Source organism: Paenarthrobacter sp. YIM B13468, assembly GCF_042788025.1.
Taxonomy (GTDB): Bacteria; Actinomycetota; Actinomycetes; order Actinomycetales; family Micrococcaceae; genus Arthrobacter; species Arthrobacter aromaticivorans.
Genome location: NZ_JBHZPI010000006.1, coordinates 114,157 through 171,827, shown reverse-complemented (window position 1 = coordinate 171,827; position 57,671 = coordinate 114,157). Strand labels below are relative to the sequence as shown.

At 61.9% G+C, this 57,671-nt stretch carries 49 protein-coding genes (2 of these 49 only partly in view); 15 read left to right on the top strand and 34 right to left on the bottom strand.

The features are described from left to right. The 3 genes in view from ACFX4T_RS08280 to ACFX4T_RS08270 are tightly spaced (at most 9 nt apart) and all read left to right on the top strand, a layout consistent with a single transcriptional unit that may run on beyond the window. Window positions 1-1,194 carry the 3' portion of an FAD-binding dehydrogenase gene (locus ACFX4T_RS08280; protein ID WP_377651426.1) on the top strand. It extends 486 nt beyond the left edge of the window, so the window shows 1,194 of its 1,680 coding nt (coding positions 487-1,680); its start codon lies off the left edge, out of view; the stop codon is at window positions 1,192-1,194. Window positions 1,195-1,203: 9 nt separating this feature from the next. Beyond that, entirely contained in the window at window positions 1,204-2,211 is a 1,008-nt protein-coding gene (locus ACFX4T_RS08275; RefSeq protein ID WP_216925605.1) for an alpha/beta hydrolase, read from the top strand. Next, window positions 2,208-3,281 carry an alpha/beta hydrolase gene (locus ACFX4T_RS08270; RefSeq protein ID WP_216925604.1) on the top strand — a complete coding sequence of 358 codons (1,074 nt, stop codon included), beginning with the start codon at window positions 2,208-2,210 and terminating at the stop codon, window positions 3,279-3,281. The genes ACFX4T_RS08275 and ACFX4T_RS08270 overlap by 4 nt, the downstream gene beginning before the upstream one ends. 15 nt (window positions 3,282-3,296) lie before the next feature. Here ACFX4T_RS08270 and ACFX4T_RS08265 read toward each other — a convergent pair whose 3' ends face one another. The 3 genes from ACFX4T_RS08265 to leuA form a co-directional block, all read right to left on the bottom strand. Next, window positions 3,297-4,121: an isoprenyl transferase gene (locus ACFX4T_RS08265; protein ID WP_216925603.1), complete on the bottom strand. Its 825-nt coding sequence runs from the start codon at window positions 4,119-4,121 to the stop codon at window positions 3,297-3,299. A gap of 2 nt (window positions 4,122-4,123) precedes the next feature. Further along, on the bottom strand, window positions 4,124-4,879 hold the full coding sequence (gene recO, locus ACFX4T_RS08260; protein ID WP_216925602.1) for a DNA repair protein RecO: 756 nt from the start codon (window positions 4,877-4,879) through the stop codon (window positions 4,124-4,126). Window positions 4,880-4,965: 86 nt separating this feature from the next. After that, complete coding sequence (gene leuA, locus ACFX4T_RS08255) at window positions 4,966-6,705, bottom strand: 2-isopropylmalate synthase (RefSeq protein WP_216925601.1); 1,740 nt, start codon at window positions 6,703-6,705, stop codon at window positions 4,966-4,968. A gap of 251 nt (window positions 6,706-6,956) precedes the next feature. On the opposite strand from leuA, the gene ACFX4T_RS08250 reads away from it, so the two are divergent. Next, window positions 6,957-8,909, top strand: coding sequence for a M13 family metallopeptidase (locus tag ACFX4T_RS08250; protein WP_223946154.1), 1,953 nt, complete (start codon window positions 6,957-6,959; stop codon window positions 8,907-8,909). 142 nt (window positions 8,910-9,051) lie between these two features. Here the strand turns inward: ACFX4T_RS08250 and ACFX4T_RS08245 are convergent, their stop codons facing one another. The 5 genes from ACFX4T_RS08245 to ACFX4T_RS08225 form a co-directional block, all read right to left on the bottom strand. Next, window positions 9,052-10,623, bottom strand: a complete 1,572-nt coding sequence (locus tag ACFX4T_RS08245) for an LCP family protein (protein ID WP_216925599.1) — start codon at window positions 10,621-10,623, stop codon at window positions 9,052-9,054. A 104-nt stretch (window positions 10,624-10,727) separates the two neighbouring features. After that, window positions 10,728-11,723: a GTPase Era gene (gene era / locus ACFX4T_RS08240; protein ID WP_254186498.1), complete on the bottom strand. Its 996-nt coding sequence runs from the start codon at window positions 11,721-11,723 to the stop codon at window positions 10,728-10,730. Further along, window positions 11,674-13,005 (bottom strand): hemolysin family protein, encoded by a 1,332-nt coding sequence (locus tag ACFX4T_RS08235; RefSeq protein ID WP_216925597.1) that lies wholly within the window; start codon window positions 13,003-13,005, stop codon window positions 11,674-11,676. Before ACFX4T_RS08235 ends, era begins: the two co-directional genes overlap by 50 nt. Beyond that, window positions 13,002-13,475 (bottom strand): rRNA maturation RNase YbeY, encoded by a 474-nt coding sequence (gene ybeY / locus ACFX4T_RS08230; RefSeq protein ID WP_216925596.1) that lies wholly within the window; start codon window positions 13,473-13,475, stop codon window positions 13,002-13,004. Before ybeY ends, ACFX4T_RS08235 begins: the two co-directional genes overlap by 4 nt. Then, window positions 13,472-14,557, bottom strand: a complete 1,086-nt coding sequence (locus ACFX4T_RS08225; RefSeq protein ID WP_223946156.1) for a PhoH family protein — start codon at window positions 14,555-14,557, stop codon at window positions 13,472-13,474. The genes ybeY and ACFX4T_RS08225 overlap by 4 nt, the downstream gene beginning before the upstream one ends. Window positions 14,558-14,976: 419 nt before the next feature. On the opposite strand from ACFX4T_RS08225, the gene ACFX4T_RS08220 reads away from it, so the two are divergent. Continuing rightward, on the top strand, window positions 14,977-15,849 hold the full coding sequence (locus tag ACFX4T_RS08220) for a GerMN domain-containing protein (protein WP_216925657.1): 873 nt from the start codon (window positions 14,977-14,979) through the stop codon (window positions 15,847-15,849). 44 nt (window positions 15,850-15,893) lie between these two features. Here the strand turns inward: ACFX4T_RS08220 and ACFX4T_RS08215 are convergent, their stop codons facing one another. Genes ACFX4T_RS08215 through hrcA form a run of 3 tightly spaced genes read right to left on the bottom strand, consistent with a single transcriptional unit; the run spans window position 15,894 to window position 18,855 of the window. Continuing rightward, complete coding sequence (locus ACFX4T_RS08215) at window positions 15,894-16,667, bottom strand: 16S rRNA (uracil(1498)-N(3))-methyltransferase (RefSeq protein WP_377651425.1); 774 nt, start codon at window positions 16,665-16,667, stop codon at window positions 15,894-15,896. 2 nt (window positions 16,668-16,669) lie between these two features. Continuing rightward, on the bottom strand, window positions 16,670-17,797 hold the full coding sequence (dnaJ, locus tag ACFX4T_RS08210; protein ID WP_216925593.1) for a molecular chaperone DnaJ: 1,128 nt from the start codon (window positions 17,795-17,797) through the stop codon (window positions 16,670-16,672). Between the two features lie 50 nt (window positions 17,798-17,847). After that, window positions 17,848-18,855, bottom strand: a complete 1,008-nt coding sequence (hrcA, locus tag ACFX4T_RS08205) for a heat-inducible transcriptional repressor HrcA (protein WP_216925592.1) — start codon at window positions 18,853-18,855, stop codon at window positions 17,848-17,850. A gap of 162 nt (window positions 18,856-19,017) precedes the next feature. Here hrcA and ACFX4T_RS08200 point away from each other — a divergent pair, with 162 nt between their 5' ends. Both ACFX4T_RS08200 and ACFX4T_RS08195 read left to right on the top strand, forming a co-directional pair. Then, window positions 19,018-19,869 (top strand): DUF3097 domain-containing protein, encoded by an 852-nt coding sequence (locus tag ACFX4T_RS08200; RefSeq protein ID WP_377651450.1) that lies wholly within the window; start codon window positions 19,018-19,020, stop codon window positions 19,867-19,869. Window positions 19,870-20,003: 134 nt separating this feature from the next. Beyond that, window positions 20,004-20,417, top strand: coding sequence for a DUF4870 domain-containing protein (locus tag ACFX4T_RS08195; RefSeq protein ID WP_159699313.1), 414 nt, complete (start codon window positions 20,004-20,006; stop codon window positions 20,415-20,417). A 30-nt stretch (window positions 20,418-20,447) separates the two neighbouring features. Here the strand turns inward: ACFX4T_RS08195 and hemW are convergent, their stop codons facing one another. Both hemW and lepA read right to left on the bottom strand, forming a co-directional pair. After that, a complete protein-coding gene (gene hemW / locus ACFX4T_RS08190) occupies window positions 20,448-21,677 on the bottom strand; it encodes a radical SAM family heme chaperone HemW (protein ID WP_216925591.1) in 1,230 nt (409 codons plus the stop codon). After that, complete coding sequence (gene lepA, locus ACFX4T_RS08185) at window positions 21,678-23,531, bottom strand: translation elongation factor 4 (protein WP_216925590.1); 1,854 nt, start codon at window positions 23,529-23,531, stop codon at window positions 21,678-21,680. Between the two features lie 202 nt (window positions 23,532-23,733). Here lepA and ACFX4T_RS08180 point away from each other — a divergent pair, with 202 nt between their 5' ends. Together ACFX4T_RS08180 and rpsT are read left to right on the top strand one after the other, a co-directional pair. Further along, window positions 23,734-24,279, top strand: coding sequence for a type II toxin-antitoxin system PemK/MazF family toxin (locus ACFX4T_RS08180; RefSeq protein ID WP_216925589.1), 546 nt, complete (start codon window positions 23,734-23,736; stop codon window positions 24,277-24,279). 168 nt (window positions 24,280-24,447) lie between these two features. Beyond that, entirely contained in the window at window positions 24,448-24,708 is a 261-nt protein-coding gene (rpsT, locus tag ACFX4T_RS08175; RefSeq protein ID WP_216925588.1) for a 30S ribosomal protein S20, read from the top strand. Between the two features lie 93 nt (window positions 24,709-24,801). Here the strand turns inward: rpsT and holA are convergent, their stop codons facing one another. Further along, entirely contained in the window at window positions 24,802-25,818 is a 1,017-nt protein-coding gene (gene holA / locus ACFX4T_RS08170) for a DNA polymerase III subunit delta (protein ID WP_377651424.1), read from the bottom strand. Between the two features lie 215 nt (window positions 25,819-26,033). Here holA and ACFX4T_RS08165 point away from each other — a divergent pair, with 215 nt between their 5' ends. Further along, window positions 26,034-26,753 carry a hypothetical protein gene (locus ACFX4T_RS08165; protein ID WP_377651423.1) on the top strand — a complete coding sequence of 240 codons (720 nt, stop codon included), beginning with the start codon at window positions 26,034-26,036 and terminating at the stop codon, window positions 26,751-26,753. A gap of 45 nt (window positions 26,754-26,798) precedes the next feature. Here ACFX4T_RS08165 and ACFX4T_RS08160 read toward each other — a convergent pair whose 3' ends face one another. The 7 genes from ACFX4T_RS08160 to ACFX4T_RS08130 all read right to left on the bottom strand — a co-directional run bounded on the left by ACFX4T_RS08160 (window position 26,799) and on the right by ACFX4T_RS08130 (window position 37,542). Further along, complete coding sequence (locus ACFX4T_RS08160; protein WP_377651422.1) at window positions 26,799-28,388, bottom strand: ComEC/Rec2 family competence protein; 1,590 nt, start codon at window positions 28,386-28,388, stop codon at window positions 26,799-26,801. Next, window positions 28,381-29,244: a helix-hairpin-helix domain-containing protein gene (locus tag ACFX4T_RS08155; protein ID WP_377651421.1), complete on the bottom strand. Its 864-nt coding sequence runs from the start codon at window positions 29,242-29,244 to the stop codon at window positions 28,381-28,383. Before ACFX4T_RS08155 ends, ACFX4T_RS08160 begins: the two co-directional genes overlap by 8 nt. Before the next feature lie 62 nt (window positions 29,245-29,306). Then, window positions 29,307-30,287: a DegV family protein gene (locus ACFX4T_RS08150; protein ID WP_377651420.1), complete on the bottom strand. Its 981-nt coding sequence runs from the start codon at window positions 30,285-30,287 to the stop codon at window positions 29,307-29,309. A 67-nt stretch (window positions 30,288-30,354) separates the two neighbouring features. Then, entirely contained in the window at window positions 30,355-32,883 is a 2,529-nt protein-coding gene (gene leuS / locus ACFX4T_RS08145; RefSeq protein ID WP_377651449.1) for a leucine--tRNA ligase, read from the bottom strand. Between the two features lie 360 nt (window positions 32,884-33,243). After that, window positions 33,244-34,758 (bottom strand): glycerol kinase GlpK, encoded by a 1,515-nt coding sequence (gene glpK, locus ACFX4T_RS08140; protein ID WP_377651419.1) that lies wholly within the window; start codon window positions 34,756-34,758, stop codon window positions 33,244-33,246. 76 nt (window positions 34,759-34,834) lie between these two features. Then, window positions 34,835-35,587 carry an MIP/aquaporin family protein gene (locus ACFX4T_RS08135; RefSeq protein ID WP_377651418.1) on the bottom strand — a complete coding sequence of 251 codons (753 nt, stop codon included), beginning with the start codon at window positions 35,585-35,587 and terminating at the stop codon, window positions 34,835-34,837. Window positions 35,588-35,757: 170 nt separating this feature from the next. Continuing rightward, window positions 35,758-37,542: a glycerol-3-phosphate dehydrogenase/oxidase gene (locus ACFX4T_RS08130; protein ID WP_377651417.1), complete on the bottom strand. Its 1,785-nt coding sequence runs from the start codon at window positions 37,540-37,542 to the stop codon at window positions 35,758-35,760. Between the two features lie 121 nt (window positions 37,543-37,663). On the opposite strand from ACFX4T_RS08130, the gene ACFX4T_RS08125 reads away from it, so the two are divergent. From ACFX4T_RS08125 to ACFX4T_RS08110, 4 genes are read left to right on the top strand one after another with little or no spacing between them, the layout of a single operon-like run. Next, entirely contained in the window at window positions 37,664-38,626 is a 963-nt protein-coding gene (locus ACFX4T_RS08125; RefSeq protein ID WP_223946176.1) for a sugar-binding transcriptional regulator, read from the top strand. A 34-nt stretch (window positions 38,627-38,660) separates the two neighbouring features. Continuing rightward, on the top strand, window positions 38,661-39,542 hold the full coding sequence (locus tag ACFX4T_RS08120; RefSeq protein ID WP_216925578.1) for an aldo/keto reductase: 882 nt from the start codon (window positions 38,661-38,663) through the stop codon (window positions 39,540-39,542). Between the two features lie 10 nt (window positions 39,543-39,552). Continuing rightward, window positions 39,553-40,497 (top strand): alpha/beta fold hydrolase, encoded by a 945-nt coding sequence (locus ACFX4T_RS08115; RefSeq protein ID WP_377651416.1) that lies wholly within the window; start codon window positions 39,553-39,555, stop codon window positions 40,495-40,497. After that, window positions 40,494-41,570 (top strand): glycosyltransferase family 1 protein, encoded by a 1,077-nt coding sequence (locus ACFX4T_RS08110; RefSeq protein WP_223946180.1) that lies wholly within the window; start codon window positions 40,494-40,496, stop codon window positions 41,568-41,570. Before ACFX4T_RS08115 ends, ACFX4T_RS08110 begins: the two co-directional genes overlap by 4 nt. Window positions 41,571-41,597: 27 nt before the next feature. Here the strand turns inward: ACFX4T_RS08110 and ACFX4T_RS08105 are convergent, their stop codons facing one another. The 13 genes from ACFX4T_RS08105 to pyrR all read right to left on the bottom strand — a co-directional run bounded on the left by ACFX4T_RS08105 (window position 41,598) and on the right by pyrR (window position 56,700). Continuing rightward, window positions 41,598-43,697, bottom strand: coding sequence for a primosomal protein N' (locus ACFX4T_RS08105; RefSeq protein WP_377651415.1), 2,100 nt, complete (start codon window positions 43,695-43,697; stop codon window positions 41,598-41,600). 176 nt (window positions 43,698-43,873) lie between these two features. Then, window positions 43,874-45,103 carry a methionine adenosyltransferase gene (gene metK / locus ACFX4T_RS08100; RefSeq protein ID WP_224090531.1) on the bottom strand — a complete coding sequence of 410 codons (1,230 nt, stop codon included), beginning with the start codon at window positions 45,101-45,103 and terminating at the stop codon, window positions 43,874-43,876. A gap of 88 nt (window positions 45,104-45,191) precedes the next feature. Next, on the bottom strand, window positions 45,192-46,451 hold the full coding sequence (gene coaBC / locus ACFX4T_RS08095; RefSeq protein ID WP_377651414.1) for a bifunctional phosphopantothenoylcysteine decarboxylase/phosphopantothenate--cysteine ligase CoaBC: 1,260 nt from the start codon (window positions 46,449-46,451) through the stop codon (window positions 45,192-45,194). Between the two features lie 27 nt (window positions 46,452-46,478). Beyond that, complete coding sequence (rpoZ, locus tag ACFX4T_RS08090) at window positions 46,479-46,739, bottom strand: DNA-directed RNA polymerase subunit omega (RefSeq protein ID WP_017197559.1); 261 nt, start codon at window positions 46,737-46,739, stop codon at window positions 46,479-46,481. Between the two features lie 39 nt (window positions 46,740-46,778). Then, window positions 46,779-47,351: a guanylate kinase gene (gmk, locus tag ACFX4T_RS08085; RefSeq protein WP_223946185.1), complete on the bottom strand. Its 573-nt coding sequence runs from the start codon at window positions 47,349-47,351 to the stop codon at window positions 46,779-46,781. Window positions 47,352-47,372: 21 nt separating this feature from the next. After that, window positions 47,373-47,699 (bottom strand): integration host factor, actinobacterial type, encoded by a 327-nt coding sequence (mihF, locus tag ACFX4T_RS08080; RefSeq protein WP_216925571.1) that lies wholly within the window; start codon window positions 47,697-47,699, stop codon window positions 47,373-47,375. 99 nt (window positions 47,700-47,798) lie between these two features. Continuing rightward, the gene (gene pyrF, locus ACFX4T_RS08075; protein ID WP_216925570.1) at window positions 47,799-48,683 is read right to left on the bottom strand and encodes an orotidine-5'-phosphate decarboxylase; all 885 of its coding nucleotides are present in this window, start codon (window positions 48,681-48,683) and stop codon (window positions 47,799-47,801) included. Continuing rightward, window positions 48,676-51,984 (bottom strand): carbamoyl-phosphate synthase large subunit, encoded by a 3,309-nt coding sequence (carB, locus tag ACFX4T_RS08070; RefSeq protein WP_216925569.1) that lies wholly within the window; start codon window positions 51,982-51,984, stop codon window positions 48,676-48,678. The genes pyrF and carB overlap by 8 nt, the downstream gene beginning before the upstream one ends. Next, the gene (carA, locus tag ACFX4T_RS08065) at window positions 51,984-53,234 is read right to left on the bottom strand and encodes a glutamine-hydrolyzing carbamoyl-phosphate synthase small subunit (RefSeq protein WP_377651413.1); all 1,251 of its coding nucleotides are present in this window, start codon (window positions 53,232-53,234) and stop codon (window positions 51,984-51,986) included. The genes carB and carA overlap by 1 nt, the downstream gene beginning before the upstream one ends. Beyond that, window positions 53,215-53,736, bottom strand: coding sequence for a hypothetical protein (locus tag ACFX4T_RS08060; protein ID WP_377651412.1), 522 nt, complete (start codon window positions 53,734-53,736; stop codon window positions 53,215-53,217). Before ACFX4T_RS08060 ends, carA begins: the two co-directional genes overlap by 20 nt. Next, window positions 53,736-55,091 carry a dihydroorotase gene (locus ACFX4T_RS08055; protein WP_377651411.1) on the bottom strand — a complete coding sequence of 452 codons (1,356 nt, stop codon included), beginning with the start codon at window positions 55,089-55,091 and terminating at the stop codon, window positions 53,736-53,738. The genes ACFX4T_RS08060 and ACFX4T_RS08055 overlap by 1 nt, the downstream gene beginning before the upstream one ends. After that, window positions 55,091-56,119 (bottom strand): aspartate carbamoyltransferase catalytic subunit, encoded by a 1,029-nt coding sequence (locus tag ACFX4T_RS08050; RefSeq protein WP_223946190.1) that lies wholly within the window; start codon window positions 56,117-56,119, stop codon window positions 55,091-55,093. Before ACFX4T_RS08050 ends, ACFX4T_RS08055 begins: the two co-directional genes overlap by 1 nt. Next, a complete protein-coding gene (pyrR, locus tag ACFX4T_RS08045; protein ID WP_216925564.1) occupies window positions 56,116-56,700 on the bottom strand; it encodes a bifunctional pyr operon transcriptional regulator/uracil phosphoribosyltransferase PyrR in 585 nt (194 codons plus the stop codon). Before pyrR ends, ACFX4T_RS08050 begins: the two co-directional genes overlap by 4 nt. A 176-nt stretch (window positions 56,701-56,876) precedes the next feature. Here pyrR and ACFX4T_RS08040 point away from each other — a divergent pair, with 176 nt between their 5' ends. Then, window positions 56,877-57,671, top strand: the 5' portion of a protein-coding gene (locus tag ACFX4T_RS08040) for a PrsW family intramembrane metalloprotease (RefSeq protein ID WP_377651410.1). 459 nt of this gene lie beyond the right edge of the window; the window shows 795 of its 1,254 coding nt (coding positions 1-795); it begins with the start codon at window positions 56,877-56,879; its stop codon lies off the right edge, out of view.

Sequence of the window (57,671 nt, the reverse complement as noted above, 5' to 3'; positions counted from 1 at the left end):
GAACCGTTCTTAGCAAAGGTACAGGAAGGCGTCCAGGCCGGAAGGGTATCGCTGCACTTCCGGCATAGGGCTACTTCATTAACGACGACGGCCGGCCGGGTGGCGGGCGTCACGGGCCAGATACTGGAACCCTCGACGGCGGTGCGCGGCCAAGCGTCCTCGCGATCCGCCGTCGGGGATTTCGAGGCCAGGGCCGGCGCTGTCGTAGTGACCACCGGCGGCATCGGCGGCAATCACGAGACCGTGCGTCGGCAATGGCCGGGCAACGCTGCACCGTTGGACATGCTCAGCGGAGTTCCCGCTTCAGTGGATGGTGATTTCCTTCCTGTAGCGGAATCCCTCGGTGCATCGTTGGTGAACGGAGACCGCATGTGGCACTACCCCGAAGGAATCCACAACTACGATCCGGTGTGGCCCAAGCACGGCATCCGCATCCTTCCCGGTCCGTCATCCCTGTGGTTGGATGCGGATGGGCAACAGTTGCCGGCGCCTCTATTTCCGGGTTTCGATTCCCTTGGCGCGCTTCGGCACATCGTCGCCACCGGTCACAGCTATTCGTGGTTCGTCCTGAATCGCACCATTGCCCTCAAGGAACTAGCGCTGTCCGGATCCGAGCAGAACCCGGACCTGACCGGGAGGGACGTGTCACTGCTCGTTTCGCGACTGAAACCAGGCAGCGATACTCCCATACAACGCTTCCTGGACAAAGGCATCGATTTCATTCAGGGATCCTCGCCTCATGACCTTGCCGGAAAAATGAACGCACTCGCTGGAAATCAACTGGTCAGCGCTGACCACTTGGACGCGCTGGTGCGCGCCCGCGACCTTCAAGTGGCCAGCGGGCTGGGCAAGGACCCCCAATTGGCTGCTATCCGCGCGGCCCGCCGTTTTGCCACTGACAAACTGATGCGCGTGGCTCCCCCACACCGCCTGGCGGATCCTGCCCACGGACCACTCATTGCCATCAGGCTGTCCGTCCTCACAAGGAAGAGTTTGGGAGGGCTGCAGACTGACCTCCGATCCCGGGTCCTGGACCAGGAAGACCGGGCGATCCCGGGCCTTTACGCAGCCGGTGAAGCGGCGGGCTTCGGCGGAGGCGGTATCCACGGGTACAGGGCACTGGAAGGCACCTTCCTGGGTGGATGTCTTTTCACGGGCAGGGCCGCGGGACGCCATGCAGCGGCGAGTGTCTAAGCTGAAGGCATGGATTGGTCGACCGACATACTGGGAATGGACTTCCAGTCATGCGCCTTGGACGTGGAAGGACCTGACGGTGTGGTGCGCCGTGCGACCCTTGTCCGCCACCGGCCTGAGTCGGCCACTCACGACGGCCAAGCCCCGCAAGGTGCGTTGCTATTCCTGCACGGCTGGAGCGACTACTTCTTCAACGTGGAACTTGCCAGGTTTTGGGCAGGGCACGGTTACGAATTCTATGCATTGGACATGCATAACCATGGACGGAGCCTGACTTCAGGTTCGCCAGGCGGTTACGTGGCCAACCTTGGCGACTACGACGCCGAAATAAGCCGCGCCATCGAGGTCATCCGCAGCGACAGCCCGGGATCCCGCCTCAACGGCGTTGCACTGATGGGCCATTCCACCGGCGGCCTCATCGCGGCGCTGTGGACGAGCAAACACCAAGGCCAAGTTCAATACCTGATCCTGAACAGCCCCTGGCTTGAGATGCACGGCAACTCGATCGTACGGCGTGCCGCACAAGCCATGGTGGGACCCATTGCCAGAGTCCGGCCCGAGATGGTCTTAAGGCTGCCGGAGCGTGGATTCTACTTCCGTAGCATCAGCAATACCGCCGAAGGCGAATGGCCGCTGGATGAAAAGTACCGGCCACCCCTGGCCTTTCCCGTCAGGGCCGGTTGGCTTAGCGCCGTCCTGGCCGGCCACTCACAGGTTGCACGCGGCCTGGACCTGGACATCCCGGTCCTGGTTCTGACATCGGCAGCCAGCGCCAACGGAATGGTGTGGCAGGAGTCCATGCGGCGTTCGGATGCTGTACTGGACGTCGGGATCATCGCATTGCGTGCCATGGCCTTGGGGCGCAGCGTGACTCTGGAAAGAGTGGATGGCGGGCTGCATGATGTCTTCCTGTCCGCACCCAACGTCCGGGCCGATGCCTACGCGAGGCTTTCACGATGGATTCGCGGATATATGGAAAGTGACTTGCCGCAGGTACGGCAGGAAGGGGACACATGACCACCACTGAAGAATCGGTATCCCTGTGGCAACCTGACATCCTGGGCGCCGGATACGAGCGTCTGGAACTCCCCCTTTCTCCTGACGAGGAGGGCCCTGTCAAGGCAACACTCATCAGGCATGCCCCGCCCGTCACAGCTTCAACTCCTCACGGCATCCTTGATTTCTTCTCCACCTTCACGCAACGCAGGCGACGTGCGGCGTCAGTGGATCCCACGGGGGCGCCACGAGTGGTTCTCTACCTGCACGGCTGGGCTGACTACTTCCTCCAGACCGAACTGGCCGAGTACCTGACGGCGTCCGGCTTTCATTTCTATGCGCTGGACCTACGGAAATTTGGGCGGAGCCTGTTACCTGGCCAGACGCCCGGATACACAACCGATCTGGCTGTCTACGACGAAGACATCGAAGCAGCCTTACTGGAGATCGAACGAGACGTTGTGGCCCGGACCAACAGTCCAGCGTCGCCAACCATTCATATGCTCGCGCACTCCTTGGGAGGTCTGATTGCTTCTTTGTGGGCGGACCGCCATCCAGGCAGGATCGGGACACTTGTCCTGAACTCGCCCTGGCTGGAGCTCCAGGGCAGCAGCCTGGTTCGCAGCATCGCCATGCACCTGGTGGAGCCCTTCGCGCGAACGGACCCCAAGCGTCCGTTCAGGTTCCCTGAGATGCCTGCGTACTGGGAGAGCGTCAGCAACCAGGCCCATGGCGAGTGGCCGCTGGATCCCATCTGGCGTCCGCGCGCCTCATTCCCCATCCGCGCCGGTTGGACAAAGGCAGTGCTTGCCGGCCATAAAACGGTAGAGCGAAAACTCAACATCGATGCTCCGGTACTGGTCCTTTTATCGGGCCGGACCCGGATCCAGGCGGAATGGACGTCAGACCTCATGAGGGCCGATGCCGTGATCGACGTCGAGGAGACGTCCCGGCGCGCGCTGGGCCTGGGCAGGCGAACGGCTGTGTTCCGCTACCCAGGGGCGCTGCACGACATCTTCTTGTCGCGGAGGACCATCCGTCAACAGGCGTACCATGACGTGTCGGTCTGGCTTTCGTCCTACCCGTATTGAAGTAGCAGGCCCATGCTAATTTGCGGCCGGGGCTGCGTCGACTGCCCCGCCGTAGCGGCGATCCCGCTTGGCGTAAATCTCGACGGCGTCCCAAAGGGTGCGCCTGTCTACGTCCGGCCACAACGTGTCCATGAAGACGAATTCGGCATATGCGGACTGCCACAGCAGGAAGTTTGACAACCTCTGCTCCCCCGAACTGCGCAGGAAGAGGTCCACGTCGGGAAGGTCGGGCTCGTCCAGGTACTTCTGGATGGTCTTTTCCGTCACCGATCCCGGCTTGAGTCGCCCGGCGGCAACATCCTCGGCTATGGCCGAGACGGCGTCGGCAATTTCTGCCCGGCCACCATAGTTAACACACATGGTCAACGTGCAGGTGTCATTGGCCTTGGTGAATTCCTCGGCCTCTTCAAGCTCACGGATCACCGAGCCCCAAAGCCTGGGTCGGCGACCGGCCCAGCGGATCCGGACCCCCCACTCATCGAGCTGGTTCCGTTGGCGACGTAGCACGTCCTTGTTAAATCCCATCAGGAAGCGGACTTCCTCCGGGGATCGTCGCCAATTCTCGGTGGAAAACGCATACACGCTAACGTACTTGATGCCTAGTTCAATGGCTCCGGCCATAACGTCCAGCAGTGCCGGCTCGCCGGCCTTGTGCCCCTCAATTCGTGGCAATCCCCGCTGGTTGGCCCAACGCCCATTGCCATCCATGACAATCGCTACATGCTGCGGAATAAGTTCACTTGGAATATTGGGCGGAACGGCACCTGAAGGATGTCCATAAGGGGCCACTACGGGCGAAGTCCGTGTCCGGGTTGTCTTGCTTTTCTTTCCAAGTGCCACAGTCAGCTTCGCTCCACATGTTTGAGTGATTTCAAGGCGCGTTCCAAATGCCATTGCAGGTAACTGGCCACCAGTCCAGCTGCTTCGCGTCGATGCCGCGAATCCGAGGCGTCAGCGACGCTCCAATCCCCGGTGAGGAGGGCTCCGAGCAAAACCACGGTTTCCGGCGCCGGGGCCGGTGAGCCAGGAGGGCGGCAATCGCCACACACCATTCCACCCAGTGGTGCGGCAAAGGCCGTGTGCAGCCCGGGCTTGCCGCACCGGGCGCAATCAGTAAAGCTCGGCGCCCATCCACCAGTGGCCAACGCGCGCAGGAGATAGGAGTCCAGGATAAGTTCTGGAGCATGGTCCGAGCGGCTGAGCGCCGCCAAGGCACCCACCAGGAGGTTGTACTGGGCAGTGCCGGATTCGGCGTCCGCGTCCGTAAGCTTCTCGGCCGTCTCCGTCATGGCAGCAGCTACAGTGAAGCGGCCATAGTCCGCTGCAATGCTGCTCCCATAGGCGCCTTTGGCAACAGCCTGGGTGACGATATCCAGAGTTCGGCCAGAGATAAGCTGCAAGTCGGCCACCATGAACGGTTCCAGCCGGGCGCCGAAACGGCTGGTGGTCCTCCGCACACCTTTTGCGACCGCACGGACTTGCCCATGATGCTTGGTCAGCAGGGTAATGATTCGATCTGCCTCGCCCAACTTATGGGTGCGGAGCACAACGGCATCGTCCCGGTAGGACCGTGCTGCAAATGAGGAGGGATTGGCCACAACTAATCTTCGCACTAAGCCGGTTGCCAAGAAGGACACAAGACCGTGTGGTGACGGTATTTTCCCGTCACCACACGGTCCAGGCGTTAGGCCCGGGCGTCCCGAACTGCCCGGTTTACGGCAGAGATGAGTGCCTTGAGTGAGGAAGTAGTGGTGCTGGGATCGATTCCCACGCCCCAGAGGACACGTTCGCCCACCGCGCACTCAACATAAGCAGCCGCACTTGCGCTGCCGCCCTCTGACAATGCGTGTTCGCTGTAGTCGAGCACCCGGACATCAACGCCGTCGTGGTGCAGGATGTCCAGGAGCGCGGCGATTGGACCATTACCGTGGCCCGTCCTGCGCACCTCCACGCCATCAATCCGCAGGTTCGCATTCATGGTCATAGCGCCGGACTCGTCCGTTTCGGTGCTTACGCTGCCCAAGGAGTACCGGCCCCACTGGGCTTGTTCCTCATCGGAGGGCAGGTATTCGTCCTGGAAGATCTGCCAGAGCTGCGCCCCGCTGACCTCGCCACCAACAGCGTCTGTCCGGCGCTGGATGACGCCGGAGAATTCAATCTGGGCGCGCCGCGGGAGATCGAGGTTGTGCTCGTTCTTCAGCAGGTATGCGACGCCGCCCTTGCCGGACTGCGAGTTGACCCGGATGACAGCTTCATAGCTTCGGCCCAGGTCCTTGGGATCAATAGGCAGGTACGGAACCTGCCAGGTGAAGTCGTCCACGGGCACGCCCGCCGCTGCAGCATCCTTCTCCAGTGCTTCGAAGCCCTTCTTGATGGCGTCCTGGTGCGAGCCGGAAAAGGCAGTGAAGACGAGATCGCCACCATAGGGCGAACGTTCGGGAACCGGCAACTGGTTGCAGTACTCAACCGTGCGGCGGATCTCGTCTATGTCGGAGAAGTCGATCATGGGGTCCACGCCCTGGACAAACATGTTCAGGCCCAGGGTGACGAGGTCAACGTTTCCTGTGCGCTCCCCATTGCCGAACAGGCAGCCCTCAATGCGGTCTGCTCCGGCCAGATAGCCGAGCTCCGCGGCAGCAACGCCGGTACCGCGATCGTTGTGCGGGTGCAGCGAAATGATGATGCCGTCGCGGGGATGCAGATTGCGGTGCATCCACTCAATGGAGTCGGCGTAAACGTTCGGAGTAGCCATCTCCACCGTGGCAGGCAGGTTGATAATGACCTGCTTGTCCGCTGATGCTTCAAAAACATCTGCAATCGCGTTGCAAACCCGGGCTGCATACTCCAGCTCGGTTCCGGTGAACGACTCCGGAGAGTACTCGTAGGTGATGTGGGTATCGGTCAGCGTCTCTTCATACTTCTTGCACAGGCGGGCACCCTGCAGGGCGATATCAAGGATGCCATCCTCGTCCTGGTTGAAGACGACCCGGCGCTGCAGCACAGAAGTGGAGTTGTACAGGTGCACGATCGCCTGCTTGGCACCCACCAAGGACTCATAGGTCCGTTCGATCAGGTGTTCACGCGCCTGGGTGAGGACCTGAATAGTGACGTCGTCCGGAATATGGCCGCCTTCGATCAGCTGCCGAACGAAATCAAAGTCGGTCTGGGATGCGGAGGGGAACCCAACCTCGATCTCCTTGAATCCCATGTTGACCAGCAGCTGGAACATCTTCAGCTTGCGCGCCGGGCTCATGGGATCGATCAGCGCCTGGTTGCCATCGCGCAGGTCCACTGCACACCAGCGTGGAGCCTTGGTGATGACTTTGTCCGGCCAAGTGCGATCCGGAACTTCGACAGTGATCTGGTCCTGGAAGGGCAGGTAGCGGTGAATCGGCATACCGGAGGGCTTTTGTGCATTACGCATGTCGTGTTGGCCTTTTCTCTAAGATCTAAATGAAAGCTTAGCCGGGCACAACTAAACTCCGCGGCGAGGGTGGCCCAGCTTTCAGATAGCTTTCAGGCCTCGCCGCGGCAGCTAAGAAGAAGCATTCCCGCACGCACAAGTTCACAGTAACACGGTGCGTATGATGACATTGCAACACCTCATGCAACGTCCACTATGCAGACGCAGCGACGGTGGCAACGCCGGCTGCAGCGTCCATTCAAGGAGCCACATTGCCACAGTCGGGGATCACTCTTTCCAACATCGATCACAGCGTCCGGCCGCAGGACGATCTCTACCAGCACGTCAACGGTGCATGGCTGAACAGCACGACGATCCCTGACGACCGCCCGCTGGAAGGCACCTTCACCGCTCTGCGGGACGAGGCAGAACTGGCTGTCAAGGCGATCATCGAGGAAGCCGCGAACAAGGGATCATCAGCCTCCGGCATCGAACAGAAGGTCGGCGGACTTTACGCGAGCTTCATGGATGAGGCCGCGGCCGAGGCCAAAGGACTCGAACCCTTGCAGGACCGACTCAAGGAAGTCCAGTCCGTGGGTTCTGCAGAGGAATTTGCGGCGTTGCTGGGCCGGCTCTTCCGGTGCGACGTGTCCGGTTTGTTCTCCATCTACCCGGCACCCGACGCCGGAAACCCGGAGCGGATTCTTCTGTACATAGGCCAAGGCGGCCTCGGCCTCCCGGACGAGTCCTACTATCGCGATGAAAAGTTTGCGCCGATTGTGGCTGCCTACGGTGAATACATCGCCAAGTTGTTCGGCCTCGCCGGGGTTGCAGACGCAGAAGCCGCTGCTGGCCGCATCGTTGCTTTGGAAAAGGCCCTCGCATCCCACCACTGGGACAACGTCACCCTTCGGGATCCCCAAAAGACGTACAACTTGAAAACTGCGGAAGAAGCAGCGAAGCTGTTCCCCCTCTTGGATACCTGGTTTGACGCCGGCCGCGTCGATGCCGGCAAACGCGGCGAGATCGTGGTCAGCACGCCGGACTTCTTTGACGGCGCGGCGGCGCTTCTGGAATCGGAACCCCTTGCCGTCTGGAAGGAATGGCTGACCCTGAGGGTGCTCAGCTCTGCTGCCCCTTACCTGTCCTCGGAGTTTGTGGACACGAACTTCGACTTCTACGGGACTACCCTCAGTGGCACGCCACAGAACAAGGAGCGTTGGAAGCGCGGTGTGGCCGTCGTCGAAGCAGCACTTGGCGAGGCAGTGGGCCAAATCTACGTGGAGCGCCATTTCCCTGAGGGACACAAGGCCAGAATGCAGACCCTCGTGGGCAACCTGATCGCGGCCTACCGCGAAAGCATTTCTTCCCTTGAGTGGATGGGTGAGGACACCAAGGCCGAAGCCCTAAAGAAGCTGGACGCGTTCCGCCCCAAGATTGGTTTCCCTGAGAAATGGATCGACTACTCCGCCGTTGAGATCGACCCCAATGACCTCCTGGGTAACGTTGAACGGGCGCATGACGCCGACGTCGATCGCCACCTGGATGAAATCGGCAAGCCGGTGGACTTGGACAAGTGGCTCATGACGCCACAGACCGTGAACGCCTACTATCACCCGATGCTGAACGAAATCGTGTTTCCGGCCGCTATCCTCCAGCCGCCGTTCTTCACGGCAGAAGCAGACGACGCCGTGAACTACGGCGGCATTGGTGCTGTGATCGGACATGAGATCGGGCATGGATTCGATGACCAGGGATCCCAATTCGACGGAAGCGGAGCCCTCCGCAATTGGTGGACAGAAGAGGACAGGACGGCCTTCGAAGCCCGCACGGCAAAGTTGGTTGCCCAGTTCGACGCCCTATCCCCCTACGCGGCACCTGACCACAAGGTCAACGGCAAACTGACCCTGGGTGAGAACATCGGCGACCTGGGCGGCCTCACCATTGCGTATAAGGCCTACTTGCTCAGCCTCGATGGTGCCGAGCCTGAGGTCCTGGATGGTTTCACAGGCCAGCAGCGGTTCTTCATGTCCTGGGCTGCCGGCTGGCGCCAGGTGATCCGCACCGAAGAAGCGATCCGCAGGCTTGCTACCGATCCACACTCCCCCAACGAGTTCCGCACCAATGCCATTGCCCGGAATCTCGACGCCTTCCACGAAACATTCCAGGTCAAGGATCAAGACCGGATGTGGATGGCACCTGAGGACCGAGTCAGCATCTGGTAGAGGTACTACAACGAATGGCCGGCCCCTGGATAACCCGGGGTCCGGCCATTCGTCTTTGGTCCCGCCTTGGCGCCATTGCGCCGTGCCAACTGCCACTGCGTGATGCCAAGCTGACTGCTACTGCGTTATGCCGCGCCGACTGCTACTGCGTGATGTAGAGCGGGTTCACCTGTTGGCAGACTGCTTCTTTGGCCGTCTGGTTGACCACATCGGGCGGAACCGAGGCCGCCCCATAGGCTGTCCCCGTTGCGAAGTCCGTACCCACGTAGAGCTGCACGCCCGAAACTCCCCGGGCTTGCTGAACCTGTGCCGCCGGGATGCCGAACAGCGTGGCGACGTCCGTAGCAACATCAGCAAAGTCCGGACCGTAGTAGACCACGGTTTTCTCCACTGGGTTTGCCAAATATGACACTGACTGTGTAAATCCATTGCCGGTCAAGGTCGCCAGGATTTCCTGTGCCCTGGTCCCAACTCCGCTGCCGTTGGCGACCGCCACTGGCTGGATGGCTTTGTTATAAGCCGGGACTGGAGGGGCAGCGGTGGTAGGCGCCGCCGAAGGTGTTCCGTCCCCGGGCGCTGTTGGAGCCGGGCTTGAGGTTGCTCCGGGATTTGTCAGGTCCAGATCGGCGCGGAGGGCTGCGAAGAGCTGTGATGCCTGGGGCTCAACGAGCTCCAACCGGTTGGGGTCCACTGCAGCGGGCTGGGTGGGGACAGCGACGAACGCGACCTTGGACACATCGATGTCCTTCAGCCTTCCACCAATCGTCAACAGCGATGGCACCGACGCCAAGCCCTCATCGACGGTCAGGTTTTGCGTGACGACATCAGCGATCTGCAGCAGCCTTTGCGGGTTGCCGAGCGTGCCGTCGGCCTTCAGCTTCCGCGTCAGTGATGACAGAAATGCCTGCTGGCCCTTGATCCTGCCCAGATCGCCACCGTCGCCGAAGGCATGCCGGGTACGCAGGAACGCCAGTGCCTGCTCGCCTTCGACCTGGGAATTGCCCTTCGCCAAACGAAGACCGGAGTCGGGATCAAAGACGGGATCACTGACGCACACATCCACGCCTCCGACAGCCTTGGAGAGTTCCTTGACCGCGTTGAAGTCGGCCATCATGAAGTGATCTATTTCCAGGCCGGTGAGCTTGTTGATGGTGTCCACAGCGCAGCCTATTCCGGCTTCTGCCATGGCTTCGTTGATCATCACGCCGCTCCGCGCGGGGAACGTCTGGTTGTTGGTATGGTCCGTGCACTGGGGTACATCGACCAGGAGGTCACGCGGGAAACTCATGACGCTGACCCGTTTATTGTCCGCAGAAATGTCCAGCAGCATCATGACATCCGAGTGGCCGTAGCCCGTGGAATCGTCCGCGTTGCCGTACTGGGAGTTTTTCCCATCACGGGTATCTGACCCGAGGATGAGAATCTGCAGGCGGTCCGATTTGTCATTGACCACGGCATCACTGCTATCGCGTGATTCGGCAGCGGAAAGCGGGGCCTTGGTGATGTTGGTCTGTAGCCGGATAAACCAGAAGGCTGCAAAAGCAACGCCGGCAACGAGAGCCACCGATACGAGGCCGGTAACGATCTTTAGCCACAACGGGAGCCCCTTGGGCGCGTTCATGTGGCGCGGGGTTCCCTCGGGGTCCTCCCCATGGCGCGCCGCATCGGGAGCAGCGGTGCCGGGGCCCAGCGGGCGGGCGTCACGACGTCGCACTATTCGGTTACCTTTCCTCAAACACGTGGATCCCCGCAATCATAGTGGCCGATTCTGGGAAGTTCCTTATCGGGCCCAGGCCACGCCGTTGCCGTGACGCCGGGTCAGAAGCCGAGTTTTACCAATTGCTTGGGATCCCGCTGCCAGTCTTTGGCAACCTTGACATGCAAATCCAGGTAGATCCTGGTTCCCAGGAGCGTCTCGATTCCCTTACGCGCGTTGGTGCCGACTTCCCGCAGCCTGCTGCCACCCTTACCGATGATGATGGCTTTTTGGGAAGGCCGCTCCACGTAAAGATTGACGCGGACGTCCAACAAGGGATTGTCCTCCGTACGTCCTTCACGGGGCACGATTTCCTCAACGACCACGGCAAGCGAGTGGGGAAGTTCATCCCGGACACCTTCGAGTGCGGCTTCGCGGATGAGTTCGGCAATCATGACGGCCTCGGGCTCGTCGGTCAGTTCGCCATCCGGGTAAAGAGGGGGCGACGGAGGCATGTGCCCGATCAGTACGTCGGCAACAGTGGATACCTGGAAACCATCGGCGGCAGAAACGGGTACGATATCCGCCCAGCCTTGTTCTCCTAGGACTTCGCGACCCAAGGCAGCAACTGCGAGCAACTGTTCCGTCAGTGCCTGCCGGTCCACCAGGTCAGTCTTTGTCACAATGGCAACGATGGGCTTGCGGCCCACGGCAGCCAACTGAGCGGCGATGTACTTATCCCCGGGACCAATTTTCTCGTTGGCGGGCAAGCAGAAGCCGATAGCGTCCACCTCGGACAACGTGTCAGCCACGAGGTCGTTGAGCCGCTTTCCCAGTAGCGTGCGGGGCCGGTGGAGGCCAGGCGTATCAACCAGGATCAGTTGTGCATCTTCGCGGTGGACGATGCCACGAATCGTGTGGCGCGTGGTCTGCGGTTTGGCCGAGGTAATGGCCACCTTCTGCCCCACCAACGCATTTGTCAGAGTGGACTTACCCGCGTTGGGGCGGCCAACAAGGACCGAGAATCCGGCGTGGAAGCCACCGAAATCGTCATCGGCGTCGAATTTCTTATTTTGCTTGCTCACGTGGAACTCCCTGTTGCGTTGTGTCTGCCTCATCGAGAAGGTCTTCAAAGTCAGTGTCTTCCTTTGGCATGGCTGCCGCAATGATGTGGCTGACCCGGTTTCGGCGACCCTCAAGCCTATCTGCCTTTAGGGACACACCGTTCACTTCAACCGAGCTCCCAACGATCGGAACCTGGCCGAGGGCCTTGGCAAGGAGGCCTCCAACGGTGTCCACTTCGTCGTCGTCGAGGTCGATATCGAACAGCTCCCCGAGGTCATCAATGCTCATGCGGGCACTCACCCGGTAGGTTCCGTCTCCGAGGTCCACCGCTTCTTCCGCCGCGGCATCGTACTCGTCCACGATCTCTCCTACGATTTCCTCGATGAGATCCTCCAAAGTCACCAGGCCCGCTGTGCCGCCGTACTCATCGATAACGATGGCCACGTGGGTTGATTCCTTCTGCAGTTCCTTCAAGAGGTCGCTCACGGGCTTGGATTCCGGGACGTACCGAACATCCCGGGCGAGAGAATCGACGTCGTGCGGTTGCAGTCCGGGTTCGCCGCGATGCATCGCCGCGGCAACGTCCTTGAGATAGAGAATGCCGCGGATCTGGTCCGTGTTCTCGCCAATGACCGGTATCCGGGAGTAGCCGGAGCGAAGGAAAAGGGCCATGGCCGCTTCAAGGTCCGAGCCCGTCCCAATGCTGACGATGTCCGTGCGCGGAACCATGACCGAGCGAACCAAGGTGTCGCCGAAGTCAAAGACTGAGTGGATGAGCTCTGCCTCGTTGTCTTCGATCATGTCCGATTCCGCCGCCCGGTCCACGAACTCGCGGAATTCTTCCTCGCTGACAAACGCGTCGTCACCGCCGGGGGCCCCGGGCGCGACTGCGCTCCCCAACGCAACCAGCCAGCCGGGAATCGGTCCGAGGATCCAGCAAAGGAACCTGATCAGCGGCGCGGTAAACCGGACGATGGGACCGGAATGCGCGCGTCCCAACTGCCGGGGCGAGACGCCAACCAACACGAATCCGATGACGGCCATGATGCCAGTCGCCGCCAGGCCGGCAAGCCACACGTTGTCCAGCAAACTGTGCATGACGACAGCGACCGCGACAGCTGCCGCCATCTCGAACCACACCCGCCAGAACCGCAGGGCACGCATGTGTGCGACGGGGTTCTTGAGGATGCTCGCCAAGGCCTTGCCCTTGCTGCGGACTACCGATTGTTCAGCTTCGTGCCGGGGCAGGAAATTGAACGCAGCCTCAGCTGCGGTCAGCAAGGCCACGAAACTGAGGAAAACCAGTGCCATGCCGACCAGGATGAGCGAGGTCACTGCATGGTCTCCATGGGGGCATCCTTGCCCAGGAACTCAGACAGCAACTCACGCTGCAAACCGAACATTTCTTCCTTTTCCTCCGGTTCGGCATGGTCGAAACCAAGCAGGTGGAGGATGCCGTGCGTGGCGAGCAACAGCATTTCGTCTTGGGTGGTGTGTCCGGCGTTCCGAGCCTGCACTTCGGCCACCTGGGGGCAAATGGCGATGTCTCCGAGCATTCCCTGCGGCGTGGGTTTATCGGGCGTGCCCGGCGTCAACTCGTCCATGGGCACCGAGAGCACATCCGTGGCCCCTGGTTCGTCCATAAGTTCGATATGCAGCTTCTCCATGGCGGGTTCATCCACCAGGAGGATGGATAGCTCAGCCTGCGGATGGATGTAGAGGCGCTCGAAGATGAACCGCGACAATGTCACCAGTTGGGCTTCGTCCACGTCCACGCCGGATTCGTTGTTGATTTCAATGCTCATTTTCGTTCTCCACGTTTGTGATGTGTGCCGGCAGCCCCATCCGTACGGTGCGCGTCATCCCACCTGCTGTAGGCGGAGACGATGTCTGCAACCAAACGGTGCCGGACGACGTCCGCAGCCTCCAGGATGGAGAAATTGACGTCATCGATCCCACTGAGGATTTCCCGTACGATCCGGAGTCCGGAGGTGGAGCCAAAAGGCAGGTCGATCTGCGTTACGTCTCCTGTAACAACCATCTTGGAACCGAATCCGAGACGGGTCAGGAACATCTTCATTTGTTCAGGGGTGGTGTTCTGGGCCTCGTCCAGGATGATGAAGGCGTCGTTGAGCGTCCGGCCACGCATGTAGGCCAACGGTGCGACTTCAATGGTGCCGGCAGCCATGAGCCGGGGAATAGACTCGGGATCCATCATGTCATGCAAGGCGTCGTAAAGCGGACGCAGGTAGGGATCGATCTTGTCGCTCAGCGTTCCCGGCAGGAAGCCCAGCCGCTCCCCCGCCTCAACAGCGGGCCGGGTCAGGATGATCCGGCTTACTTCCTTGAGCTGAAGGGCCTGCACGGCCTTGGCCATGGCGAGGTAGGTCTTGCCAGTACCTGCCGGGCCAATACCGAAGATCACTGTGTTCGCATCGATGGCATCCACATAGTTCTTCTGGTTCAAGGTTTTGGGCCGGATGGTTTTGCCACGACTCGAGAGAATGTTGTGGGTAAGGACATCCACGGGATTCTGGACTGACTGTGTCCTCAGGAGGGAAACGAGCTGCTGGAGGACATCAGGGGTAACGACGGTCCCCCTCGCCACCAGTCCGCGGACCTCCTCAAGGAGGCGCATGATGCGCGGTATGACCGTGGACGGACCGGACATGGACAATTCATTGCCGCGAACGTGGAAGTTGACGTCCGGGAACTGCTCCTCGATGTAGCGCAAGGCTTCGTCATGGCTGCCCAATGAGTGAACCATCTGATCGGAGTTGTCGAACGTGACGATTTCCGTGCGCGTGCCCGGTAAGGTGTGCGGGAACTCGGTGGTGGCTGGGTTCCCGTTTCCGGTCCGCAGCCGCCCATTCAGGGATTCACTCATAGTGGTGGCCGTACGGCCTCTTCTCCTCTGGTCGGATAACAGTTGGTCCATCGTTTCGACAATGGGACTGGCTCAACCGCCAGGCCATATGCCGGAATGCCTTCAATCCTACGCCAGCCCGGCAGACCACGGGCGTTTGCCCGCCCATCCTCCCCTGAGGGCTCCGTCGGCTGCGACATTGTCTCAACTCGGCATCAAGCGGGTATCAATCCTGTTTCAGTTGCCGCCAGTACCCACAAACCCGGCAAGCCGCCGTCGACGATATGCCAAGCTGGCTGGAGCGGGTAGTGAGACTACGCCCGTTGGACGGGCCGGCGACAACCGCCGGCCGCAAAGGCAAGGAAACCCCCATCGCGCAGTCAGTAAGCCATCAGCCCGGCGGGCGAAAGCGGAAAAAGTCCGCCGTCGCAGCGCCTGCGATGCTTGCTGTCCTTTTGCTCACCGGCTGTATCGCCAACGGTGGACCCACCCAAGCTACCTCCAGTGCGCCACCAGTCAGCGTCCAGGAAGCTCCGGCCAGCAATGCTCCCTTGGAAACCACCCAGGCGTCCACCAAGATCCCGGTCTACTGGATTGGCCGCAGCAAGGAAGACGTCTACCTGTACCGCGAATTCAGGGACATCTCCGGCGACGGAAACCCCGTCACCACAGCGCTGCGGATCATGATGGCTGATAAGCCGTTGGACCACGACTTCTTCACTCCTTGGCAGGACCCAGGCAGCCTGGCAACATCCATTTCGGGCAAGAACGTGATCACAGTTGATATTTCGCGGGATGCCTTCAATTCCAACCTTGATGCAGGTATGGCGCAGCGCGCTGTGCAGCAGCTGGTCTACACGGCCACCGCAGCGGCTTCGTCATCGGGCCTGATCAACTCAGGGCAGCAGATCCAAGTGGTCATCCTGGTGGACGGTCACACGGATTTCATGGCGTTCGGCCAGGTGCGGCTCGGTCAACCGATGGCCAGGGACGCTTCCTTGGTGGCGCCACTATGGATCATCGATCCGCAGGAGGACACTTCGCTCCCTGCGGGGGCAGTTAAGTTCAATGGCCGCAGCACTGACAGCTCCAAGCCCGTCAGCTGGCAGATCCTCCGGGACAACGGCAATGGCGAAAAGGCAAGCCTCCTGACCGGCCAGACAAAAGCCACAGGAGAGCCGGGGCAATTCGGCGTCTTCTCGTTCAGCGCGACCCTGAAACCGGGGAAATACGAATTGCGCGTATCCCAGGTCCAGGACTCCGGGCAAGCAGACACATCCACCATGGATACGCGCCTTTTCAGCGTCGGCTAGACCCAGCGCCCGCTAAGGTAGCTTCAGCTGCCAGGCCGCACGGCCTACCAGCGACCCAGGACGTCGGAGGCGAGTACGACGGCGGCGGGTCCCGCCGTCGAGGACCTCAGGACATGGTGGCCCAAGAGAGCCGTAACCGCCCCGGCGTCGCTGAGGCGGGTTACCTCGCGCGGCGAGATGCCGCCTTCCGGCCCCACGATCAAGAGGACTTCACGCGGCGAGTCCAGCCCGCCGCCCTCAGCCACGATCGGCGCTTCAAGGACGGTGCGCAAAGGGTTCTTGGCGTCCTCGTGAAGGATCACAGCCAGATCCGCGGCAGCAACAGCCTTTGCCAACGCCGCGGAATCCAGGATAGGACGCACCTCCGGTATCCACGCCCGGCGGGCCTGTTTCGCCGCGGCAGTGACCACAGACTGCCACTTCGCGTGGGCCTTCGCAGCGCGATCCCCCTTCCAGCGGACGATGGATCGCTCAGCCTGCCATGGGATCACTGCGTCTATGCCCAGTTCGGTGGCCGTCTCAATGGCCAACTCGTCGCGGTCACCCTTGGCTAAAGCTTGGACAAGCACCAAACGCACGTCCGGCTGGTCTTCGAAAATCACACCGGACGCCATGACGGACAAACTTCCAGGGCCGACCTCTGCCACCGTGCCTGTCAGGCGGGCTCCTGCGCCGTCGGCAATGTCCACAGCCTCACCGACAGTGAGTCTCTTCACCGTGACGGCATGCCGGGCTTCTGGACCGTCGATGACGAACAACGCGCCCGGCTCAACACCATGCAGGCTCCCGGCGGGCGTGAAGAAAACGGGGTTGCTCACCGCTACAGGTTACCGAGCTTGTCCCGCAGCTTGGCGAACATGCCGCCGCTGGCCACGAGTTTGCCTTCGCTGAACTGCTCACCGCGCAACTTGGCAAGCTGCTGCAGGAGCTCTTCCTGTGCCGGATCCAGCTTGACCGGTGTCTCAACGTGCAGGTGTACCTTGAGATCGCCGCGGCCGTAGCCCCTGAGGTGGGTGACGCCCAAACCGCGAAGCGTGATGACCTCGCCGGACTGGGTGCCAGCCTTGACGTCGATCTCCTGGGGCCCGTCGAAGGTTTCCAGGCTCAGTTCCGTACCCAAAGCTGCTGCCGTCATGGGAACGCTCAGCGTAGCGTGAAGGTCGTCGCCTTCGCGGATATAGGTGGAGTCACTGTTGACGCGGATTTCCACATAGAGGTCACCGGCAGGTCCGCCTGCCGGTCCCGCTTCGCCCTGTCCGGAGAGCTGGATCCGCGTACCCGTGGCAACGCCGGCAGGTACCTTGATGGTGAGCGACCGGCGGCTCCGGATGCGGCCCTGCCCGTTGCACTCATTACAGGGGTCCTTGATGACTGTTCCGAAGCCCTCGCAGGAACCACATGGTGCCGTGGTCATGACCTGGCCCAGGATGGATCGAACGGCCCGCTGGACTTGGCCACTGCCGCCGCAAATGTCGCAACGCTCCGGGTGCGTACCCGGCCGGCAGCAGCTGCCATCACACGTGGGGCAGACCACTGCCGTGTCAACTTCGAGCTTCTTGTTGACACCAAACACGGCGTCCTTGAGGTCGATGCGGACACTGATCAGTGCGTCCTGGCCCCGGCGCACGCGGGAGGCCGGACCAGCATGCCCGCCGCCACCGCCAAAGAAGGTATCGAAGATGTCCTGGAACGCGAAGCCCTGGCCGGAGTAGCCGCCACCGAAGCCGTTGTCAGTGCCGTTCTCGTTACCGGTGGCATCGTAGACGCGACGCTTTTGGGGGTCGGACAGCACTTCGTAAGCATGCGTCACGGCCTTGAACTGCTCCGCGACATCCTCCCCCGGGTTCACGTCCGGGTGAAGCTTGCGCGCCAACTTGCGGTACGCCTTTTTGATCTCTTCCCCGGTGGCTTCCGGCGAGACTCCCAAAACGTCATAGTGGCTGCTCAAAGTCGGTATCTCTTCCTTGTTGTACTGCAGATTCTTACCTCGGGCCGGCGTCAGCCGCCGAGAATGCGGGAAAGGTAGCGGGCCACGGCGCGCACCGCAGCCATGGTGGTGGGATAGTCCATCCGGGTTGGTCCGAGGATGCCCACCTTGGCACCGGAGCCATATCCCGTTGCCACGACCGATGCTTCTGCCAGGCCGTCATATGGATTCTCGCGCCCGATGCTCACTGTCACGCCGCGGGGATCATCTCCCATGTCAGACAACAACCGGAGCATGACAACTTGTTCCTCAAGAGCTTCCAGCACTGGTCCGATGCTCAACGGGAAGTCCACATTCGAGCGCGCAAGGTTGGCTGTTCCGGCCATGACGATACGTTCTTCACGGCTGGTGTCGCTCAGGGCCTGGAGACCATGTGCAAGATGCTGCGCGAGCCCACGAAGGTCCGGCGGACACAGCGCAACCACGGAAGGCAGTACCTGCGGCAGCAGTGCCAGTTGAGTCCCCGCGATGCTGCCAAGGAACCGGGAACGCAGGGCCATCAAGGCCTCGTTGCTTACATCGGAGCCGGCCTCGATGACTTTCTGGCCAACGCTTCCGGTATCTGCGATGAGCACCACGAGTACCTGTTTTGGCGCCAGGAGAACAAATTCGACGTGACGGACCAGGGCCCGGTTGGAGTGCGGGTACTGAACGACGGCGACCTGGTTGGTCAGTTGCGACAGTAGCCTGACGGTGCGCTCAAGGATGTCGTCGAGGTCGTCGGGCCCCTCAAGCAGCGAGTGGATGGCTCGACGCTCCGCGGCGGACAACGGCTTGACCTGCGAGATCCGGTCCACGAACAGCCGGTAGCCCTTGTCCGTGGGGATGCGGCCTGCGCTGGTGTGGGGCGCTGCGATGAGGCCTTCTTCTTCCAGTACCGCCATATCATTCCGGATAGTGGCGCTGGAAACGCCGAGATGGTGCCGCTCCACAAGCGCCTTGGACCCAACAGGCTCACGGGAATGCACGTAATCCTCAACGATTGCGCGCAGCACTTCAAGCTTGCGTGGCTCACTCATTGCAACACCTCCTGACGACTGTCCGTGCCTATAGCGGACCAATTGTTAGCACTCAACATGCCTAAGTGCTAACAAGTCTAGTATGAGCCAGCACGTTGCTAGCATTGAAACCGCCCACGGGAGTTATTCCCAGCACAACCAGCACAAAGGGGTATGAAGTCCTTGGCTTTCGATACGTGGGGCCCGCAGGATCTGTCCGCTCCTGCCAAACGCCAACTCCCTGAGGTAGCCGTCCAGCGCGGGATGGTCCTTGAAGACGTCCAGTCCGGCTGGGTGGGCGAAGTCACCCGGGTGGAGAAATCCGGGGGAATGCACATCGTCTCCCTTGAGGACCGGCGTGGTAAAACCAAGTCCTTCCAACTAGGGTTTGGTTTCCTGCTTGAAGGGCAGGCCATCCGTCTCATGCCTCCGGCCGCAAAGGCTCCTGGTTCCCCTGTGCAGGCGGGTCGAACGGCATCGGGGTCAGTAAGGGTCCTTGGCCAGCGTGCCCAAGTGGCCAAGGCGAGCCGTATTTGGGTGGAAGGCAAGCACGACGCAGAACTGGTGGAGAAAGTCTGGGGTGACGATCTCCGCGTTGAGGGCATCGTCGTCGAGCCGCTGCACGGCGTGGACGATCTCAAATCAGCTATTGCCGCATTCTCCCCCGGGCCAGGGCGCAGGCTCGGGATCCTGGTAGATCACCTCGTGGCGGGGTCAAAGGAATCACGCATCGCCGCAGAAGCCATGACAGTGCCCGGAGCCGCCGGAAACGTCCTGATCGTGGGGCATCCGTATGTTGACGTCTGGCAAGCCATCCGGCCAAAAGTGCTGGGTATTGAGCGGTGGCCGGAAGTTGCGCGGGGCACTGACTGGAAGACCGGGATTCTGACCGCTTTCGGTTGGCCCCACGAAACCGCCGAAGACATTGGACTCGGCTGGCAGCGCCTGCTTGGTGCGGTACGCAGCTACGCGGACTTGGAGGCCTCACTCCTGGGACGGGTGGAGGAAGTCATCGATTTCCTCACCACTCCCTGACAGCCCTGTCCTGATTTACGTTCCTTGAGTGGCTTTTCCCGGAGATGTAACGGGGCGTTGGTCCCGGGAGGACCCGGGACCCAGTATTCTGGGACAGCAACACCGCAGCATCTTTACAGCAAAGGGAAGACACCGTGGCAGAGAACGCTCCTGAAGAACCGGGCAGCGCCGCAGGCCAGCCCCAGTACCATGGCGCGCCCGCGAACGCACTCCCACTGACGGCAAGCGAAGACCGGCAGTGGGCCACGTTGGCGCACTTCGGGGGAATTCTGGGATGCCTGCCGTCCCTGTTGATCTATCTGATCTTCCGTGACCGCGGACCGTTTACGGCACAGGAATCCAAGGAAGCCCTGAACTTCACGCTTCCTCCGACCATCGCGGCAGTCCTGGCAAACATCCTGGTTCTGCTTCCCGTGGTGGGCAATATCTTTGCAGTCATCGCCACGGGCATCTGGGTAGCACTCACGTGCTTCTCAGTCTCAGCGGGTATTCGTGTCAATCACGGACAACCCCACCGCTACAAGCTCAACCTGCGCTGGATTAAGTAGTTCCAGGCTTCCATGGGATTCTGCCGGCGATTAGTCCGGCAGGATCCTGCGCACAACGGCGTCGGCCAGGAGTCGGCCTTTGAGCGTAAGAACCAGGCGACCCTTGAAGGCCGCACCCGGATCCACAAGCTCTTCAGCGATCAGTCCTGCCATCGCATGGCGGCCAACTTTATCCAACGCGTCAACGGACAAACCGGTACCTAGCCGAGCCTCAAGCATGATGCGCTCGACTTCGCGGGTTTCGGCGTCAAGCGTTTCCCTGCCAGCCGCAGGCGAGTCTCCGGCAGCCAGCCTGTTGGCATAAGCGGTGGGGTGCTTTACGTTCCACCAGCGGACCCCGCCCACGTGTGAGTGGGCGCCCGGACCGATCCCCCACCAATCGTCTCCCCGCCAATAGGCAAGGTTGTGGCGGCAAGCCTGTTCAGGCGTTTTCGACCAATTGCTGACCTCGTACCAGGTCAGCCCAGCCTCGGAGATTAGTTGGTCGGCGAGCTCATATTTGGCGGCGTGGTCGTCGTCGTCGATTCCGGCAACTTCGCCCCGACGGATTTGGGCAGCCAGCTTTGTGCCGTCCTCCACGATCAAGGCATAGGCGCTGATGTGATCTGGTTCGTAGGACAGGGCAGTCTCAAGGGACAGCTGCCAATCTGCCATCGACTCTCCCGGCGTGCCGTAGATAAGGTCAAGGCTAACGGCCAGGCCCGCCTCGCGCGCCCACTGGACCACCAGCGGAACACGGCTCGGGGTATGCGTGCGGTCCAGCACTTTGAGGACGTGCGGCACCGCGGACTGCATGCCGAAAGAGACGCGCGTAAAGCCAGCATCAGCCAGCACCTTCAGCGATTCCGGCGTCACGGAGTCGGGGTTGGCTTCGGTGGTCACCTCTGCGCCCGGTTCGAGTCCCCAGTGCGCGACGGCGGCGCGAAGGATACGCGCCAAGTCCTCGGCCGGGAGCAACGTGGGTGTCCCCCCACCGAAAAACACAGTGCTCAGTGGGCGCCTTGGCAGGCCGGAGGCATCCATGGCTGTGGCGGCAAAGTCCAATTCAGTGACAGCCGTGCCGGCATAAGCATCCTGCGACGCCCCACCACCCAGCTCCGTGGCCGTGTAGGTGTTGAAGTCGCAATAACCGCACCGCACCGCGCAGAACGGGATGTGCACGTACAGTCCGAACTTGCGGTGCTCGACGCCGGCCAGCGCCTGCGGGGGCAGCAAGCCATCCGCAGGTGCTGGGTCGCCCAAAGGAAGGACGCTGGGCATCTACTTCTTGGCCTTGTCCTTGGACTCGTCGGTGGTCAGCGCGGCAATGAAAGCTTCCTGGGGAACTTCAACCCGGCCCACCATCTTCATGCGCTTCTTGCCTTCCTTCTGCTTCTCAAGCAGCTTCCGCTTACGGGTGATGTCACCGCCGTAGCACTTGGCAAGAACGTCCTTGCGGATGGCCCGAATGCTCTCGCGGGCAATGATGCGCGATCCGATGGCAGCCTGGATGGGCACCTCGAACTGCTGGCGCGGGATGAGTTCACGGAGCTTGCCGGTCATCATTACACCGTAGGCGTAGGCCTTGTCACGGTGGGTGATGGCGCTGAAAGCATCCACTTGTTCGCCCTGGAGAAGGATGTCCACCTTCACGAGGTCAGCGACCTGTTCGCCGTCGGCTTTCCAGTCCAGGGATGCGTAACCGCGTGTCTTGGACTTCAGGAGGTCGAAGAAGTCGAAGACGATTTCGGCAAGCGGGATCCAGTAGCGCAGCTCTACGCGGTCTTCGGACAAGTAGTCCATGCCACGCATCTGGCCACGACGGCTCTGGCAGAGCTCCATGATGGATCCCACGAACTCGTTGGGCGCCAGGATAGTAGCGGACACCATAGGCTCGCGGACTTCGGCGATCTTGCCTGTGGGATATTCGCTGGGGTTGGTCACATGGACAACCTTCTTGTCCTCCAGCGTTACCTCGTACTCCACGTTGGGAGCCGTAGAGATGAGATCGAGGTTGTACTCGCGCTCAAGGCGCTCACGGGTGATTTCGAGGTGGAGCAGACCCAGGAAGCCAACACGGAAGCCGAAGCCCAACGCGGCGGACGTCTCGGGCTCATAGACCAGGGCGGCGTCGTTGAGCATCAGCTTCTCGAGGGCGTCGCGGAGCACCGGATAGTCAGTTCCATCAAGCGGGTACAGACCCGAGAAAACCATGGGCTTCGCGTCGGCGTAGCCGCTGAGCGACTCCGATGCCGGCTTGGCGAGGTTGGTTACGGTATCGCCAACCTTGGACTGGCGAACATCCTTCACGCCGGTGATGAGGTATCCCACTTCACCTACGCCAAGGCCCTTGGACGGTGTGGGCTCGGGGGAACTGACACCGATCTCCAGGAGCTCGTGCGTGGCACGGGTAGACATCATCTGGATGCGTTCCCGAGGATGCAGCATGCCATCCACCACGCGGACGTAGGTGACCACGCCGCGGTAAGTGTCATAGACGGAGTCGAAGATCATGGCACGTGCCGGAGCATCGGGATTGCCAACGGGGGCCGGCAGGTCACGGACGATTTTGTCCAGCAACGCCTCCACGCCTACTCCGGTCTTGCCTGAAACCTTGAGGACATCTTCCGGGTCTCCGCCAATAAGGTTGGCCAGTTCCGCCGCGTACTTCTCAGGCTGGGCTGCCGGGAGGTCGATCTTGTTCAGCACCGGGATGATGGTGAGGTTGTTCTCCATCGCCAGGTAGAGGTTGGCAAGCGTCTGGGCTTCGATGCCCTGCGCTGCGTCAACCAGCAGCACGGCGCCTTCACAGGCTGCCAGGGAACGTGAAACCTCGTAGGTGAAGTCGACGTGGCCAGGAGTATCGATCATGTTGAGGGCGTAGCTGGTGCCATCGAGTTCCCATGGCATACGCACTGCCTGGGACTTGATAGTGATGCCGCGCTCACGTTCGATATCCATACGGTCCAGATACTGGGCCTTCATGTCGCGCTGTTGAACGACGCCGGTGTACTGCAGCATGCGGTCGGCCAGGGTGGACTTACCGTGGTCGATGTGGGCGATGATGCAGAAGTTCCGGATGATGGCCGGATCTGTTGCGGCGGGCACCGGTGCGGTGCGGGCCATGGGAGACACGCAGGATCCTTACTGTCGACACTCGCACGGCAAATCCACCGGCCAGGCAAAGGCCAGCCGGGACACGCCGCGCATCTGATCCTCTAGTCTCCCACGAACCGGCCGTTCACCGTACATTCCTGCCGGAGCAGTACATTCCAGGCGGACTAGATGAAACGCTGTGGACCTTGGCTTGGCAAACCATCGCGGTAGCGTTGTCGGCATGGCATTGGACTTGCGCCCATGGGGCAAACTCATCCTTCGATCCCTCAAGGCGCTCGGCGGCAGCAGTACGACTACTAGCAGGAAGAACGCTCCCGCTGGTTCCCGTCGGCAGCAAACCCGGCAACCCGCCGTCGGAAATCGAGCCGCCGCCTACCCAGGCGACTTCAATGGCGTCGCGAAACTGCACTACTCCCCCAAGCCTGATGGTCGGCCCGATCCCGGTGAAATTGTGTGGACCTGGGTTCCGTATGAAGAGGATTTCTCACAGGGCAAGGACCGCCCGGTGCTGTTGGTTGGCAGGGATGGCGAATGGCTCCTGGGCCTCATGCTGACATCCAAGGACCACGACAACGGCAGGCGGGCAGGGGATTACGTTGATGTTGGGGTGGGACAATGGGACCGTCAAGGGCGGCCGAGTGAAGTCAAACTGGACCGCGTGATCCGGGTGAGCCCTCATGCGATCCGGCGCGAAGGTGCAGTCCTCAGCAAGCCGGCATTTCTGGAGGTTTCCCGCGCCCTGAGGGACCGACACGGCTGGAGCTGACCAGCGCGTCCACACTGGGCCGCGCTTTCTGCTATCCTTTATAGCTGTGTGTCCGTGCAGGTCGACGGCCACTCATGGTTGGCTGCCATAGGCATCCCCACGCCGCTCAGTCGATGGCCAACCTGAAAACCCTCTAGACCATTTCCGCATTAAAAAGAGAGTTCATACGTGGCTAATATCAAGTCCCAGAAGAAGCGCATCCTCACCAACGAGAAGGCTCGCCTGCGTAACAACGCCGTCAAGTCCGAGCTGAAGACGGCCATCCGCGCCGTTGCCAACGCCGTTGAGTCTGCTGACAAGGATGCTGCTGCAACTGCACTTGTTGCTGCCAGCCGGAAGCTGGACAAGGCTGTCAGCAAGGGCGTTATTCACAAGAACAACGCTGCAAACCGCAAGTCGGCGATCTCCAAGAAGGTCAACGCACTCTAAGGTTTTTCCAGTTCGACTGAGCTGATCAAAAGGCCGGCACCCATGGGTGCCGGCCTTTTGGGTTAACCGACAGCCGCCGTGAACGCGCCAGCTTCAGCGGCGGCTGGCCGACGTGGCGATAACCGTGACCGCGTGCTCCACGGCGTAAACCGGGTCGCGCGACTCACCCTTCACCTGGGCATCGGCCTCAGCGATGACCTGGATGGAGCGGATCAGGCCTTCCGGGGTCCAACGGCGGACATCGCGCTGGGCCTGCTCCACAAGCCAGGGCTGCATTCCCAAGTTCCTGGCGATGGTGGCCGACGATCCCTGGGCTCCGGCAACCTTGGCCAACGTGCGTAGCTTTGCCGCAAGCGCAGCCACCAAGGGGACAGGATCAACCCCGGTGGAGAGGGCATGCCGCAAGGTGGACAAAGCCACTGGTCCGTTGCCCGCCATCGCAGCATCGGCCACCTTGAAGGCCGTAGCTTCCACCCGGCCACCGTAGTAGCGCTCCACGGTTTCGGCCGTGACAGCTGTGGTGGCGTCGGCAATCAGCTGGTTGCAAGCGGCCGCAAGCTCGGACAGATTGGCGCCCACTGCATTGACCAAGGTCTGGACAGCTTCGCCCTCAATCCGGCGACCACCGGCTTTGAACTCCGAGACAACAAACGCAGTTTTGTCCGCGTCCTTCTTAAGAGGCTGGCAATCGATCACAGGCCATCCAGCGGATTTCACTGCGTCAAGCAGCTTCTTCCCCCGAACACCACCGGCATGGCGAAGCACCAAAACCACATCCTGTTCGGGACGGGCCAAGTAGGACAAGCAGTCGGCCAGGAACGCATCATTCATGGCTTCCAAGCCCTCAACTTCAATGAGCTTTCCCTCGCCGAACAGAGACGGCGTTACAGTCATGGCCAATGACCCGGCCTCATAGGAGCCCGCGTTCAGCCTGCTCAGTTCAACATCCGGAGTCGCGGTGCGCACTTGGGACCTGATGCGGTCCATGGCCCGGATACCGAGGTATTCCTCCGGTCCGGTGATGAGCACCACGGCGGCCGGGGTCGCGTCCCGCCAGCTGATGTTGTTCGCAGCGACGCTCTTGGCCCGCGTATTTTGGGCAGCAGCCACAGATGCTTCCTTCCGGAGGATTTTTTGCAGACTTCAAGTCTGCCATGCCTTGGCGACGGGGACGCCCTGCAGTTGCGGTCAGACTTTTCCACCTTGAGCGGTGTCCATGGGTTGGATCTTCCCCCGTCCTGCGGCACGTTTCGGAGAATCTCCCTACTAGGTGTGTGTTAGAGGGCAGCGGGCAAGCTGCTACAGGCACCTGTAAGGGGATACCAATGTACAAGAAATCACTGCTGGGCCTCGGGGTCGTAGCAATAGTTGGGATGGCGCTGGGTGCATGCTCAGGACCTGGAACATCGCCGGACACAACTTCGGCTCCGCCCAGTGAGAAGGCAGCGGAGGCGAAGCGGTACAGCAACGGGGAATTACTGGACTTGGTCAAGCAGATCAAGACCGCCGATGGCACCAGCCTGACCACGGTCTCCGGCGAAGAACTTTCCAGCCAGGAGAACCCGATGAAGGAACTACTTGCCTTGATGACCATCGAACCTGCAGATTGCAAGGCACTAGGCGCCCTGGGCTCATCACAGACCATTGCCGGATCCACGACGGCTGGAGGGGCATCAGTTGACACAGCGGGAGGATTGATGAGCGGCATTACTTTTGTCTCCGGTGTGGACGCCGACGCACTCCACAACGCGATCAAGAACAACAAGTCCCAAGCTGCGGCGTGCGAAAATATCACACTCTCCATGGCGGGGCAGTCAATGGAAATGACGACAAAACCAGTCGATGGTGTCGGCTCTGTACCTGACACCATGGCCTACAAGACGGCTATCAGCCTGCCCGATGGCAGGGCGCAGTCCACGTTCATCGCCTACGCCGTCAAGGACGGAGTGTTGATCACTGCCACAGCGTCCGGGCAAAACGCTGACGCAACCGGTGCCGCCGCTGTAGGTGCGCTCATGGATCAAGCAGCGGCGCTTATCAAATAACCACCTCAACCCGAGACACTTGTATCAGGACGTGCGTAATAAGCGCTACTTCCTTCGCAGTCTTTCCAAAACAACCATCACCCGACGGTGAAGGACCTTAATCCGCAGAAGCATGCCGCTTGGATGCAGGGCTGTCCAGACAATGAGTATGGTGACCACTGAAGCGACGGACATGGCAACGATGCCCACCGGACCTTCGGCCCATGGAAGTGCCGCGCCCGGTAATCCGGCAAAGAACCGCGCGATACCCGCCACGCCACTCGCGCTGGCACCCGCCAAGGCGATTGGAAGCCCGGCTGCCCAGGGATGCATCGCGGCGAGCGGCACGGCAAGGGTCCCCAGAATGGTTATGGGAGCCACGAGCGGACCAGCGATCACGTTTGCAAGAAGCGCATACGGTGAGAACTGCGGTTGGAGTGCCACGATGATCGGCCCACACAGCACTTGCGCGGACAGCGGCACGGAGACCCCCACAGCCAACCATTTTGGAATCACGTGAGGAAACCACGACGCAATACGGCTGGCAAGCAGCACGATGCCAAGCGTGGCCAGAACGGAGAGGAGAAAGCCAAAGTTGCTGGCAAGAGTGGGATCCAGCAGCAGAAGAACAACAGTTGCCAAGCAGAGGAAAGTTAGCGGCCTCCCCCGTAATCCGCCCGTCAATGCAACCATCCCGACAAATCCCATCACGGCTGCCCGCAAGACACTGGGCTCCGGTCCCACCAACACTACGAAGGCGGCAAGCCCACAGCCGGCGAACGCAGCGGCCAGAGGACGTGTCAGTCTGAGGCACCTCGCAACCAGGATGAAGCCGCCCAAAATGAGACTGCAATTCGCGCCGCTGACCGCCGTTAAATGGACCATTCCGGTCGATTTCATGTCCGCTTCCAGGCTCTCCGGAAGCGAGCTGGTATCACCGGTCACCATGCCTGGCAGCAGCCCGGCGGCGTCGGGAGGCAACCAACCTGCGGCATCCCGTAACTGCTCGCGCAGCTTGGCGGCCGGGTCTTGCAGATCGAAGGCAGAGTCCATCACAACCGGTCCGCTGGAGGCTGTCAGTATCGCCGCTTCTGATTGTCCGGGCCGGATTTCCTTGAGCGTGCCAGTTGTTCTCACACGCTGTCCGGGGCTTATGTCCTGCCACGCGTCGTCACCGATGACGACAAGGGCGGCAAAACCCCGAATCACGTTCCCTTCGGTGGTGAGGCTGTCCAGACTCGCGGGAACCGACCACCGGGTGTCGCTGGAATGCGCGGGCTGGGGTACAGCAGAAGGGCTGCCCGTGACCCGGATCTGGATGACCACACCGGCGTGAGCGTCGACGGCCGCAGCGAGGGGTCCTTGGTCCCGCTTGCCCGCAGCCAGGGCACAATGCCCGGCAGCCACGGCACCAAGCACACAGGCCAAGGCGAGAGTGGCCGGAACTGTCCTGGCACGTGAGGCCCCCGTTGCCCGCAGGCGCGAATACAGCAGCAAAGCGATGGCGGCAGCGGCAAGGGCCGCACCCATAGCCGCCGACCACGCAGCGGCGAAAACACTGCCAGCAAGTGCCGTGGCCCATGTGAGAAACACGGCGGGGACCAACCGGAGATCCAGACGCCTCAGCAACCGATCGTCGTCTGAATCCTCAGCCACCCTGCACCGTCACCAAGTCCTGGAGCGACTCCATAAGCTTGGGCCCGATGCCATCAATGGCATCCAACTCGTCCACTGAGGCAAACGCACCGTGCTCTTTGCGCCAATCTACGATGCGCTGGGCCATCACCGGACCCACCCTGGGCAGTGTCCCGAGCTCCTCCACTGTTGCAGTGTTGATGTTAACTTTTGCTCCTCCGGATCCCGGGGTGGCGGAGGTCCCAGCCGGCCCACCGGTGCCGATCCCGGTCCCCGTTCCCTGGGACGTCCCGCCCATGGACGCCTCCCCTACAGCCGGAACATGGATCTTTGCCCCATCTGTGACTACTTCTGCGAGGTTAAGGCCATTTAGGTCAGCGCTGGCAGTTGCCCCGTCTGCGGCATCGATCGCCTGAAAGATCCGGCTTCCTTCGGGAAGCGAAACGACCCCGGGTTTATGTACTGCGCCGGCAACGTGGACCAACAGCATCTTCGTGTTTTGTGATGGCGTCGTGGGTCCAGCGGAATTGGGCCCGCCATCTTCCGGCACGCTTCCATCGGCCGATACCGATTCACTGAGGGGTTCCATGGTGGGCTGACCAGTGGCCGCTTGAATAAGGAACCATACTGCGCAGGCGGCACCAATGATGAAAATGGCAACTGCTACCCTCCACGACGTTCGCCACCGAGTCCGCGCCGCCATCGTCTCTTGAGCATGAAGGGGGTCGGTAGCCGTGTCGTCCGGACCAACGTGGTCCAACGGCGGAATGGAAAGCAAGGGTGCCGGATCCCCCGGGGGGTTCAGTCCCGACGCAAAGCGTCGCCTGGCTGCCAGCGCTGCAGCGTCTGGGGACGCATCCCGATTCCAGCGTGGCATGGTTCGAGCCTATGACGGACCTGATGGGAGCGGAGTGGGCCTCTTAGGCTATGTGGATAAGCTCACGTGGGCGTGCTGCTCTCCCCCACGATCACCGCTAGAACGCCCAACCCGGCGTGCGCCGCGAGGACTGCCGGCAAGGCACTGATCTGAGCGGGTGGACAATCCGGGCATTTGTCCCGCAGCCGTTCGGCCAACGCTTCGGCCTCTGACTGGTTACCGAAATGGTGAACTGCCAACCGTTGCTGACCAGCAGGTCTTGAAGCAACATCAGCGGCCACAATCTCCTCGAGCCGGGCTACGGCCCGGATAGCGGAACGGACCTTTTCCAGCGGAACGATCCTACCGCCGTCGACCGCGAGTATCGGCTTGATCGCCAGTACTGTCCCCAGCAGCGACGCTGCGGCTCCTATGCGCCCACCGCGCCTCAGCTGCTCAAGGCTTGGGACGTAGAAATAAACCTTGGTTCGCTCCATGCGCTTCTCCGCAAAAGCACGAACTTCGGCTGCCGACTGGCCAGCAGCCGCTGCCACTACTGCACTCTGGACACCCATGCCCTGTGCCATGCCGACGGTGCGGGAGTCGAGTACCTCCACCGGGATATCAACCCGAGCGGCAGCCAAGCGCGCAGCATCGGCGGTTCCCGACAATTCCGAGGAAATATGGATCGACACCACGGCTTCGAAGCCGCGGCTTTGAGCGGCGCGATATGCCTGCTCAAATTGGCCGGGCGAGGGGCGGGACGTCTTCACGGATGCACCCGATGCCAAGGCGACGGCCAACGTCTCGGTGATGTCGTCTTCGCCCTCACCATAGATCTCACTCCCCACCATGACTGGCATGGGAACGACGGCGAGGCGACCATCCGCGGCAAAGGCCGCAACCCAGTCAGCCGGCAAGGCGGCTGCCGAATCTGTCACTACAGCAGTCTTTACGACGGCGGTACGCGCCTCGTCGGCTACCGGAACCGGTAGCGCAGGCTGCCGGAGGCGGGACAGCCGTTCCTTGAGCCATATCCAGGCAGGTGGTTCTCGCTCGGGCACGCAACCTCCAACGCAGGTGACCGGCCGCCGGCACAGTGCCGGCGGCCTTGAAATCCCTTACGCCTCGTTAGGCGGGGACGATGTTCACCAGCTTAGGCGCCCGCACGATCACGGTGCGGATGCCACGGCCATCCATGGCGCGCTGAACATTTTCCGACGCCAGTGCGAGTTCGCGGAGTTCGTCCTCGCTGATGTCCGGCGATACTTCCAGCCGGTCGCGGACTTTGCCCTGGACCTGGACGACGGCGGTGACGGTGTCCTGCACGAGCAGGGCGTCGTCGTGCGTCGGCCAGCCGGCGTTGGCCACGGAGGCAGGGTGTCCCAGGGTGTTCCAGAGGTCCTCTGCCGTATACGGGGCGAAAAGACTCAGGATCACAGCGACGGCTTCAACAGCCTCACGCACGGCCGGATCTGCCCCGCCTGCTCCGGAGTCGATGGTCTTACGCGTTGCGTTGACCAGCTCCATGAGGCGTGCCACGACGACATTGAACTTGTTGTTGTCCAACAGGTCCGCAGCATCGGCAATGGTTTTGTGCGTCACGGTGCGCAGGGCGCGGTCGCCGGTAGCCGGATCAACGCCGGGCTCGCTGCTGACGTCCTGGCCCAGGCGCCAGGCACGGGCCAGGAACTTGGCCGAACCCGACGGCGAAACGTCTGCCCAGTCGACGTCGTCCTCTGGCGGGGAGGCGAAGACCATGGTCAGGCGTACGGCGTCCACACCGAACTTGTCCAGCTGCTCGCCAAGGTCCACTCCGTTGCCGAGGGACTTGCTCATGGCCTTGCCACCGTTGAGGACCTGGCCCTGGTTGAGTAGCGCGCTGAACGGCTCGCTTGCCTCAATCAGGCCGATGTCCTTGATCACCTTGGTAAAGAAACGGGCGTAGAGCAGGTGCAGGATCGCATGCTCGACGCCGCCCACGTATTGGCCGACGGGCATCCAGTTGTTGATCTTTTCGGGATCAAACGGACCTTCGGTGTAGTCCGGCGAAACAAAGCGCAGGAAGTACCACGACGAATCCACGAACGTGTCCATGGTGTCGGTATCGCGCTGGGCTGCACGGCCACAGTTGGGGCACTCGACGTTGACCCATTCGACGGCGGCAGCCAGCGGGGAGGTTCCCTTCGGCGCCAGCGCCTCACCCCGGAGGTTCTCGGGCAGCTTCACGGGAAGCTGGTCGTCCGGGACGGGCACTTCACCACATTCGGCACAGTGGATGATCGGAATGGGCGTACCCCAGAAACGCTGGCGGCTCAACAGCCAGTCGCGCAGGCGGAAGTTCACGAACTTTTCGCCGGTTCCCAGCTTCTCCAGGATTTCGATTGCAGCCGGGATGCCTGCGGACTTGGACAGTCCGTCCAAGTCGCCGGAGTTCTTCAGCGTTCCTTCGCCCGCAGTGGCCACACCGGTCTCGGCGGGGTCTTCATCTCCGGTATCCAGAACGGCGCGAACCGGCAGGCCGAAGGTCTTGGCGAAATCGAGGTCGCGCTGGTCGTGCGCGGGAACGGCCATGATGGCTCCGGTGCCGTAGTCGGCCAGAACGTAGTCGGCTGCCCACACAGGGAGCTTCTCACCGTTGAGCGGATTGATTGCGTAGCGTCCGGTAAACACACCGGTCTTCTCGCGCTCGGTGGACTGGCGCTCGATCTCGGAGAGGGCCTTGACCTTCTCCCGGTATGCCATGAGTTCGTCATGATGCTCGGAAGTGACCAGGTCAAGGGCCAGATGTGCGTCGGCCGCAACAACGAAGAAGGTGGCACCATACAGGGTGTCCGGTCGGGTGGTGAAGACGGTGACTTCGCGCTCGGCCCGATCCTGGGTAGCCTCGATGACAAAGCGGACATGGGCGCCCTCGGAGCGGCCAATCCAGTTCCGCTGCATGGCCAGCACGCGCTCGGGCCAGTGGCCCTGCAACTGGTCCATGTCCTCGAGCAGGCGGTCGGCGTAGTCGGTGATCTTGAAGTACCACTGGTTCAGGGACTTCTTGGTGACAGGGGTACCACAGCGTTCGCAGGCGCCGTTGACGACTTGCTCGTTTGCGAGGACGGTGAGGTCCTTGGGGCACCAGTTGACGGGCGAGTCCTTGCGGTACGCCAACCCACGCTCGTAGAAGCGCTTGAACAGCCACTGGGTCCAACGGTAGTACTCGGGGTCGGATGTATGCAGACGCCGGGACCAGTCAGCCGAAATGGCGTAGCGCTTGAATGAAGCCGCCTGGGTGTCGATGTTGGCGTAGGTCCACTCGCTGGGGTGGGCATTGCGCTTGATGGCCGCGTTCTCGGCAGGAAGGCCAAAAGAGTCCCAGCCGATGGGATGCAGGACATCGAAGCCCTTCTGGCGCAGGTAGCGCGCGACGACATCGCCCATGGCAAAGGCCTCGGCATGGCCCATGTGAAGGTCACCGGAGGGGTAGGGAAACATGTCCAGCACGTAGCGACGCTCCCGCGAGCCGTCGTCAAGCGGGGTGAACACCTTGAGGTCTTCCCACACCTGCGGCCACTTGGCTTCCATCGCGGCGAAGCTGTAGACGCCTTCTTCAGGCGCTCCAGCTGCGGCTGTCTGTGCTGCTCCGGTCTCTGTCTCCGGCTGAACGCTCACTGCTGCCCTCTTCTGTTCTTCGATGGCGGTTTTGCCTCCTGCTGCGCCCAGGTAAGCCCCGGACACACAAAAGCCCCTCGACAATGGAGGGGCGGCCGCTCGGCTGTTGATTGCCGGGCGGCTAGCTAAGCAGAAGGATCGCACGCATAGATCTACAATAGCGCACGTCCACCCCCTCTCTCGCCGACAACATCGATGGCTGCGGCGCTGCGGCATGCGTCGAAAAAGGGGCCGGTGACTCCCCGCCATGGTGTGGTGGGCCCGCGGTGGGCCCCCAGCTGCGAGGGACCCACCGCGAGCTTGCGAGCGGAGGGAGCAACTGGGGACGGGCGGGCGGGAGTCACCGGCCCCTTTTTTGAACTACTTAACGTCCTCGTCGACCCAATCCATAGACTTTGTCACGGCCTTCTTCCAGAGCCGCAACTGGCGCTCCTGCTCCTCGACAGGCAGCTGCGGCTCCCAGCGCTTGTCCTCGCCCCAGTTGGCACTGAGCTCACCCAGGTCCTTCCAGAATCCAACGGCCAAGCCAGCGGCGTATGCAGCGCCCAGGGCCGTGGTTTCAACCACCTTCGGGCGTACTACGGGTACGCCGAGGATGTCGGCCTGGAACTGCATGAGTGCCTCGTTGGCCACCATGCCGCCGTCGACCTTCAGTTCGGTGAGGGGAACGCCCGAGTCGGCGTTGACGGCGTCGAGTACCTCGCGGGTCTGGAACGCAGTTGCCTCGAGGGCGGCCCGGGCAATGTGGCCCTTGTTGGCGAAGCGGGTGAGGCCCACAATGGCGCCGCGCGCGTCGGCCCTCCAGTACGGAGCGAACAAGCCGGAGAACGCGGGGACGATGTACACCCCGCCGTTGTCCTGCACTGCGGCGGCGAGTTCTTCCACCTGGGGCGCGGAGCTGATCATGCCGAGGTTGTCACGCAGCCATTGGATCAGTGAGCCGGTGACGGCGATGGAGCCTTCCAGCGCGTAGTGCGGCTTGTCGTTGCCAAGCTTGTATCCGAGCGTCGTGAGCAGCCCGTTCTTGGAGTGGACAATCTCTTCACCGGTATTGAAGATCAGGAAGCATCCCGTGCCGTAGGTGTTCTTGGCTTCGCCGGGCTGGAACGCAGCCTGGCCGAATGTGGCGGCTTGCTGGTCGCCCAGGATGCCGGCCACGGGAACTTCCCGCAGCAGTTGGGACGTGTGGACGTGTCCGTAAACTTCGGAGGAAGACTTGATGGCGGGCATCATGGAGGCCGGGACGCCGAAGACATCAAGAATTTCCTGGTCCCATTGCAGGGTCTCAAGATCCATGAACATGGTGCGGGAAGCATTGGTCACGTCAGTGACGTGCACGCCGCCGTCGACTCCCCCGGTCAAGTTCCAGAGAACCCACGCGTCGGTGTTGCCGAACAGCAGGTCGCCGGCTTCAGCGCGTTCGCGGGCGCCATCGACGTTGTCCAGGATCCATTTGATCTTGGTGCCGGAGAAGTAGGTAGCCAGTGGCAGCCCAACCTTCTGCTTGAAGCGTTCAGGTCCACCATCCTTGGCAAGCTCGTCCACAATCGACTGCGTGCGGGTGTCCTGCCAGACGATGGCGTTGTAAACAGCCTCACCGGTGTTCTTGTCCCAGACCACCGCGGTTTCGCGCTGGTTGGTAATGCCGACGGCGGCGATGTCGTGCCGTGTCAGGTTGGCCTTGGACAGGGCCGAGCCAATGACCTCGCGGGTGTTGTTCCAGATCTCCGCGGGGTTGTGCTCAACCCATCCTGCCTGGGGGAAAATCTGCTCGTGTTCCATCTGTCCCGTTGACACAATGTTGCCCGAGTGGTCAAAGACGATGGCGCGGGAGCTGGTGGTGCCCTGGTCGATGGCGATGACGTATTGGTTCATGGTGACGTCCTTGTCTCAGTGGTTTTGTATGTTGCGTGGATGAGTATGTAGTGGATTCAGGACTGCGGGTGCAGGATCAGCCAGCGGCTGCCGGCATGATGGCAGGCACCCAGATGGCCACGAGGCCAGCAAGAGTACCGCCAACAAGGGGGCCGACGACAGGGATCCAGGAGTAGGCCCAGTCGCTGGAACCCTTCCCCTTGATGGGGAGGATGGCGTGGGCGATGCGCGGGCCAAGGTCACGTGCCGGGTTGATGGCGTAACCCGTGGGGCCACCGATGGAGACGCCGATACCGACAACCAGCAGCGCTACCGCCAGCGGTCCGAGACCTGAGGGAGTACCGCCGAAGGTCAGGATGACGAAGACCAGGACGAACGTGCCAATGATTTCGGTGATGAGGTTCCACGGCGTTGAACGGATGGCCGGACCGGTGGAGAACGTTCCCAGTTTGTTGGCTGCGAGCGGCTCTTCGTCGAAGTGCTGCTTGTAAGCGAGCCAGCAGACGACGGCGCCGAGGAAGGCGCCGAACAGTTCGCCGCCGTAGTACGTCAGGGTGGAGGCGACATCCACTGGCACGCCGGGCGCGTATTCTGCACTCCCCTTGACCAGCAGGCCAGTGGTAACAGCCGGGTTCAGGTGGGCACCGGACTTGGCGGCCACAAAAACGCCCGCGAAGACCGCAATGCCCCAGCCCCAGGTCACCATCAAGAATCCACCGTTGTTGCCTTTGGTGCCTTTGAGCGCAACGTTGGCCACGACGCCACAACCCAGCAGGGTCAGCATCATGGTTCCGAATACTTCGGAAAGGAAAACTATTCCAAGAGACATCTTTGACTCCTCATTTTTCTGTTGTCAGCCTCCTCGCGGGTTGAAGAGGCCGTTGGGACGGTTCCGTCTTCCGCAACCGTCCCGGCGTGGTGAGCCCCCAAGGGGCCCATCTACCCCGTTTCCCGTCCCTGTCGCACAGTGGGACGGTCAAGCATTGTGTGCTGTGGCCCTCAGGCTACGAGACTGTGCACGTCTACCTTGTGGAACCGCCGCAGCACTTCCTGGGCGTGGCGAACTTCAGCCTCACGGACAGCGGCATCCCACCCAAGCGGTTCAGCCAAGGCCGCGGCGATTTCGTTCAACAGCTCGCCAGTTACCAGCCCGCGGAACGCGAGGGACGTCCGTCGAATGAGGACATCCACCAGATGCCCGATCTGCTCGTGCTCGGCCATGAAGGCCAATTCGCGAACACTGAGTTCCCGGGTGGAACGAAGCGGCGCGTCGTGCCCGGCGTTCAGGTAATCGATGACGGCCTCTGCCCGTGTTCCATATCGCGTCAGGAGGCCGGCCACGCGGTCCGCGTCCAGTCCAGGCCCCATGTGCTTCTTGATCCACTCCTGCTCGCCTTGTTCCGTGGCCGGGAAGCCAGCGCCGCCGCCGATGGCGAGTTTCGCCGTCGAAACTTTCCGTTCCAGACCCAATTCGCGAAGGACGTCGTTGGTCATGTGTTCGGCAAGCGCCCGGAAGGTGGTCCATTTGCCACCTACCAAACTGAGTACGACGGCGGCCTTGCCGCCTGGCGTAACCATGGCACCCTCGCCGGTGCGGACGCTGCGCTCGATCCTGTAGTCCCTTGAGACAAATCCCGGTTGGGTTGCATCGTGGCGCGGCAGGGGACGGACTCCGGCGAAGCTGTACACGATCTGGCCACGGTTCACCTTGATAGTGGGGAAGACATGGCCAATCAGGTCGAAGAAGTAGTCGATTTCGGATTCGGTGCAGACAGCGTCTTCTGTCATGTCGGCGTCGACGTCCGTGGTGCCGACCAACACCCGGTCCCCCATGGGGTAAATAAGGACGATGCGGCCGTCTGTGTGTTCAAAGAAGATCTCCCGGCCATTGCAGGCGGCCAGCAATTCCGGGTGGTCCAGCACAATGTGCGAGCCCTTGGTGCCGCCCATGAACTGGCTGGCGGCTCCCATGGCCTGGTTGGTCAGGTCCACCCACGCGCCGGTGGTGTTGATGATGACGTCCGCCTGGAAATCGAACTCCTTGCCGCTCAATTCGTCGCGCAGGCGGACTCCGTCAGTACCCATGGAAACCAATGAGACGTAGTTGCTGGCGCGGGCCGTCCCGCCAGGCAGGCCACCGCCGCGCCCGGCCTTCTCGCCATCCTGAAGCACGTCCAGGGTGAGCCGCTCAGGGTTGTGGACGGACGCGTCAAAGTAAGTTGCCGCGTACTTGATTCCCGGGTGCAGCTTGGGTAGTTCCGCCAAAGCCTTGTCCTTGCCGAGGAACTGGTGCCGGGGGACGCTGCCGCCGTCACGGGAGAAGAAGTCGTACATGCTCAAGCCGAGCTTGATGAGGAAAGCGCCGCGCTCGTTCGGTTTGCCCTGCTTATGCGTGAGGAAGCGAATGGGCGCGGAGAGGATGCCAGAGAAGGTGCTGAAGATGGGAATGGTGGTCTGCAGCGGCTTGACGTAGTGCGGGGCGATCCGCAGGAGGCGGTTGCGCTCCACCACTGATTCCTGGACAAGGCGGAACTCTCCGTTCTCCAGGTATCGGATGCCGCCATGGATCATGTGCGAGGACGCACCGCTTGCGCCTTGGCAGTAGTCACCACGCTCCACAAGCGCAACATCGATGCCCTGCAAGGCCAGGTCGCGGAAGGTTCCTACGCCGTTGATACCCCCGCCGATGATCAGCACCTTCGCCGATGGCCGCTCCTGCAAGGCGGTTACAGACTCACGCCGATGCGCATCAGAGGAAGTACCGGAAATCCTGTTGTGTCCCAAAACTGCTCCCTTGGGCTTGGTTTGTGCGCGGCGTTACGTTCGCTGCACCTTTCACCACTAATCTGGCGAAGGTGGAAAATGGAGTCAAGCTATTTGCACAAACGTGCAGTAAGGAAATGAGATGGGACGCTCACGTCACTCGGATGCCCTCCGGGCCGCACAGATGTACTACTTGCAGGACCTGACCATGGACGCGATTGCGCGCGAACTGAGGACCTCACGCTCCACCGTTTCAAGGCTTTTGTCATCCGCCCGGGAAACAGGTTTGGTCCAGGTCCAGATCCGCAGCCCGTTTGATACCGCCCCCGAACTCGAGAGCCAGATTCGCGACAAATTCAAGGTGGACGTCCATGTAGTGCCTGTGCTTGAAACCTTGAACGAGGCCGAGACGCTGGACCGCGTGGCCATGCAGGCAGCGCGGACCATAGGACCTCTGGTGGATTCCAATGCCATCATCGGCATCGCCTGGGGTGCCACGCTCAGCGCTGTCAGCCGGCACCTGACCCGGAAAGTCACGCACGACACCATCGTTGTCCAACTCAACGGCGCGGGAAACATGCAAACAACCGGCATCACCTACGCGAGCGACATCATGCGGCGCTTTGGCAGCGCCTACGGAGCGCGGGTGGAACAGTTTCCCGTGCCTGCCTTTTTCGATCACGCGGCCACCAAGACGGCCATGTGGAATGAGCGCAGCGTTCAACGCATCCTGGATCTGCAGGCGCGCATGAGCATCGCCATTTTCGGTGTTGGATCCGTTGATTCGGACTATCCAAGCCATGTGTATGCGGGCGGTTACCTCGACGAACAAGACCTCAGCATGTTGGCTGCCGACGACGTGGTGGGCGACGTAGCCACTGTGTTCTTCCGTAGTGATGGATCATCTGACGGCATTACTCTGAACGAACGGTCCACCGGTCCAAGCCATGAACAGCTGCGGCAGGTTCGTCGCCGGATTTGCGTCGTGTCCGGCGCCTCCAAAATCAACGGCCTGCAGGGCGCCCTGGCAGCCGGACTTGCCACTGACCTCATCCTCGATGAAGCCTCGGCGCGCCGCTTGGTGAGTTTCAGTGACCAGTCCTGAGGCTTTCCGCCGCGGAATGGGTAGAGTCGTTCATATGAGATTCCCGGCCCGGCTGACCTTGAACAACGGCGTGATGATGGACCGCTTGGGATTCGGACTCTATAAGGTGCCGCCAAAAGAAGCTGAGGCTTTGGTGAGCACTGCCCTCGGCGAAGGCTATCGGCGGTTCGATACCGCCGCCATGTATCGCAACGAGGTAGGCGTAGGCCGCGCGATCGGTGGTGCAATCGGCGATGCCAACGAGGCAAACCTCGGCACGGGTGGTTCCGGAGAATCCGTGCATGCCCTGACCCGGGAAGACGTCTTTGTCACCACCAAGGTTTGGAATGACGACCACGGTTACGACTCCACGCTCCGCGCTTTCGATTCATCCATGGCCAACCTCGGACTGGACTACGTGGACCTTTACCTCATCCACTGGCCGTGTGCCGGACGAGGCCTGTTCGTGGAGACCTATAAGGCCATGGAAACCCTGTACAGGGAAGGCAAAGTCCGTGCCATTGGGGTTTCGAATTTCCAGCCCGGGCACTTGGAAGAACTCATGCAGAAAGCCGAAGTGGTCCCGGCTGTTAACCAGATAGAGCTGCATCCCTGGCTTCAGCAGGCCAGGCTGCGGACACTGCATGAACAACTCGGGATCCGAACCGAAGCATGGAGCCCCCTTGGCCGTGGGCAGGTCCTTGCGGACCCCGCGATCGCGGATTTGGCTCACAAGTACGGCAGGACACCGGCCCAAATAATCCTCCGGTGGCATCTCCAGCTTGGGAACCTCGTCATTCCGAAAGCCAGTTCCGCGGGGCGGATCAAGGAGAACTTTGCCGTTTTCGACTTCGAACTTGAGGCAGCAGACGTGGACGGCATGGCGGCGCTTGAACGCCACCACCGCACGGGCTCGCACCCGGACAACGTGAATTAGGAACGGCCGAATGGAAAAAGTGGACACCGCGCATACCCCGGAAGACGCAGATGCCCCGATTGAATTCATCAGCGAGTCCCTACAGGGCCGCACTATCGCCTCTGATGTGGACGTAGATGGCAGCAACGTAGCGTATTGGACGTACGAACCCATCAAACCCACACAGGATGCCCGCACGATTTTGGTCATTCACGGTTTTCGGGGTGACCACCATGGATTACTCCGTGTCGCGGACCTGCTTCCGGACATGCGGATCATCATGCCGGACCTCCCGGCTTTTGGCAGTTCAGATCCTTTCTGTGACGACGAACATACGGTTGAGCGTTACGGTCGTTTCATCTCCGGCTTCATGGCCGCACTCGGTCTGGGCCCCAAGACCGTGCTGCTGGGCCACTCATTTGGTTCCATCGTCGCGAGCCATTTTGCGGCCCGGAATCCCGGCGCCATTTATCCATTGATCCTGGTCAACCCCATCGCTGCACCCGCATTGGAGGGTCCCAAAGGGATCATGACCAAGCTCGCGGTGTTTTACTACCAGGTGTCCGCCAAGCTTCCAAGGCGCCTTGGACTTGCCCTCCTGCGCAACCGGGCCATTGTCCGGGTCATGAGCATCACCATGGCCAAGACCAAAGACAAAGACCTGCGCCGCTTCATCCATGGCCAGCATGATGCCTACTTCAGCGCCTTCGCGGACCGAAGGAGCCTGCTCGAATCCTTCAAGGCATCCGTGTCCGGTACCGTGGCAGACGTCGCCGGGGAGTTACGCCTCCCCGTACTGCTAATAGCCGGGGAAAAAGACGAGATCGCCACCCTGCCCAACCAGTACAAACTGATGGAGCGCCTTCCCGAGGCCACCCTGGAAGTGATTCCCGACGTCGGGCATTTGATCCATTACGAGACGCCGGCCCCGGCGGCCGCAGCTATCCGCACCTTCTTGGAGGAACACCCCGCGTGAAAATTGTCATCGACGCCCGCTTCACCAGGACGGACCACCACGATGGCATCAGCCGGTACGGTTCAAGCCTCATTGCAGCAACATCCAAAATTGCAGATGTCACCATGCTCATCCATGACAAACGCCAACTCGCGTTGCTTCCCGACGTGCCCTACGTGATGGTCAACAGCCCGCTGTCCCCACGCGAGCTGTTCGTTGCCCGCAAGGTCAACTCCTTGGGTGCGGACGTCGTGGTATGCCCCATGCAGACCATGGGAACCCTGGGGCGGAAGTATGGCCTGATCCTTACGCTGCACGACCTCATCTATTACGAACACCCCGCTCCCCCGGGGTTCCTTCCGGCTCCTGTACGGCTGCTCTGGAGGCTGTACCACAAGGCGTTCTGGCCGCAGCGCGTGCTGCTGAACCGGGCTGACGTGGTGGCTACCATCAGCAGGACCACAGAGGCTTTGATGGCCAAGTACACCTTGACCCGCCGCCCCGTGCGGATCGTTGGCAATGCGCCGCAGCCCGGCCAGACTCCCCGCGACCCTTCGGCCGGGGCGGATAAGACCCTGCTGTACATGGGTTCGTTCATGCCCTACAAGAACGTGGAAACCATGATTCGGGGAATGGCTGGCCTGCCGGATTACACCCTGCACTTGCTCAGCCGGATTACGCCCCAGCGTCGGGCGGAACTCGAGGCCATGGTCCCCCACGGGGCCAAGGTCCAGTTCCACAACGGTGTAACAGACGCCGAGTATGAAGAACTTTTGATCAGGGCGACTGCACTCGTCAGCTTGTCGCGGGCCGAGGGATATGGCTTGCCCCTGGTGGAGGCGATGTCACTGGGAACTCCTGTTATCGCCAGCGACATTCCGATTTTCCGGGAAGTGGGCGCCGATGCGGTCAGCTATGTTGACCCCGAGTCGCCCTCGGAGTTTGCTGCGGCCGTCACGGCGCTGGGCGATGACAGCTTGTGGCAAAAACGTTCCCGCAGGTCCGTGGAACGTGCCGGAGACTTCAACTGGGATGAATCCGCCCGGCAGTTGCTGGCTGCGGCAGAAGAGGTCGTGGCACTTCGTAAGCGCTAGCGTGCCCGCCCAACCGGTAGTTGATGGCTACAAGACGTCCACGCCGTCGAGCCGCAGTTGCACTGGGCCGGCTGTCCGTTTCGCTGCGTTCGCTGCCTTGACAGCACGCATGGCGCGGGTAGCGTCTGCGGCGTCTGCGTAGGGAATGAAGTACAGAGTGCGGACGTCTGCTTCGGCCTCACTTCCAGCGCCCTGGGCACCACTGGAGAACAGCTGAAGTGGCGCCGGACCGGCGCTGCGCAGCTTCGTAGCGGACTTCAGCTTGACGCTTGCCTCGAAGGTATCGGAAAAACGCCCGACGTCGGCCCTTGGCCCGGTCACTGAAGCTACCCGCACTGCCGGCGGAAGCTGGAGTTCCTTCCGAAGTGCCAGTTCACGCGACGCGTAGCCCGGTGCATCCCAGCGCAGCAGGGCTCCGGTGGCGCTTGTGTCGTCTGCGGTGATGACTACCAGCCCACCCTGTTTGGAGGGTTTCACCAGCGACGCCGCGTTGAACCACCGCCGAACGGTGTCCTCGCCGGCGCGCAGGTTTTCCCGGCGGAGCAAGGAATTGCCATCCAGAAGCAGCGCTGCCGCGTACCCCTGGGGAGCCACGGGTTCGGCGCCAACTGTGGCAATGACCAATGCCGGAGCGTCAGGCACCGTTGCCTTGATGTTCTCCCCCGACGATGTGATAACCGTTTGTCCAGGAAAAGCCCGCCCGAGTTCCTCCGCTGTTCGCACGGCTCCTGCCGCAACCCGGCGCAGGCGTGTGCCGTTGCAATGGTTGCAGCGCCACTGCGGTGCCGGCGTGGAACACCAACGACAAAGCGGCAGGGCGGAACTGCTGGAGATTGCAAGCGGTCCTTGGCAGTTGTTGCAGCGGGCCAGCTCCCGGCACGTCTCGCAAGCCAGGGAGGGCGCGTAGCCGGCACGTGCAACCTGCACCAGCACAGGGCCATGTTCCAAGCCTTCCTTGGCAGCACGCCATGCCGCTCCCGGCAAACGTGCAATCCGGGCCAGGGGATCCCGTTCCTGTTCAAAGCTGTCAGCTGTGTTCAGGACCCGCGGAACAGTGGAGCGAATGACCGTTCGGGGCGCCTCGATCGGCACAGCCCATTGCATTTCAACCAGGCGCTGGAGTTCAGTGCTGCGGCTGTGCGATGCCATCAGGCAGGCTGCATTCTCCTGCTCGGCCCGTAGGAGCAGTACTTCCCGCGTGTGCGCGTAGGGAGCCCGTTGGTCGATGTGGAGGTCATCGCCGTCGTCCCAACAAACCACGAGTCCCAGCTCCCGCACCGGCGCATAGGCGGCAGACCTCGTGCCGATGGCTACACGCGCTTCGCCACTGAGGATTCGCAGGAAGCTTCGGTAGCGCGGAGTTTGACCATCGTCAGCCGTGAGCCGCGCGACGTCACCCGCCGGCAGGACCTTGGCGAGGGCCACCTCCAGCTGTTCAAGATCCCTGTAATCCGGAACGACCACCACTGCACCACGGCCGGATGCCCGGACTGCCCCAACAGCCGCGGCAACCAACGAAGGCCAACCCCCAGGGCCGAATCCCTGCAGCGCCGTGAGGACAGCCTTGGGCGATCCGCCACCGGTGAGGTGATGGAGGTACGAGGCTCCGTTGGAGTAGGAACCCCAGGCATGGGCGTCCGGCACAGTTGACGGAAGCTCCGATTCTGGTGCTGCGCCCCCGGAGAGTAGCTCCTTCTCCACTTTGGCAACGCGAGGGGGAACAGCAGTACGCAGGACATCGCTCAAGGTTCCGGCGTAGCGCGCAGCTACCGTTCCAGCCAGCTCAGCGATTTGGGGCGTCAGGACCGGTAGCGTGGAGATTACTTTGTGAAGTGGGGTCAGCGGATGGCCGGCATCCGAAGTCTCGACGCGTTCCAGCACGAAGCCATTGAGCTCCTGGCCGTTGAACTTCACTTTCACGCGGACTCCGGGAACGGCGGAATTACCGAGTTCAGCGGGCACGCTGTAATCGAAGGGCCGGTCCAGGTGTGGCAGGGAGGATTCCAGCACCACACGGGCAACGGGATTCACTGAAGCCAACGGGGGTCCACTGACGGGAGGCTTGTCAGGGAAACCTTGAAGCAAAGAGGGTTGAAGCAGCGACGGCTGGGCTTCGTGTCCGGCCATGCTCGTCACCTCCAACTCAATTGCGCGGGCTTTCCACGCAGGAACGACTTCCCGCGCAGGAACGAAGGATGCCCGCAGCGGGATCGACCCACTGCGGGCATCTCTCTGGCTCCAGCCAATCATGGGCCACCGACAAAGTTACAAACACCGGCTGGCACAAGCAGATGAGCGGGAGATCAGGCGTTGAAAAATTCCTTCAGGTCCGCCACACGGTCCAGGCGCTCCCACGTGAAGTCGGGCTCGTCGCGGCCAAAATGGCCGTGAGCCGCCGTCTTGGTGTAAATGGGACGCTTGAGGTCCAAGGCGTCGATGATGGCCCGGGGGCGGAGATCGAAGAGCTCGTTGATCGCCTCACTGATACGGGCAGGGTCAACAGTTTCCGTGCCGAAGGTCTCTACGTACGTTCCGACCGGACGGGCTTGGCCAATCGCGTAGGCAATCTGGATCTCCGCACGTTTGGCCAGACCTGCAGCTACCACGTTCTTGGCAACCCAGCGCATGGCGTAAGCAGCTGAACGATCCACTTTGGACGGGTCCTTGCCGGAGAACGCGCCTCCACCGTGCCGGGAGAACCCGCCATAGGTATCGACAATGATCTTCCGACCTGTCAGGCCTGCATCGCCAACCGGGCCACCGATCACGAAGGCACCCGCAGGGTTCAGGATGTTGGCTACATGGGAGATGTCAAGGTTGGACGCCGCCAGAACGGGATCGATGACGTGGCTCGCGAGGTCGGCGCGCAGTTGCTCCAAGCTCGCGTCTTCGGCGTGTTGGCTGGAAATCACCACCGTTTCAACCGAAACCGGGCGATCGCCGTCATACCCAACGGTGACCTGCGTCTTGCCATCCGGACGGAGGTACGCAAGTTCGCCGCTCTTGCGGACCTCGGTAAGGCGCTCGGACAAACGGTGGGCAAGCCAGATGGGCGTCGGCATGTAGGACGCAGTTTCGTCGCTGGCATAACCGAACATAATGCCCTGATCGCCCGCGCCCTGGAGGTCGTAGTCGTCCTCCTGACGGCCTTCACGCGCCTCAAGCGAGTTGAAGACCCCACCGGCGATGTCATTGGACTGCTGCCCGATCGACACTGAGACGCCGCAGCGGGCACCATCGAAACCATTGGCAGAGGAGTCGTAGCCGATGCCGAGAATGGTTTCGCGGACAATCTGCGGTATCTCGACGTAAGCGTCAGTGGTTACTTCACCGGCCACGTGGACCAGGCCGGTGGTGGCCATGGTCTCGACAGCTACCCGGGATTCAGGGTCAGCAGCCAGCAGCCCATCCAAGATGGCGTCACTGATTTGGTCGCAGATCTTGTCTGGATGCCCTTCAGTGACCGACTCGGACGTAAAGAGCCGGAGCTTGGACGGGGTGCCATGATGTTCATGGTGCAGCGGTAAAGTCACTCGACCACCTTACTGTGTTGCGGGGCGGCGGCATCTGCCGTGTGTCCCTATGCTAAGAATTTCGGGCGGAGGCTACCGCCGGGGGATGTTACCGGGCCGGAAAAACCCTGGCCAATTCGGAGCCCACCCGATCCACGACTGCCGCGGCGACGTCAGCCTTGGATCCGGAAGCGGACTCCGGGTCGGCGCCATGGCCGGAAAGGATCACTACGGAGTTGTCATCCTGGCCGAAGACGCGCCCAACCCCGACGTGGTTAACCACCAGGAGGTCACAGCCCTTGCGTTTGAGCTTCGCCGTGGCGTGTTCCAGAACGTCACCTTGGGCATCGCCCGTCTCGGCGGCAAAGCCCACGATCAGCTGCTGGCCACCCTCGGCGTTGCGCCGTTCGACGAGCTCATGCAGGATGTCCGGGTTCCGAACCAGGCGTACCAAGGGTGCGTCCTCGCCGTCGACCTTCTTGATCTTGGTATCCGAAACCTCCGCGGGACGGAAATCCGCCACAGCGGCAGCCATGATGACGACGTCGGAATCCACCGCAGCTTTCAGCGCTGCCTCACGCAGTTCCAGGGCGGACTCAACGCGGACAAGCTCGACGCCGGCGGGCGGCTCGACGTCCATATGCGCGGCAAGGAAACGAACGGTTGCACCGGCAGCCAACGCAGCCGCTGCCAGGGCCGCACCCTGTTTGCCTGACGAGCGGTTACCCAGGAAACGCACCGGGTCCAACGCTTCCCTGGTCCCACCAGCCGAAATCGTCACCGTTCGGCCAGCAAGGGAAGCATGGGTTGCCGGCACAGCCTGGGGCGAATCCGCCTCAGTAGCGGCCTCGGCCAATGCCATGGCTGCCGTGAAAATTGCCTCCGGTTCGGGCAAGCGGCCCGGACCGGAATCAGCACCGGTCAGGCGGCCGCTGGCTGGCTCAAGGACTGTGACGCCTCGACTCCGCAAGGTTTCCACGTTGGCCTGGGTTGCTGCATGCTGCCACATTTCAGTGTGCATCGCCGGAGCGAACAGCACCGGCCCGTGCGCCATAAGGAGCGTATTCGTGAGGAGGTCGCCGGCCTGGCCGGTTGCCGCCTTTGCGAGGAGATCTGCCGTAGCCGGCGCGACGACGATCAAGTCAGCCTCGTGGCCCAGACGCACATGGTTGACCTTCTCAACGTCGTCAAAGACGCTGTTGCTGACCGGATTCCCGGAGAGCGCCTCCCACGTGGCAACACCGACGAAACGGGTGGCTGCTTCGGTTGGGATCACCGTCACCTGGTGTCCGGCTTCAGTAAAAAGCCGGAGGAGCGATGCAACCTTGTAGGCTGCGATCCCTCCCCCGACTCCGAGGACTATGCGCACGTGACCTCCGTCAACAGGCAGTCTGTTTTATTCTGCGGGCTCGATCGGCGTGGAAACCAGGAGGCCTTCGTTGATCTCGCGGAGGGCGATCGACAATGACTTCTCGTTCAGCTTGGTGTCTACCAAGGGACCGACGTACTCGAAGAGGCCCTCGTGCAGCTGGGCGTAGTAGGCGTTGATCTGGCGGGCACGCTTGGCGCCGAAGATCACCAGTCCGTACTTGGAATCGGCAGCCTCAAGCAGCGAATCGATCGGCGGGTTGATGATGCCTTCAAGGTTCGTGGACACGAATTCTCCAAATTCTAGCGGGCCGACAAGTGCAAGCGCTTAGCGCTCGTGCGGGGTTAGCCCCATGAGTGAAACAAGCTCGTCCGCTGCCCGGCGAACGTCGTCATTAATGACGGTGTGGTCAAACTCCGGTTCAGCAGCAAGTTCCAGTTTAGCGGTTTCCAGCCTGCGCTGCTGTTCCTCGGCAGATTCAGTGCCGCGACCAACAAGCCGCCGCACCATTTCTTCCCAACTGGGCGGTGCCAGGAAGACGAACTTGGCATCCGGCACAGCAGCCTTTACCTGCCGTGCACCTTGGAGGTCAATCTCGAGCAGTACCGATTTCCCCTCCGCAATCGCAGCATTGACGGTGCTCCGGAGCGTACCGTAGCGGTTGTGGCCGTGGACCACGGCCCACTCCAGGAGTTCGCCATCGGCTACCAGTGAGTCAAACTCGTCGGCGGACTTGAAGAAGTAGTGAACCCCGTCCTTCTCCCCTGGACGCGCCGCACGGGTGGTGGCGGAGACGGAAAGCCAAACTTCTGGATAGTTGTCCCTGATGTAGGTGGATACGGTTCCCTTGCCAACAGCAGTTGGGCCTGCGAGGACAGTCAGTCCAGGTTTCTTGCTCACGGATTCCTTCGGGGAGATGCGTCAAACGCTTTGCTGGGTATCCATAAAATCTACCAGCGCCCGGGCCTGGTGAATGCCCAAGCCCCTGATGCGCCGGGATCCGGCGATACCTATCTCCGCCATGATCCCGGCCGCACGTACAGGTCCTATGCCCGGGAGTGCCTCCAGGAGCTCCACTACCCGCATCCGCGCAATGGCTTCATCCGTAGTGCCTGAAGAGATCAGCTCAGCAATGCTCACTTCACCGCGTTTGAGCCGTTCTTTGGCTGCGGCCCGCACAGCGCGCGCCTTTGCAGCCTTATCCAAAGCATCGGAACGCTCCTGCGGTGTCAGCTCTTTCAGACCCACGGCCAAACCCCTGTCAGATCGGATTTGTGATTCACGTCACGCGAAACTGATCCTGAACCTACCGGCAGGCGGCGGGTTGCGCAATGAGGCGCCAGCGAATCATTCCGCCCGCAGGCTGTCCAGCGTTTCCTGGGTAGCCGCCCGCAACGCAGCACTCGTTGGACCGGCGGCAAGGATGCCCCGGCTCGACGTAGCCAGCACTGTTGGATAGGCTGCGCCGAAGGTCGAGCGGAGATCCGCCGGCGTAGCACCCTGCGCCCCCAAGCCGGGCGCCAGGATAGCTCCGCGGACCGGGCCGAGGTCGATGTCCAGATCCTTGAGTGCAGAACCTATGGTGGCGCCCACAACAAGTCCCACTGAACCCAGGACACCCGAGTACCGCTGGTTCTCGGATGCGGCCGCATTAACGATCCCCCGAGCGACGGAATTGCTTCCGCCAACGTGCTGGACAGACTTTCCCTCCGGATTGGATGTCAATGCGAGCACAAAGACTCCCCTGCCATTTTGCGCAGCAAGGTCCAACGCCGGACGCAAGGACTCGAAGCCGAGGTAGGGACTCAAGGTCACCGAGTCCGCGGCCAAGGCCGAACCGTCACGCAGCCACGCATCTGCATAGGCAGCCATGGTGGAACCGATATCACCGCGCTTGGCATCGGCGATGCTCAGCACATCCGCATCAGCGGCTGCGGCCAACGTCCGCTCCAGGACAGCCATGCCCGCAGAGCCGTGACGCTCATAAAGCGCCACCTGCGGCTTCACTGCGGCAGCGAGGGAAGCCACGGCTTCCACAACGCTGAGCGAAAAGCGCTCCAGCCCGGCGACGTCGTCGTTCAGTCCCCAGTCAGCCAGCAGCTGGGGATGGGGATCGATTCCAACACACAGCGGACCACGGGTGGCCATTGCGCTAGCCAGCCGGGAGCCAAATGACTCCCGGACCGGCTGCTGTCCATCCTGGGCCTCGTGCGCACCAACGATGTCAGGCATTGACGGCGGCCTGGGATTCGCTGAGGTTGGCTGCGTGCTCCTGAAGGCTGGTGACTGACCATTCGTAGGTGCGCAGTGCCTCAATTGCCTGCACGGCTGCGTTGAATTCAGCCACGGTGGTGATGCAGGGAATGCCGATTGATGTGGCCGCTGCCCGGAGCTCGTAGCCGTCACTGCGGGCTTCCCCGCCGGACGGGGTGTTGAAGACCATGTCGATCTCGCCGGCAATGACGAGGTCGGCAATGGTGCCTTCGCCTTCAGCGCTGCTGCCCTCGGCCACCTTACGGACCGGAGTCGCCTGGATGCCGTTACGGCGCAGGACGTCAGCCGTGCCACCCGTGGAGACGATCTCGAAGCCGAGGTCCGAGAGGCGCTTGACGCCCATGATCACCGAGCGCTTGTCGCGGTTGGCCACGGAAACGAAGATCTTGCCTTCGGTGGGCAGCGCGTTGTTTGCGGCGGCCTGGCTCTTGGCGAATGCGGTATCGAAGTGCTTGTCGATGCCCATCACTTCGCCTGTGGACCGCATTTCCGGGCCGAGCAGGGAGTCGACAACTTTGCCCTCCGGCGTACGGAAGCGGCTGAACGGCAGGACGGCTTCCTTGACGGCGACCGGCGCGTCCAGGGGCAACGTGGAACCGTCACCGGTTTCCGGCAGCATCTTGTAGGCACTGCGCAGTTGGTTGATGGTGACGCCGGTACCAATGAGAGCGGCAGCCTTGGCCATCTGCACCCCGGTTGCCTTGGAAACGAAGGGCACTGTCCGCGAAGCGCGCGGGTTGGCTTCAAGGACGTAGAGGACGTCCGAGGCCAGCGCGAACTGGATGTTGATGAGGCCACGGACGCCCACGCCCTCGGCGATGGCCCGCGTAGCCGTCCGAACGCGCTCGATCACGTTGCTGCCGAGTGTGATCGGAGGAAGGACACAGGCGGAGTCTCCGGAGTGGATACCCGCCTCTTCGATGTGCTCCATGATGCCGCCGAGGTACATGTCGGTGCCGTCGAACAGGGCGTCGACATCGATTTCGACCGCGTCTTCGAGGAAGCGGTCGATCAGCACGGGGTGATCCGGCGTGATTTCCGTGGCGTTGGCAATGTAGCGGGAAAGGTTGGCTTCGTCGTAGACGATTTCCATGCCGCGGCCGCCCAGGACATAGGACGGACGGACGAGCACGGGATAACCGATCTCGTCAGCGATCTTCTTGGCATCCTCGAAGGAAACTGCGGTGCCGTTCTTCGGGGAGGTCAGGCCGGCCTCGTCCAGGACCCGGGCGAAGGCGCCACGGTGCTCTGCGAGATCAATGGCCTCAGGCGACGTGCCCAGGATCGGCACGCCGGCGTCGGCAAGCTGCTGTGCGAGCTTCAGGGGCGTCTGGCCTCCGAGCTGGACGAAGACGCCCATGACGCCACCCGTGCGCTCTTCAGCCGCGATGACCTCGAGGACGTCCTCGAGGGTCAAGGGCTCGAAGTAGAGGCGCGTTGAGACGTCGTAGTCGGTGGAGACTGTCTCGGGGTTGCAGTTGACCATGACGGTCTCGTAGCCGGCCTTGCGCAGCGCCATGGAGGCGTGGACGCACGAGTAGTCGAACTCGATGCCCTGGCCAATGCGGTTGGGGCCGGAACCGAGAATGATGACAGAGGGCTTGGCGTGCAGGCCTACCTCATCTTCCTCGTCATACGCCGAGTAGTGGTACGGCGTGTAGGCAGCGAACTCTGCAGCACAGGTATCCACAGTCTTGTAGACCGGACGGATTCCCAAGGCCTGACGGACCCCGCGGACCACTGCCTCATTGTTGTGCGTCAGGGCACCGATCTGTTCGTCGGAGAAGCCGTGGCGCTTGGCGTTGCGCAGCATTTCCTCGGTGAGGACGCCGGCCTTGCGGATCTCCTGCGCGGTCTCGTTAAGGAGCTGCAGCTGGTCCAGGAACCAAGGATCAATCTTGGTGGCTTCGAAGAGGTCTTCCACCGTGGCGCCACCCAGGAGCGCGCGCTGCACCTGGTAAAGGCGGTCTGTCGTGGGACGCTTGGCCTTCTCGATGAGCTCAGCCACCTCGTACTCCGGAACGGAGCTGAAGTCCAGCTGCGAGCCCTTCTGCTCCAGCGAGCGAAGTGCCTTCTGCAGTGCTTCGGTGAAGTTGCGTCCCATGGCCATGGCTTCGCCAACAGACTTCATTGTGGTGGTCAGCGTGTTGTCGGCTGCCGGGAACTTCTCGAAGGCGAAACGCGGAACCTTGACCACTACGTAGTCCAAGGTGGGTTCGAACGACGCGGGCGTCTTCTGGGTGATGTCGTTCGGGATCTCGTCCAGGGTGTAACCAAGGGAGAGCTTGGTGGCGATCTTGGCGATGGCAAAGCCGGTTGCCTTGGAAGCCAGCGCGGAGGAACGCGATACGCGCGGGTTCATCTCGATTACCACTACGCGGCCCGTGGCGGGGTCAATGGCGAACTGGATGTTGCAGCCACCGGTGTCCACGCCGACTTCACGGATAACGGCGATGGAGACGTCCCGAAGCTTTTGGTACTCGCGGTCCGTGAGGGTCAGCGCCGGAGCAACCGTGATGGAGTCACCGGTGTGGACGCCTACGGGATCGAAGTTCTCGATGGAGCAAACAACAACGACGTTGTCGTTCTTGTCGCGCATCATCTCAAGCTCGTATTCCTTCCAGCCGAGAATGCTCTCTTCGAGCAGGACCTCGGAGGTGGGGCTGTACTGGAGGCCCTGGCCGACGATGCGGCGGAGGTCATCCTCGTTGTAAGCCAAGCCCGAGCCCAAGCCACCCATGGTGAAGGACGGCCGGACCACCATGGGGTAGCCGAGGTCCTCAGCAGCAGCGAAGGCCTCTTCCATGGTGTGGATGATGTGGCTGCGGGCCGACTCGGCGCCACAGCGCTCAACGACGCCCTTGAACTTCTCTCGGTCTTCCCCAAGCTCAATGGCAGCAATGTTCGCGCCAATGAGTTCCACGTTGTACTTCTCCAGCACACCGTTCTTGTCCAATGCGATGGCAGTGTTCAGGGCCGTCTGGCCACCCAGGGTGGGCAGGATGGCGTCCGGACGCTCCTTGGCGATGATCTTCTCAACGACCTCGGGCGTGATGGGCTCAACGTAGGTTGCATCGGCGAACTCGGGGTCCGTCATGATCGTGGCGGGGTTGGAGTTCACGAGGATGACCCGGAGGCCTTCCTCCTTGAGGACGCGGAGAGCCTGGGTGCCGGAGTAGTCGAACTCGGCTGCCTGGCCGATAACGATGGGGCCGGAACCGATGACAAGGACGCTCTTGAGATCTGTACGCTTGGGCATTACTTCTTGTCCTCAGTCTTGGAGTCGGTGGTGTTGGCGGCGCCGGAGGTGGCCGATTTGGTTTCGGCCATGAGGTCGATAAAGCGGTCGAAGAGGTATGCAGCATCGTGCGGGCCAGCCGCGGCCTCGGGGTGGTACTGGACCGAGAACGCCGGGATGTCCAGGCACGCAAGGCCTTCAACGACGTCGTCATTCAAGGAGACGTGGCTGACTTCGACGCGGCCATAACGCTCCTCGGGGGCGATAGTGGCACCGTTCAGCGGGGCGTCGACGGCGAAGCCGTGGTTCTGCGAGGTAATTTCGACCTTGCCCGTGCGGCGGTCCATCACCGGCTGGTTGATGCCGCGGTGGCCGTACCGCAGCTTGTAGGTGCCGAAGCCGAGGGCGCGGCCCAGGATCTGGTTTCCGAAGCAAATGCCGAAGTACGGCAGTTTCTCGTCCAGCACCGAACGCAGGAGTGAAACCTGGTGGTCTGCGGTAGCGGGGTCACCCGGACCGTTGGACATGAAGAAGCCGTCCGGGTTGACCGCGTTGACCTCCTCCAGGGTGGACGTCGCCGGAAGGACATGCACCCGCACGCCGCGTTCGGCGAAGCGGACCGGGGTCATGGCCTTGATGCCGAGGTCGACGGCGGCAATGGAGAACCTGGGCTCGCCTTCCCAGCCGTGGTCCTTGGGTTCCACGACGTAAGCCTCGTCAATGGAGACCTCTTCAGCCAGCGCTGCGCCTTCCATGGGAGCGCTTGCCAGCACTGCGTCCAGGAGCTCCTTGTCCGATGCCTGTGCGGCCGCACCCGAGAAGATGCCTGCGCGCATGGTCTTGTGCTCGCGGAGGTGGCGGGTGATGGCACGGGTATCGACGCCCTGGATGCCCACGATGCCTTGCTCGACGAGTTCGTCATCGAGGCTGCGTTCCGAGCGCCAGTTGGAGGGGCGGCGGGCGGCATCGCGCACAATGTAGCCAGCCACCCAGATGCGGCGGGACTCAGCGTCCTCGCTGTTGACGCCCGTGTTGCCGATGTGGGGTGCGGTCTGCACCACGAGCTGGCGGGCGTAGGAAGGATCGGTGATGGTCTCCTGGTAGCCGGTCATTCCGGTGGCGAAGACGGCCTCACCGAGGGCCGTTCCCTGGGCGCCGTAGCTACGGCCGCGGAACATGCGGCCGTCTTCGAGCACCAGTACTGCTGCTGAGGGGGTGGGTGTGGTGGCTGCTTTACTGTCCGTCACTTTATTACTTTCCACTATCGGCATCTGCCTGAGGGGCTGCGGAGATCAATTCTTGGATGGCTTCGAGGAGGAGCTCTTTGTCGGCTGCATGCCTGGTCCGGAACCCGGTATCCAGTTCCTTGCCGCCCAGCTTCCAACTGATGACCAGGAGTCCGTCTTTTTCCACGAACTTCCCGGCCATGCCGGCTGCTTGGCGGCTGTCAGCCACCGCGGAGCGCGGGATGAATACCGGGGCGGCGCCTGAGCGGTCGAACAAGATGCCTTCAGCGTGGACGCTCAGTTCCGCGTTGGTGCGGATTCCAAGGCCCTGCACTGCGATGCGGTCCAGCCAGTCCCCTGCCGTGGTAGTGGCAACGTACTGGCCCTCCGCTACGACCGTGGCCGGTGTCAGCCGCTGTGGCACCTCCGGGAGGCGTTCGACGTCGGCTTGTCGCCTGAGCCGGTTCCGCCACCCGATCCAGATCATCATCAGGACGACGATGATCAACGGCACCGTGATGAGCACAGTGAGTGTCTGGTTGTTCATCAGCTACCGCTGACTGCCCCGGCGGCATCCGGGGTTGGGTAGTTTCCGGCGTACCTGTACGGAGTGTTGAGCTTGCCGTTGAGAACGGTGGGGTGGCCCTTGAAGAAGGTTGCGACCACGGATCCGGGCAGCTCTTTGCCCTTGAACGGTGAATTGCGGCCCATGGTGGCCATCTTATGGGGGTCAACCGTCCAGCGGGCAGCCGGGTCCACCAGGATGACGTTGGCGGGCTCGCCTTCCTCCAACGGCCGGCCCTGGTCCGCTACGCGGCCAATAATTGCCGGGGTGAAGGAGGTGACCCGGGCGAAGTCTGCCCACGTCATGAGTCCGGTTTCGATCATGGTCTCCTGAACCACGGACAGTGCCGTTTCCAGGCCGGTCATGCCCATGGCCGCCTGCGCCCACTCGCATTCCTTGTGCTCGCTGGGGTGCGGGGCGTGGTCCGTGCCGACGACATCGATCGTGCCGTCGGCGAGGCCTTCGCGGAGCGCTTGGACGTCGGCATCCGTACGCAGCGGCGGGTTGACCTTGTACACGGGATCGTAGCTGCGGACCAGTTCGTCAGTGAGGAGCAGGTGGTGGGGCGTGACCTCGGCCGTGACGTTGATTCCCCGGGCTTTGGCCCAGCGGACGATTTCAACAGATCCAGCGGTGGAGACGTGGCAAACGTGGAGGCGGGAACCCACATGCTGCGTGAGCAGGACGTCGCGGGCGATGATGCTTTCCTCCGCCACGGCCGGCCAACCGGCAAGACCCAGCACCGCCGAGACGGCGCCTTCGTTCATCTGTGCCCCTGCGGTAAGGCGGGGTTCCTGCGCGTGCTGGGCCACCACGCCGTCGAACGCTTTGACGTACTCCAGCGCGCGGCGCATCAGCACGGGGTCGTGCACGCAGATGCCGTCGTCGGAGAACATCCGCACCTGGGCGCGGGAATCCGCCATCGCACCCAGTTCGGCAAGTTGTTCACCGGCCAGGCCCACCGTGACGGCGCCAACGGGGCGCACGTCCACCCAGCCCGATGCGCGGCCGAGGCTGTGGACCTGTTCGACGACGCCTGCCGTGTCTGCAACGGGGTTGCTGTTGGCCATGGCGTGGACGGCCGTGAAGCCACCAAGAGCCGCGGCACGAGTGCCGGTTTCGACCGTTTCCGCATCTTCGCGGCCGGGCTCGCGCAAGTGCGTGTGCACGTCAACCATGCCGGGGAGGGCAACCAGGCCCGTGCCGTCGATCACGGTGGCGTCGTCGTCGTGGAGGTCCTTGCCCCGAGCGGCGATGATGCCGTCGCGGATCAGCAGGTCTTCGGCTTCGCCGCCGAGAATGGCGGCCCCGCGGATTAGGTACGTGTTCTCGGCCATCAGTTGCTCTCCTTGGTGGGCTGGCTTACAGCGTGGGTGGTCGCTGCCGTTGCGGCAGTTGCTTCGCGGGAATCCCCGGAGAGCAGCAGGTAAAGGGCCGCCATGCGCACTGAAACACCGTTCCGTACCTGTGCAAGCACTGTTGAGCGGGGCGAATCGGCGGCGGCTGAGGAGATTTCCAGGCCACGGTTCATGGGGCCGGGGTGCATGATGATGGTGTCTTTCATGCCAAGGTCATCCAGTGCCCGAAGCCGGGCGTCGTCGAAGCCCCAGCGCCGTGAGTACTCTCGGGTAGACGGGAAGAACGAGGCATGCATGCGCTCACCCTGGACGCGCAGCATCATCATGGCGTCGACGCCCGCTTCCAGCGTTTCGTCCAGGTTGTAGCTGACCTTGCAGGGCCAGTGCTCGACGCCGATCGGCAGCAGTGTGGGTGGCGCCACCAACGTGACCTCGGCACCCAGCGTGCGCAACAACCAAACGTTGGACCGGGCCACGCGGGAATGCAGGACATCTCCGACGATCGCCACACGCATGCCTCGAAGGTCCGCTCCGCTGGATTTCGTCCCGTTCAGCTGGGACCAGTGGCGACGCATAGTGAACGCATCCAACAGCGCCTGCGTGGGGTGTTCGTGGGTACCATCGCCTGCGTTGATCACTGCGGCGTCGATCCAGTCCGTGGCGGCAAGCCGGTGCGGAGCACCGGAAGCCCAATGACGGATGACCACCGCATCCGCGCCCATGGCGGCCAGCGTCTGCGCTGTGTCTTTGAGGGACTCGCCCTTGGAAACCGAGGAGCCTTTGGCGGCGAAGTTGATGACATCGGCTGAAAGCCGCTTTGCTGCAGCTTCGAAGGAGATCCGGGTACGGGTGGAGTCCTCAAAGAAGAGGTTCACTACTGTGCGGCCGCGGAGGGCAGGGAGCTTCTTGACCTCGCGGTCGCCCACCGCCGACATTTCTTCGGCGGTGTCCAGCACGCGGATGGCGTCGAAGGCGCTGAGGTTCTCAGTGGAGAGGAGGTGCTTCACTTTCCGGCCTCGATTACTACTTCGTTGACCGGGACGCCGTCCACGGCGTCGATTTCCTCAAGGTGGACGCGGACCTTTTCCGCGGAGGAAGTGGGCAGGTTCTTGCCTACGTGGTCCGCCCGGATGGGAAGCTCGCGGTGGCCCCTGTCCACCAGGACGGCGAGGCGGACAATCCTGGGACGGCCAAGGTCCACCAAGGCATCAAGCGCTGCCCTGATGGTGCGGCCCGAATACAGGACGTCATCAATGAGGACAACAACCTTGTTGTCGATACCGGACAGTGGCAGGCGTGTGTGGTGGGGCGGCCTGGTGGGCTGGTGCGAAAGGTCGTCACGGAACATGGTGACGTCGAGTTGCCCGACGATCGTTTCCGCGTTGACGCTGGGGTCAGCCGCAGCGATCTTGTTGGCGAGCCGCACGGCCAAGGGATAACCGCGGCTGGGAATGCCCAGAAGAACCAGATCCTGCGAACCTTTGTTGGCTTCGAGGATCTCATGGGCGATACGAGTCAGCGCGCGATCGATGTCCGCTTGGTTGAGAACAACCCGCGACGGAACCTGCGCTGAAGTGACTTCAGTCATTCGCTCGTCTCCCCTTTCCCCGCCTCACGGGACGGAATTAAAAAAGGAATATTTGCCTTCCAAAACTACCACAGCGGAAACTGCCAGCCTCACCAGGCCACAGACGAGGCGTGAGTTAAAGCTCACATTCGGCCTGTGCAAAGCTCACATTCAGCCTGTGCAATAGGCTCTAAGCCATGAGCAGCGACCATCCTGGGCCCCCAGGCGGACACCAACCCTACCCGCGGCCGTACCTGGAACCGGCAGCCAATCCCACGTGGATCGGACGCGTACAGCCCGGAAACTACCAACCAGCGCCGGGGAACCCCGGGGGCCTTCCCCAGCAGACCTGGGCGGCACCACCGGTATCCCGGGGACGCCGGTCGCCGGGAACTCTCCCATTGCTCGTGGCAGGCGCCATATTGGTCTTCGGCAGTCTTCTTCTGGTGGTTCCCTTCCTTCTGGGCAATACAGGAATCACAGGCTTCGTGATCGGGTTCATCGCCTCCCTGATCCCGTTGTCGGTGGTGCTGCTGACCGTACGGCTCATTGACCGTTGGGAGCCCGAACCGAACAGGCTGCTGTGGTTCGCTTTCACGTGGGGAGCTGCAGTCTCGATCGCCGGAACATTGTTGATCCAGCCCCTCTTCGCCTTGGCAGCTCCTACCACCAGCGAAGAAGCATTCACCTATTTCATGGCTACGGTCCAGGCTCCCATCGTGGAGGAATTCACCAAATCGCTTGGCCTGTTGCTTCTCATCCTTGGCGCCCGGAAATATTTCGATGGTCCCGTGGATGGTGTGGTCTTTGCCTTTACCATTGCCGCCGGCTTCGCCTTCACCGAGAACATCCTCTACTTCGGCCGTGAGATCGCCTCCTCATCGGAGCCCGGCACGGACCTTGTCCGCATCTTTATCCTTCGCGGTGTCATGTCACCCTTCGCCCACGCCATTTTCACGGGGACAACCGGCCTGATTATGGGATTCGCCGCC

Bases quoted from the DNA above. Each gene is read 5' to 3' on its own strand.
- hemW (WP_216925591.1), bottom strand. From the start codon at position 21,677: ATGCCCAGCGTCCTTCCTTTGGGCGACCCAGCACCTGCGGATGGCTTG.
- glpK (WP_377651419.1), bottom strand. From the start codon at position 34,758: ATGAACCAATACGTCATCGCCATCGACCAGGGCACCACCAGCTCCCGC.
- ACFX4T_RS08120 (WP_216925578.1), top strand. From the start codon at position 38,661: ATGAGATTCCCGGCCCGGCTGACCTTGAACAACGGCGTGATGATGGAC.
- pyrR (WP_216925564.1), bottom strand. From the start codon at position 56,700: ATGACTGAAGTCACTTCAGCGCAGGTTCCGTCGCGGGTTGTTCTCAAC.
- ybeY (WP_216925596.1), bottom strand. From the start codon at position 13,475: ATGAGCATTGAAATCAACAACGAATCCGGCGTGGACGTGGACGAAGCC.
- hrcA (WP_216925592.1), bottom strand. From the start codon at position 18,855: ATGAGTGAGCCACGCAAGCTTGAAGTGCTGCGCGCAATCGTTGAGGAT.
- ACFX4T_RS08115 (WP_377651416.1), top strand. From the start codon at position 39,553: ATGGAAAAAGTGGACACCGCGCATACCCCGGAAGACGCAGATGCCCCG.
- leuA (WP_216925601.1), bottom strand. From the start codon at position 6,705: ATGCGTAATGCACAAAAGCCCTCCGGTATGCCGATTCACCGCTACCTG.
- ACFX4T_RS08165 (WP_377651423.1), top strand. From the start codon at position 26,034: ATGTACAAGAAATCACTGCTGGGCCTCGGGGTCGTAGCAATAGTTGGG.
- ACFX4T_RS08270 (WP_216925604.1), top strand. From the start codon at position 2,208: ATGACCACCACTGAAGAATCGGTATCCCTGTGGCAACCTGACATCCTG.
- ACFX4T_RS08225 (WP_223946156.1), bottom strand. From the start codon at position 14,557: ATGAGTGAATCCCTGAATGGGCGGCTGCGGACCGGAAACGGGAACCCA.
- ACFX4T_RS08180 (WP_216925589.1), top strand. From the start codon at position 23,734: ATGGCATTGGACTTGCGCCCATGGGGCAAACTCATCCTTCGATCCCTC.
- ACFX4T_RS08155 (WP_377651421.1), bottom strand. From the start codon at position 29,244: ATGCCACGCTGGAATCGGGATGCGTCCCCAGACGCTGCAGCGCTGGCA.
- ACFX4T_RS08125 (WP_223946176.1), top strand. From the start codon at position 37,664: ATGGGACGCTCACGTCACTCGGATGCCCTCCGGGCCGCACAGATGTAC.
- ACFX4T_RS08060 (WP_377651412.1), bottom strand. From the start codon at position 53,736: ATGAACAACCAGACACTCACTGTGCTCATCACGGTGCCGTTGATCATC.
- carA (WP_377651413.1), bottom strand. From the start codon at position 53,234: ATGCCGATAGTGGAAAGTAATAAAGTGACGGACAGTAAAGCAGCCACC.
- ACFX4T_RS08220 (WP_216925657.1), top strand. From the start codon at position 14,977: ATGCTTGCTGTCCTTTTGCTCACCGGCTGTATCGCCAACGGTGGACCC.
- ACFX4T_RS08275 (WP_216925605.1), top strand. From the start codon at position 1,204: ATGGATTGGTCGACCGACATACTGGGAATGGACTTCCAGTCATGCGCC.
- carB (WP_216925569.1), bottom strand. From the start codon at position 51,984: ATGCCCAAGCGTACAGATCTCAAGAGCGTCCTTGTCATCGGTTCCGGC.
- ACFX4T_RS08135 (WP_377651418.1), bottom strand. From the start codon at position 35,587: ATGTCTCTTGGAATAGTTTTCCTTTCCGAAGTATTCGGAACCATGATG.
- pyrF (WP_216925570.1), bottom strand. From the start codon at position 48,683: ATGCCTGACATCGTTGGTGCGCACGAGGCCCAGGATGGACAGCAGCCG.
- ACFX4T_RS08055 (WP_377651411.1), bottom strand. From the start codon at position 55,091: ATGGCCGAGAACACGTACCTAATCCGCGGGGCCGCCATTCTCGGCGGC.
- ACFX4T_RS08105 (WP_377651415.1), bottom strand. From the start codon at position 43,697: ATGGCCGGACACGAAGCCCAGCCGTCGCTGCTTCAACCCTCTTTGCTT.
- era (WP_254186498.1), bottom strand. From the start codon at position 11,723: ATGAGGCAGACACAACGCAACAGGGAGTTCCACGTGAGCAAGCAAAAT.